Origin of the sequence: Halorubrum sp. Atlit-26R, from assembly GCF_003666015.1 — an archaeon.
Lineage (GTDB): Archaea > Halobacteriota > Halobacteria > Halobacteriales > Haloferacaceae > Halorubrum.
Genome location: NZ_QPLT01000003.1, coordinates 1 through 55,815 on the forward strand (window position 1 = coordinate 1; position 55,815 = coordinate 55,815).

Consider the following 55,815-nt stretch of genomic DNA (forward strand, 5'->3'; position numbering starts at 1 on the left):
GGCCCCGCTGTCCACCCTCGCGCGTGGTACCGCGAGTTCCGCGAACTCGTGGTGACCGCCGCAGTCTACAACCTCGAACAGGCTCTCAAACAGTGATCCCCACGCCGTCATCGGATTCAACAAAGCAAAGTCATTCAACATGGAAATCGGAATGCCATCGAACGTGTCTTTTGGGAAATAGAACGACGAACATCATCGTTTGCGAATAGTTTTAGCAATGTCGCGCTAGAGACAGCTCAAAACTGGCTCGAAGCCTTCGCCGTCTACCACAATTCACGCCAAACTTAACGCGACCCGACAGCTACGATAGTTTATGAAGAATTTTGCGGTGGCGCGCCCCGGTGAGCGGCCCGCAGGGCCGCGAACCGCCGGTGCGAGGGAGTCGCTGGCGGCGGCAGCCGCCAGCGACGAGGTTGGGGAGGTGTGAGGTGCGGTCGCTGTGCGGGGCGGGACTCAAAGGGGCAGCCGGGAGGACGAAGACGCGCGACGCAAGGACCGCAGGGAGGGAGCGATAGCGACCGACCGAGGACCACAGCGAGCGCATCGAGTCCTCCCGGCTGGGGCTTTGGAGCCGTTCGTGGTCGATCCACAGTCGACCATTTATAAGCAAGCGACTGGGGCTTTGGAAGCGCTCTCCGCAGCAGCGTTGATGACTTATAAATAGCCGACAGCAACACCGGGTCGCGTTAAGTTAGTATCAATATCGCTTCCATCATGCGATTTTACAGAAGTGTTTTCGAATGTTGTAGCCGATCGTGTTCTGTGGATCAACGGGAAGGAGAACTGAGAAGGCAGATCCGGTTCTTCACGGGATTACTACCTATTTTGAGTTTATAACTCAGCTTTTCGGAACTCGACGAATACTCCCGCAGTCTTGCGTTTCTTCGTAACTTAACGCGACGCAACACCGCTATCTTACTTATAAATGGCTTCACTCACGGCGTACTACACGTACTCCCGCACTCGATCAAGAAGCGGTTCCATCAATCGGCTGTTTCAGGTGAGAACCCGTCTGAAAATAGGAGTACAACGGCGCCCTGAGATCGATACGTCCCAGTTCGGCCGTCAGGCCGGGGTCGCCTCGTACACGACGTTCACCGAGACGCGCACGCTCACGTCGCCGGTCTCGACGGCCGTCGAGGCGCTCCCGTCCCCGCCGTCGGCGGCCGCGTTGAACTGCTCGGCGACGAACGGCCGCGATCCCGACTGCGTCGTCGACACCTCGTAGACGCCGTCGACCTCCAGGTCGCTCGCGTTCGCGAGCGCGGCCGCGTCGTCGTCGGCGTTCGACATGGCCTGCGCGATCGCCTCCTCGCGGACCGCCCGCTCGGTCTCTTCGCTCAGTCCGAACTCGATCCGCTGGACCTCGTCCGCGCCGGCGTCGATCGCGACGTCGATCACCTCGCCGACTGCGTCGACGTCGTCGAGCTCGATCGCGTACTGGTGGACGCCCTCGTACCGCGTCCGGTTCGGGTCGTCGCGGGTCTCGTAGCTCTCGCGGACGTCGTACCGCTCCGTCCGGATCGCGTCGTCGTCGAGCCCCCAGTCGGTCAGCGCCGTCCGGAGCTCCTCCTCGCCGGCGGCCAGCTCGTCGCGCACGCCCGCGGCGTCGTCGCCGGTCGCGGTGACCCCGACGCGGAGGGTGGCGCGGTCGGGCGCCGACGTCGCCTCGCCCGTGGCCGTCACTTCGATGCTCCGCTCCAGTTGCGCGTCGTCGCCGCCGGTCGGGGTGGCGGTGCCCGCGAACCCCGTACAGCCGGCCAGCGCGACGAGCGCCGCGATACCGATGAGTGCCGTCAGTCGCCTGTTCATACGCGACCGTTCGCTTCCCGACGACGTATAAGCCGCAGATAACACAAAGAGCCGTTTTGCCTATCGGCCGTCGCCGGCCTCGTCGTCGCGTTCGGCGGCCGTCCCCTCGGCGTCCGCCTCCTCGGCGGCCTCCTCGTCCGCCGCGTCGTGGTCGGCGACGAACGTGTCGTCGAGGTGCGGCTGCTCGTCGACGGGGCCCTCGTCCGCGTCGTCGTCCGCCCCTTCGTCGTCGTCATTCTCGTCCGCGTCGTCGAGAACGGCGTCGACGGTCGCGTCCGCGGCGTCCTCCGAACCCTCGGCACCGCCCGCGTCCGCGGCGCCGGATCCCCCGTTCCCGCCGGCGCCGTCGCCGCGGTCGGAGCCGTGGGTCCCGGCGGCCCGCACGTCGGTGCCCTCCGACTGCTCCGGGTCGCGCTCGACGCCGCCCGCCATCTCGGTCGCGCGGCGGCCGGAGCCGAACAGCCGCTCGCGCAGCGACCGGCTGCTCGGGCGCTCGGTGAGCAGCACCGAAGCGTCGACGTCGTGGATGACGTCGAGGTGGAGCGAGTTCGAGACGAGCCGCGAGAGCAGTCCCTTCTCCGTGGCGCCGATGATGACGAGGGTCTTGTCGGCGGCCGCGTCGCAGATGCCGGCCTCCACGTCGCCGCCGTCGTCGACCACGAGCTCGGCGTCCTCGAGGCCGTGTTCCTCGGCCCAGTTGGCGAGGAACAGCTCGCCCTCTCCCCTGTTCTCGGGCCCGTCGACCACGTGGAGCAGCGTCACCTCGGCGCCGACGGTGTCGGCGAGCACCTTCGCCACCTCCGCGCTCAGGTCCGAGTCCGGACCGCCGGAGGTCGGGATGAGGATCCGCGACGTGTCCAGCTCGTGCTCGTTGAGGATGAGGAAGTCGCAGGGGAGCTGGTTGGTCAGCTCGTCGATCGGCCGCTCGGCGCGGGCGGCGCTCCACAGCTGGTCGTCGCCCCACCCCATCAGCACGGCGTCCGGGCGGGTCCGGCGCGCCATGTTGAACATCTCCTCGAACGAGCGGTGGGAGACGACCGTGGAGGTCGACACGTCGACGTCGTAGTCCGTCGCGGTCGACCGGAGGTTCGCCATCCCCTCCGCGGAGACGTCCGCGATCCGCCGTCCGGCGTCACCGGAGGACAGCGACATGCGCTCGGGCGCCTGAACGACGTGGACGATGTGGACGACGCCGTCCTCGTGGCTGCTCGCGAGCCGCGCAGCCAGCTCGACGATGGGGCCGTCCGTCCGGGGGTTCGTGATCGGCACCATGATCCGGTACCCCTCGCCCGCGAACAGCGTCGCCTCGGTGGCGTCCAAGATGGGGACGTACGAGCGACCGGCCGCGCGACCGAACACCCACTCGGGGACCGTCAGGCGGCGGCTGACGCCCTCGAAGCGCGCCTCTTCGAGGCGCTCCTCGCTGGTCTGGAAGTAGTTGACGAGCGTGACTAAGACGACCCCGCCGACGGTGTTCCCAAGCAGCACCGGGAGGACGAAGCCGACGACCCCGGAGTAGAGGCTTATCTCGGCGCCGTACAGCGGAATGCTGTACTCGAAGAACAGGTAGAGGACCTCGGTGAAGGAGACGACCACGTGGAACAGGTCGCCGAGCGGGATCGCGAGGAACGCGAGGTAGACGACGAGCATCCGGCTCACGGAGTCGGTGGAGGCGAAGCCGACCCACACGACGCCGGCGACGACGAGCCCCGCCATCGCGGCCTTGAAGAACAGCGGCACGGTGCCGACGCTGAACCCCCCCTCGGAGATGTACAGCGCCGCGTCGACGGTGTCGCCCGTGAACACGCCGCCGTACGACAGCACGAGCGCGCCGATCCCGCCGCCGACGAAGTTGCCCGCCAAGACGATCGACCAGTGGCGGAGGAGCGTGGGGAGGCTCGCGAGCCGCTCGAGCGTCAGCGCCACCGGCGGCAGCGTGTTCTCGGTGTACAGCTGGTAGCCGCCGATGATGATGTAGATGAACCCGAGCGGGTACAGCAGCACGCTCAGGATGGGGTGAGAGTCGGTCGCCGCGGTCAGCGACGCGTACAGCATGAACGTGATCGTGATCGCGAGCCCGGCGGCGAGCCCGCTGAAGAACAGCTCTCGGCTCCCCGAGGTCACCTCCTCGTCCGCGGCCGCGATGATCCGCTGGAACACCTCGTCCGAGGAGAACCGGTCCCGGACGGCCTCGCCGACCGCGGGCGCGCCGCTCCGGGACCGCTCGACGACCTCACGCATCGAATCGTCGTCGGGTTGCTCTGAGTCCGTCACTGGCGAGTCTCACGGCACCCCCGTAAAAAGTAGTTCCTCTTCGGCCCACTGCGGCGGAATCCCGCCCCGCTCGGCCGTCCGCTCAGGCCCGCTCGACGGTCACCGTGCGGACCTCGACGGCGACTTCGCGGTCGACGACCGTCTCGATCCGGTCGTCGAGCGCGGGCGCTGTCCCCTCGACGGTGCTGCCGGGCGGTACGCCCACGGTGATCACCACCCGGTCCGTTTCGAGCGGCGGGACGGTCCCGGTCCGTTCGACGGTCAGTTCGAGCAGTTCGAACTCCGAGTCGATCGCGGTCAGTTCGTCGGTCGCGGCGGCGCGGATCTCCGTCTCGGTGGTCGAGGCGACGTACGACTCGTAGGTGACGCCGCCGAGGAACACCGAGAGCAGCGCGATGGCGACCGCCAGCACGGCGACGCGCTTGAGGAACGCGGCGCGCGCCTCGTCCTCGCGGAACCACCGCTGGGGCCGGTAGCCCTCGTACCACAGCACGACCAGCGCCGAGAGGTTGATCGAGAGGACGTTCACCGCGACGATGACGCCCGCGCCGATCACGAGCTGGGGGATCCGGAAGGCGATCCCGATGCCGACCGCGGCCGCGGGCGGGATGAGCGCCACCGCGATCATCACGCCGACCAGCGTCGCCGAGACCCCCGTCATCAGCGAGACGATGCCCGCGATCCCGGCGCCGACCGCGACGACCAAGACGAGGACGTTCGGCGCGAGCCGCTCGGACACCTCCGCGAGTTCGAGCGGGTCGAGCCCGGGCGGGACCAAGGCGAGAGAGCGCAGCGCGAACGCGAACAGCGTCGCCGCGAGGACCGCGACCGCGACGCCCAGGACCTGCATCCGCACGCCGCGCCGGAACAGCGCCTCGTCGTCGACGACGGTGCCGATCGCGGCCGACATCGCGGGCCCGATGAGCGGCGCGATCACCATCGACCCGACCACGGTCGCCGGCGAGTCGAGCAGGAGCCCCGCGGTGGCGATCACCGCCGAGATGACCGTCATCAGCACGTACGTCCCGAGCCCGGAGGCGAGGCCGTCGGCCTTCGCCTGGAGCTCCTCGCGCGAGATGCGGTCGCCGCCGCGCTCGGCCTCCTCCTCGTACTCCTCTTCGAGCGCCTCGAACCGCCGCGAGATGACGGTCTCGGCCGCGACGATGACGGTGTAGGTGCTCTCGTCGATCCCCGCCTCCCGCAGCCGGTCGAGGACCGGCTCGACGGCGGCGGTCGGCAGCGGGAACGTCGCGACCGCGGTGTACTCCCGGCCGCTCGTCTCGTCGGTGACGACGTAGTCGACGCCCTCGTCGTCGAGCGCGCGGACGACCGCCGCCCGCTTGCCCGCCGGAATCATGACCTGAACGAGTCGCACGGTCGCCGGTCGCGCCGACGGCTCTTATAAGATCGGCACGCGATCGGCGGGCGCCGGCCACGAGAAACGGAACTTTAATGCGCGAATCGCTCGCACCTCCAGCCAAGAATGATCTCGCCGCTGGTCATCGACACGTTCCTGCTCGACTACCACCTCGGGCACATCATCCTGTTCGGGCTCCTCGTGTCGCTTCTGGGGGCTGCGCCGCTGAAGTCCCAGAAGATCATCGCGTCGATTCTGGCCGTCTTCGGAGTCATCTTCCTGATGGCGCCGTACACGACGATGCCGCCGACGTTCATCCTCCTCGGCATCCCGCTCGTCTTGGTCGGCACGCTGCTGTGGACGATGGCGCGCTGACGCGGCCGAACGACGCCGAACGGAGGGCTCGACCGAACCGCCCTCGACACGTCCGCTCTCCCTTCTCTTTCGCAGACCGCGAACGGCCCCGCCGTCGTTCTGTTCGATCCCGCTCCTTTTTGCCCCCCGGGAGACACTCCCCGCCATGGTAACGGTACGGGCCCCCGCGACGAGCGCGAACCTCGGGAGCGGCTTCGACGTGTTCGGGGCCGCGCTCTCGCGGCCGGCGGACGTCGTCACCGTCGAGAAGGCGGCCGAGACGACGATCGAGGTCACGGGCGTCGGCGCGCAGTACATCCCGGAGGACCCCGAGAAGAACACCGTCGGCGCCGTCGTCGAGGCGCTCGACGCGCCCGCGCGCATCCACATCGACAAGGGCGTGCGTCCGGCGTCGGGACTCGGTTCCTCCGCCGCGAGCGCGGCGGGCGCGGCGGTCGCGCTCAACCGCCTCTACGACCGCGGCCGCTCCCGGGAGGAGCTGGTCCCGATCGCCGCGGAGGGGGAGGCGGTCGTCTCCGGCGTCGCACACGCGGACAACGTCGCCCCCTCGATCCTCGGCGGGTTCACCGTGACGACCGCGGAGGGGACCCAGTCGGTCGACGCCGCGATCCCCCTCGTCGTCTGCCTCCCGGACGTGGCGGTCTCGACCCGCGACGCGCGCCGGGTCGTCCCCGAGACCGCCTCGATGGAGGAGCTCGTGGAGACCGTCGGCAACGCGGCGACGCTCGCGATCGGCATGTGTCGCTCGGACCCCGACCTCGTCGGCCTCGGCATGAGCGATCCCGTGGTCACGCCCGAGCGCGCCCGCCTCATCACCGGCTACGACGACGTCCGCGAGCGCGCCTTCGACGCCGGCGCGACCGGAGTCACCGTCAGCGGCGCCGGCCCCGCGGTGATCGCCGCCTGCCGCGAGCGCGACCGCCGCGACGTCGCCGCCGGGATGCTCGACGCCTTCGCCGACGCCGGGATCGAGGCGCGGGCGTACCAGACCCGGATCGGGCGCGGCACGACGTTCCTCGCGGACTGAGCGGCGTCGGACGGCCGCCACTCCGACGGACTCAGTCGCGACCAGCGGCGGCGCCGGGCGGCCGCCACTCCGACGGACCGAGCACCGACCAGTGACGGCGCCGGGCGGAAGCCATATATGGGACGGGAAATCATAGAATTAGATGAGTCAAAAAATTGGATGTGACTTCTATTATGCCTACTGAACGCAACGGCGACCGAGCGGTGACGCGACGCGACGCGGTCCGCCTCGGCGGCGCGACGGCCCTGGCCGGAGTGGCCGGGTGTACGGCGCTCCCGAGCGCGCCGGTCGGAACCGGGCGCGCCGAGGGGGACGACGGCGGGCCGGTCGCCGTCGCCTCCTTCTTCAGCTTCTACGACTTCGGGCGAAAGGTCGCCGAGGGGACCCCGCTGACCGTCGAGAACCTCGTTCCGACGGGGCTCCACGGCCACGGCTGGCAGCCGAACGCGAGCATCACCCGGCGGATCGTCGAGGCGGACGCGTTCGTCCACGTCGGCGAGGACTTCCAGCCGTGGGCCGACCGCGCCATCCGGACCGTCGAGGCCGACGGGACGGACACCGCGCTGATAAACGCCCGCGAGGGGATCGGGCTCGTCGACCTCGCGGCGTCGCTCGACCGCGACGAGGAGGGGGTCGGCTCCCAGCGCGGGAAGGACCCGCACTTCTGGTTGGACCCGCTGCGCGCGAAGCGGTCGGTCGACAACATCGCCGAGGGGTTCGCGGACCTCGTCCCGGACCACGCCGAGACGATCCGCGAGAACGCCGAGCGGTACAAAGGGGACGTGCTCGACCGCATCGACGCCGACTACGAGGCGGTATTCGACCGGTCGGACCGCGACGTGGTCCAGCTGGCCGCGCACAACGCCTTCCAGTACATCGGGGTGCGGTACGGCGTCCGGATGCGGCCGCTGGTGACCAGCCTCGCGGCGAGCGGCGACGTCAAGCCCGCGGACATCCGCGAGGCGGCGCGGGTGATCCGCGAGAACGACATCCGGTACATCGCGAACGGCGTCTTCGAGTCGCAGCTCCCGGCCCAGCAGCTCGTCCGCGAGACCGCCGTCGAGGCGTACTTCCCCGTCACGCCGTACGCCGGGATCCGCGAGGAGTGGCTCGCGGAGGACTGGGGGTACGAGGAGATCGCGTACAACATCAACATGCCGACCTTCGAGATCGTCTTGGGCAACGAGACGCCCGAGGCCGCGGCGCCGACGGACGGGTGGGTCGAACAGTGGCGGAACTTCGAGCCGATATGAGCGCGAACGACGCGGCCTCCGCGACCGTCGGCGAGAGCGCGGAGCGTGCGACCGAGGCCGCCGCCGAGGCGGACGAGTCGGTGATCGACCTCGCCGGCGTCACGTTCGGCTACACGGCGACCCCGGTGGTCGAGGACGTGTCGCTGCGCGTCGAGCCCGGCGAGTACGTCGCCGTCGTGGGACCGAACGGCTCCGGCAAGTCGACGCTGATGCGGCTCATGCTCGGGCTGCTCGGCCCCGACGCCGGGACGGCCCGGCTGTTCGGCGAGGACGCGGCGCGGTTCGACGACGGCGAGCGCGTCGGCTACGTCGCCCAGCAGGCCGCCGCCGCCGAGGACATGCCGATCACCGTCCGCGAGGTGGTGAAGATGGGCCGGTTCCCGTACCTCGGCCTCGACCGGCTGTCCGACGGCGCGTTCGCCGACGAGTTGGCCGACGACCCCGTCCGCACGGCGCGGCGGACCGCCAACGTCGTCTCGGGGCGGCTCACGGCCGACGACTGGGAGACCGTCGACGACGCGCTCGCGACCGTCGGGATGAGCGCCTTCGCCGACCGGCGCATCGGGCGGCTCTCCGGCGGCCAGCGCCAGCGGGTGTTCATCGCCCGGGCGCTGGCGGGCGAGGCCGACCTGCTCGTGCTTGACGAGCCGACCGTCGGCGTCGACGCCGAGTCCGTCGACGCGTTCTACGACCTGCTCGACGCGCTCAACGACGCGGGGATCACCGTGGTCCTCATCGAGCACGACCTCGGCGCGGTCGTCGAGCACGCCGACCGCGTCGTCTGCCTCAACCGCGAGGTGTACTTCGACGGCCCGACCGACGAGTTCGTCGAGAGCGACGCCTTGGCGCGGGCGTTCGGCACCGAGGCGCGCTTCCTCACGGGGGGTGCCGAATGAGCGACCCGCTGACCGCCGCGCTCGTCGCGTGGCTCCTCGGCGCGGTCGATGGGTCGCTGCCGCTCGCCGCGGGCACCCAGCCGGCGGCGCTCACGCTTCAGGGGGGCTTCGCCGCCGTCGGCGAGGCGATTTTCGCCGCGCTGCGCTGGGTGTTGGCCCAGTGGTACTGGCTGATGGACTGGGCGTACTACCTCACCGGCCTGGAGATGCTGAACCCCCGCTACCGGTACATGCATCGGGCGATCCTCGTCGGGCTCTGCGTGGGCGTGATGGCGCCGCTCATCGGAACGTTCCTCGTCCACCGACAGCTCGCGCTGATCGGGGACGCGCTGGCGCACACGGCGTTCGCCGGCGTCGCGGTGGGGCTGTTCCTCAACGCCGTCATCGACCTCGGGGTGTCGCCGTACCTCACCGCCGTCGTCGTGGCGATGATCGCCGCGCTGTTCATCGAGCTCATCTCCGAGACGACCGACGCGTACAACGACGTCTCGATGGCGATCGTCCTCTCGACGGGGTTCGCGCTGGGGACGACGCTGATCAGCCTCAACGCCGGCGGGCTCGCGGTCGGCGTGAACCAGTTCCTCTTCGGGAGCCTCTCGACGGTGTCGCCCCAGAGCGCGGGAATCCTGCTCGTCCTCTTCGTCGTCATCGTCGGCACGGTCGCGGTGACCCGCAACCAGCTCCTGTACGTGACCTTCGACGAGACCGCGGCCGCCGTCTCCGGGATCTCCGTCAACTGGTACAACCGCGTGATGGTGATGCTGACGGCGATGGTCGTCGTCGGCGCGATGCAGATCATGGGCGTCATCCTCGTGGCGGCGATGCTCGTCGTGCCCGTCGCGGGCGCGACGCAGGTGTCGCGCAGCTTCACCGAGTCGCTCGTCGTCTCGGTCGTCCTCGCGGAGCTCGCGGTCCTCCTCGGCATCGCCGTCGCCTACTACGGCGGCGTCACCGCCGGCGGAGTGATCGTGCTCGTCGCCGTGGGCATCTACGTCTGCGCGGTCGGCGTCGGGAAGCTCCAGTCGGCCCGCGGCGGGCGGGAGGTCCCCGAGATGGGGAGCATCGAGACCGACGACGCGGACCCGAGCGCCGGAACGGGGGGTGACTGACCGTGGCGGGCGACGAGAACGGCGTCGACGCGGGCGACGAAAACGGATCGAACGGAGAACCCGGGGCCGACGCCGGCGGCGACGGACCCGGACCGAGGGCGTCGTCGGACGTCATCAGCGCGGTCATGGAGGACTACATCAAGTCGATCTACGCCATCGAGCGCGACACCGGCGAGCGGGTGTCGACCTCCGCCCTCGCCGACTACCTCGAGGTCACGTCGCCGACCGTCTCCTCGATGGTGAAGAAGCTCGAGGAGCGCGGGCTGGTCGACCGCGAGGAGTACAAGGGCGTGACGCTCACGGAGGAGGGCGAGGTCGTCGCCTTGGAGATCCTCCGGCACCACCGGCTCTTAGAGGCGTTCCTGACAGAGCAGCTCGACTACAGCTGGGTCAACGTCCACGACGAGGCCGACAGGCTCGAACACCACGTCTCCGAGAAGCTGAGCGACCGCATCGCCGAGGCGCTCGGCAACCCGCCGGTCGACCCGCACGGCGACCCGATCCCGGACGCCGACCTCTCGCTGCCGACCGCGGGCGACACGGTCCGGCTGGTCGACGCCGACGAGGGGGACCGCGTGGTCGTCCGCCGGATCCGACACCAGGGCGACGCCGAGCTTCGCTACCTCTCCGACGCCGGCGTCCGCCCGGAGGTCGAGCTCGCCGTCGTCGACGTGGCGCCGTTCGGGATGGTGACCGTCGAGACGCCCACGGACGACCAGAGCCTCCCCGAGGAGATCGCGCGGCTCATCGAGGTCGAGCCCGCCGACGCCGCGGGCGACGGCTCCTGACGCCGGTGCGGACCCGGGGACGCCGTCGGTCGGCGCCGTCGACGCCGCTCACTCCCGCTGAACGAACGGGCCCGAGCAGTCGTACTCGATCAGTTCGAACCGGTCCGCGGCCTCGACCGTCCCGTTGTAGGGGTTCGTTCGCTCGTACGACTGGTAGACGGTCACGTTCTCGACGGCCGTCTCGTGGGTGCGGTTCCACTCCCCGCAGAGGTAGTTCGCGAGGTACGAGCGGTGGTTCTCGTTGTCGGCGCCGTAGACGTTCTTCAGGTACTTCCGCCAGCGCGAGGTCGGATAGGTGGTCTCCGCGCGCGCCGGCCTGTCGAAGGTGACCGGGGCGTCGCGGAACACGTCCCGTTGGGTGCCGTCCTCGAGCGTGCCCGCCGCGACGTACCACCGCGTCGTGCGGATCGGGTCGGGCGCGAACATCTGCCACGACTGGTCCATCTCGGCGGCGTCCAAGGCGTCGTTGGCCGGCTCCGGGACCTCGGCGTAGCCGACCGACGCCGCGCTCGACAGGAGGATCAACACGAGGAAGACGTAGGGGAGGACCGTCGAGAAGAGGACGCGTCCGCGGGAGAGACCCGCGGCGAGGTCGCTACCGCGGAGGTCACCGATACGCTCCGACGACGCCGGTCGGGGGAGCGACGCGCCGGCCGAGAGGGCCGTCCTCGCCAGGGATTCGAAGCGGTCTCGCCAGCGAGCGAGCGCCGTCGACCAGCCCACTCGGTCGACACCGCGCTCCAGGGCGTCCCAGACGGGCGTCTGGAGGAACGGGAGGAAGCCGACGACGACGACGATCGGAAAGAGGCCGACCCGTATCGTGACCGCCATCCCGAGGTGCATGCCGACGAACAGCGAGGCGAGGGCGGCGCGCGGAATTCCGGTGAGCAGGAGCAGCAGCGGCGACGCGAACAGCAGCGCGACCCACAGGAGCGTGAACGCCCGCAGGAGTCCGGTGAACTCGGCGAGGTAGTTGCCGAGGAGGTAGGTGAACTGGTCGGCCTGCATGACGTACGCGACCGCCTCCCCGCTCATCCAGACGTCGCTCGCGTACTTGTGGACGGAGTTCGTCAGGTACATCACCAGTATCTGCAGCAGGACCGCCATCGTGGCGACGCTCGCCACGGCGCCCCCCGCCGGTCCCGGTGTCGTGGGGTCCCCGTCGGTATCGCCCGGCGCGGAGTCCGCCGCCGACTCCGCGCCGGCTCCCCGGTCCGCTCGCCTGACGGCGTCGAGCGACCAGCGGGCGCCGAGCGGGAGGAAGACGCTCCAGAAGAGCAGCAGCCGAAGGAGGGTGTCGCCCGAGTTCAACACCATCGGGTTCCGGGCGTGTAGCGATACCAGCAGCACCCACGAGACGAGCGTCACGAGCCGCGTTCGGTACCCGACGACCAGCGCGAGGGCGAAGGCGCCGGCCAGCGCGAACAGCAGGCCGACGGCCCACGGTTCGCCGGAGAGCGCGTGTAGCGAGTAGTTCCCCGAGTAGTCCGAGAAGAACGCGCGGCGCGGTAGCACGCCGTAATCGGTGTAGAAGGCGGTCAACGAGCGCGAGCGGAGGAGCAGGTCGGCGATCACCAGGGCTCCGAGCCCGATCCGGAACGCGGCGAGCGCCCGCAGGTCGACCGAGACTCGCGCGGCGACCGCGGCCGCGAGCCGTCGAACGGCGGCGGTGAGCCGCGACCGGACGGTCGAGGCGGAGGGGTTTCCAGCCATGCTCTTTTGATCCAACTTGTTGGAGACACCGAGGGACCGGTATAAGTTTTCCGTGCGACGGGGCCGCCTCCGTCTCGGGCGTCCGCGGGACGGGCGTCGGCCCCACCGGAATCCTGAACTGCGACGGCCGCGTACGTCCGACAGGTGATGGACGAGGACATCCCGGAGGACGCCGCGGTCGTTCTCTTCGACGGCGTCTGTAACCTCTGTAGCGGGTTCGTACAGTTCATCTTCCCCCGCGACCCGGAGGGCAAGTACCGGTTCGCCTCGCTTCAGTCCGACGTCGGCCGGGAGCTGCTGGCCGACCACGACCTCCCGACCGACGAGCTCGAGTCGATCGTGCTGATCGAGGACGGAGAGGCGTACGTGAAGTCGGCGGCGGTCATCCGAATCGCGGCCGGACTCGGCGGGGCCTACCGGCTGCTCGCCCCGTTCCGACACGTGCCTCGGTCGGTCCGCGACCGCGTGTACGACTTCGTCGCCGACAACCGATACCGGTGGTTCGGGAAGAAGGACCGATGTATGATGCCGTCCGGCGACGTGGAGTCGCGATTCATAGAGTGAGTCGCGGGCTCGGAGCGCGGGGGGCGCGTCCCGGCGTCCGGTCCCGCTCCGGCCGCGGTCACTCGCGCCGCTCGTAGGTGACGAACGCGAGGTCGCCGTCGGTCTCGCGGTCGCGTTCGCCCCACGCCTCGGAGTCCCACTCCGGGAACCGGGTGTCGCCCTCGGGTCGCCCCGGGATCTCGGTGAGAACCATCCGGTCCGCGCGCTCCAAGTACGCCTCGTACACCGTCGCGCCCCCGATGACGTAGACGGCGTCGACGCCGCGGGCGGCGGCGTCCGTTCTCGCGCGGGAGAGCGCCGACTCGACGTCGTGCGCGACCACCGCGCCCTCGGGGAGGTCAGCGTCGTCGATGGGGCGAGTCGTCAACACGACGCTCGTCCGGTCGGGGAGCGGGCCGCCGATCCGGTCGGCGATGCGCTCGTACGTCTTCCGGCCGACGATCACCGGGTGGCCGGTCGTCAGTCGCTTGAAGTGCGCCAGGTCCGCGGGGTAGTGCCACGGCATCCCGCCGTCGTCGCCGATCACGCGGTTCTCCGCGACGGCGGCGACGAGGACGAGGTCCGGGTCAGCGTCGCCCCGCGATTCGGGCGCGTCGGCGTCGCGCTCCGCCTCGGAGGCGTCGGCGTCCGCCATCACTCCGCGACCGCGAACGAGATGCCGTCCGCGGAGTCGTAGTCGACGACCGCGACGTCGTCGTACGTCAGCTCGTCGAGCGGCTTGTCCGCGATCTCGATCCGCGGGCGGTCGCGCGGGGTCCGCGAGAGCTGTTCGAGGAGGCCGGGGACGTGGTCGTACCCCTCCTGCCCGTTCGGCTCGTCGGGGGCGGTGCGCTCGACCCAGCTCTTCACGTCGAGGTAGTCGTCCTTGCTCTCGACGTTCGCGAGCCGCTCCTGAACGTACCTGAGGTTGTTCGCGTACCACTTCCCGCGGTCGCCGCGGCCGCAGTAGACGTGCGCGTCGACGACCGTGTGGCCGAACTCCCCGACCTCGAACTCGGTCCGCTGGGCTAAGGCGTTCGCGAGCAGCGCGTACGCCGCGATGTTGAACGGGACGCCGAGCGCGATGTCGCCCGACCGCTGCGTGAGGTGGAGGTTGAGCCGGCCGTCCTGGACGTTCACCACGAAGGTGTAGTGGCACGGCGGCAGCGTGGAGACGGCTGCGTTCGCCGGGTGCCACGCGTTCACGACCATCCGGCGGGAGTGGGGGTTCTCCTCGAGGGTGTCGAGGACGTACTGAATCTGGTCGAAGGTGCGCCGCGTCGTCCCGTCCTCGTCCTCCTCGACGGTGACCCAGCGCTGGGCGTCGTCGGGCCACGTCTCGCCGGGGAGCGCGGCGTTGTCATTCGGCACCGGGTAGCGTCGCCAGAATCGACCGTACGCGGTGTCGAGCTTCCCCTCCTCGTCGGCCCACGCGTCCCAGATCTTCGTCTCCTCGCGGAGGTTCCGGATGTGCTCCTCGCCGGAGAGGTACCACAGCACCTCGTGAATGAGCGAGTTCCACCGGTAGCCGTCCATCTTCTTCGTGGTCAGGAGGGGGAAGCCCTCCGCGAGGTCGATGGTGTACTGCCCGCTGAACGTCGCGATGGTGTCGACGCCGGTTCGGTTCGGCTTGTACGTGCCGGTCGAGAGCGCCTCGTCGACGAGGTCGAGGTACTGTTGCATAGTGGGTTCTGCGCGCCGGGACCGACGGCCGCCGGCGCGGGCTGTTATCTGGTCAAACGAGGCGGGAAAAGTAAGCGCGTCGGTCCGACGGTCGAGGGCAGCTCGTCGGCCGCGACCTCACCGATACCGCTCGGGGAGGTGCGGGTCGAACGCCGCCGGGAGCAGCGGGATCACGGCCGCCGCGATCTCGGCGAGCCGGCGGCGGAGCACGGTGTAGACGACCGCGACGGCCAGGGTCCCGATCACGACCTGTCGGAGGGGGCCGTCGACGAGGAGCAGGAGCGGAACGGCCAGCCCGACCGAGAGCGCGAGGTCCTCGGCCGCGCCGTCGTACCGCACGCCGCGCCGCGGGGGTATCCACCGCTCTCGGTGGTGGTCGTATACGGCACGGTCGGAGTTCCCCTCCCACGGGCGGAGCTCTAAGCCGCCCCCGTACATGTCGGCGACGCTGTGGAGCGCCGCGCCGAGGAGGAAGAGCGCGACGCCGACGGTGAGTGTCGACGGCGCGGCCACGGCCGCGAGGAGCGCGGGAGCGGCGAGGACGGAGTAGTAGACGGGGTAGTGGAGCGTCCGTCGGTGGCCGGTGTACATATCGAGGTCGGGGAGGAGTCCGCCGAGGAAGCCGGCGGCGAACCCGACGGGCGCCAGTTCCGGCGCCGCGCGCACCAGCGGGACCGCGAGCAGCATCCCCGCCAGCACGTGGGTCGGAAGCATCATCGTATTGGATCGCAGGCGACAGAAATATATGAGTGTGTCGGCGCCGCGACTGCGGTCGACCCCCGCGCAGCGACCTCCTGCGGCGCATCGACGGCCTCTTTCGCGGTTCGTTTATATACCGCCGGCCGAACCGGGGCGTATGCTCATGACGCCGGGACCGACCGCGGTCCCCGAACCGGTGCGCGACGCGATGTCTCGCGAGCTGATAAACCCCGACGTAGACCCGCGGTTCCGGGAGATATACGACCGCCTCACGGATCGGCTGGCGACGGTGTACGGCGTCGACTCGGGCGTTCCGGCCGCCGACGGCGGGCGCGACGTGGTCGCCCTCGGCGGGGAGGGAATTCTGGGGTTGGAGGCCGCGGTCGCCTCGCTGGTCGAGCCCGGCACCGAGGTGCTGTGTCTCTCGAACGGGCTCTACGGCGAGGGGTTCGCCGACTTCGTCGAGTCGTACGGCGGCGAGGCGACGCTCGTCGCCGCGGATCACGACGAGCCGCTGCCGCTCGACGCGCTCGACGACGCGCTGGCGGCCGACGGCGCCGACTTCGACCTCGTCACGATGGTCCACTGCGAGACGCCCACGGGGACGCTCAACGACGTTAGGAGCGCGCTCGACCGCGTCGAGGCCGCCGACCCGGAACCCCTCACGGTCGTCGACGCCGTCTCCTCGCTCGGCGGCGTCGAGGTGCCGACCGAGCGGATCGACGTGTGTCTGGGCGCCTCTCAGAAGTGTTTCAGCGCGCCGCCGGGGCTCGCGACCGCCGCGGTGAGCGACCGCGCGTGGGCCGCGATGGAGGCGCGCGACCCGCACTCGCTGTACGCGAACTTCCTCCCGTTCCGCGACGTGAGCGACGGGTTCCCGTACACCCACCTGACGACCGAGGTCGTCGCGCTCGACGCGGCGCTCGGCCTGTTGCTCGACGAGGGCCTCGACGCCGTCCGAGAGCGCCACGCGGCGGCCGCGGCGCGGTGTCGCGAGCGCGGCGCCGAGCTGGGGCTGGAGACGCTTCCGGACGCGGAGCGCAGTTCGCCGACGGTGACCGCCTTCGAGGTGCCGGGGCGGGCGGAGGGGCTTCAAAAGCGGCTGCGCGAGGAGCACGATATTATTCTCGCGACCGGGCTCGGAGAGGGTGCCGAGGACGTGCTTCGGGTCGGCCACATGGGCCACAGCGCGCGGGTCGAGCGCGTCGAGCAGACGATGGACGCGCTCGCCGACGTTTTATAAGTAGTTATCGGCGGATCGACGGCAGACGATTCCAAAGTCTCAGTCGCTCCTTTATAAGTGGTTGCTAGCTGATCGCCGGCCAACACCGCCAAAGCCCCAGTCGCGAGGGCGGCGCACGCTCGCTGCGCGCCTCACTCGGTCGCTATCGCTCCCTCGTTCGTGCTTACGTCGCCTGCGCCGCCCTCGCGACTGCCCCTTTGAGTCCCGCCCCGCCCAGCACAGCAACCGCGCCTCACACCTCCCCAGCCTCGTCGGTCGCCGTCGCTTCGCTCGGCGACCGACTCCCTCGCGCGTGCTGACTCGCGGCCGCCGAGGGCGGCCGCTCGCAGGCACGCGCCACCGCGGTTGTTTATAAGCGTCGTCCGGTGGGAGTCCGCTCATCACGCGACGCCGCCTCCGGAACGCCCTTGCGTTCGCCCGGGTAACGTCCGGCCGATATGAACCACCGCGAACTCGGCGAGGTCGGCGAGGTCAGCGAGGTCGGCTACGGCGCCTGGCAGATCGGCGGCGACTGGGGCGAGGTCACGGAGGACGAGGCCGTCGCGGCGGTCGAGGCCGCCCGCGACGCCGGAGTCGACTTCTTCGACACCGCCGACGTGTACGGCGACGGCCGGTCGGAGCGGATCGTCGGGGAGACCCTCGCGGACGAGATCGAGAGCGGCGACGTGACCGTCGCGACGAAGGCCGGGCGCCGACTCGACCCCCACGAGGCGGACGGCTACAACGAGGCGAACCTCCGGCGCTTCGTCGACCGCTCGCGGGAGAACCTGGGGATGGAGACGCTCGATCTGGTCCAGCTCCACTGCCCGCCGACGGACGTGTACTACCGGCCGGAGGCGTTCGACGCGCTCGAAACGCTCGAAGACGAGGGCCGGATCGCGAGCTACGGGGTGAGCGTCGAACGCGTCGAGGAGGGACTGAAGGCGATCGAGTACCCCGGCGTCGAGACGGTCCAGATCATCTTCAACCCCTTCCGGCAGCGGCCCGCGGAACTGTTCCTCGACGAGGCCGCCGCGCGCGACGTGGGCGTGATCTGCCGCGTCCCGCTCGCCTCCGGCCTCCTCACCGGCGCGCTCTCGCGCGACGACGAGTTCCCCGAGGACGACCACCGCAACTACAACCGCGAGGGCGACGCCTTCGACGTGGGCGAGACGTTCGCGGGCGTCCCGTTCGAGGCCGGGCTCGACGCGGTCGACGCCCTCGACGAGCGCCTGCCGGACGACCGCCCGCTGCCCGAGTTCGCGCTCCGATGGATCCTCGACCACGACGCCGTCTCGACGGTGATCCCGGGCTCGACCACGCCCGAGCACGTCCGAGCGAACGCGGCCGCGAGCGAGGCGCCCCCGCTCTCCGACGCCGAGCGCGACGCCGCGAGCGACGTGTACGACGCCCACGTCCGCGAACACGTCCACCAGCGCTGGTGAGGGAGCGGACGGCGCGCGCGGGACGGGAGCGAGACGGCGCGGCACCGAGACGCTCGCCGCCGCCCTCACTCGTCGAGCGCCGCCGCCAGCTTCTCGACCGGGTGCGGCGGCGTCTCGGCCCCCTCGCGGTCGCCGAGCTGCGAGCGGCAGGAGGCGCCTGGCGCCGTCACCGCGTCGCCGTCGCTGTCGTCGACCTGCCCGAAGAGGATCCGCCCGATCGCCTTCGAGAGGTCGTAGTGCTCGCTCTCGTAGCCGAACGAGCCCGCCATGCCGCAACAGGAGGAGTCGAGCGGGTCGACGCCGTAGCCGGCTCGTCGGAGGACGCCGACCGCGTGGTGGTCCTTGTTAGTCGCCTTCTGGTTACAGTGCCCGTGGTAGGTGAGCGTCTCCGCGGGCGCGTCGAACGACAGCCGCTCGTCGGCCCGACGGGCGTCGAGGTACTCGCAGACGCCCGCCGCGGCCGCCGAGACGGCCTCGACGTCCTCGCCGTCGAGGAGGTCTACGTACTCGTCCTGGAACATCACCGCGTCCGAGGGTTCGACGAAGAGTATCGACTGCCCGTCGCGGACGCGGGGCGCGAGCGCCGCGACGTTGTCGGCCGCGCGCTCCCGGGCCGCGTCGAGGAACCCGGTCGAGAAGGCGGCGCGGCCGGAGGGGGCGAGGTCGTCGGGGACCTCGACGCGGACGTCGGCGGCCTCCAGCACGCGCACCGCCGCCTTCCCGGCCGCCGGGTAGCTGTAGTCGGTGTACGTATCGGGGAACAGCGCGACCGTGTCGACCGCGTCGCTCGGGTCGACCGCCGGGCCGCCGCGGGCCGCGAACCACTCCTCGAAGCTCGTCGACCGGAACGTCGGCAGCGCGCGCTCCGGCGCGATCCCGGCGACCGCGTCCATCGCCGTCCGGGCCCCCGGGACCTTCGCCGCCGCGTTCGACAGCGGCGCGAGCCTGCTCCCGAGCGCCGAGAGCCGGTCGATGTCGCGGAAGAGCCGCTCGCGTAACCCCGCCCCCTCCCGCTCGTGGTGCTCGTGTTTCACCTCGGCCTTCAGCTTCGCGAGGTCGACCCCGGTCGGACAGTCGCTCTGACACCCCTTACAGCCGACGCAGAGGTCGAGCACCTCGGCCTGGAACCGCTCGGAGTGGATCTCCTCGTCGTCGAGCTCGCCGCTAATCGCGGCCCGGAGCATGTTCGCCCGCCCGCGGGTCGTCTGGATCTCCTCGCCGGAGGCGCGGTAGGTCGGGCACATCGTCCCGGAGTCGGTCTCGCGGCAGGTGCCGCAGCCGTTACACAGCTCGACGAGCTCCGAGAATCCGCCCTCGTCGGCGAAGTCCAGCGCCGTCTGCGGCTCGACCGACCGGTACGTCGGCCCGTACCGGAGGTTCTCGCGCATGTCCGTGTCGGCGGCGCTGTCTGGGTACCCCCGCTCGGCGGCGGTCTCGCCGTCGACGTAGACGACCTTCCCGGGATTCATGCGCCACTCGGGGTCGAACGCGGACTTCAGCTCCTGGAACGCCGTCCAGAGCTCCTCGCCGTACATCTTCGGGTTGAACTCGGTGCGCGCGAGCCCGTCGCCGTGCTCGCCGGAGAAGGCGCCGTGGTGCTCCAGGACGAGGTCGGTGACGTCGTCTGCGATGTCGTGCATCGTCTCGACGCCCTCGGACTCCTTCAGCGAGAGGATCGGCCGGATGTGGAGCGTCCCGACGCCGGCGTGCGCGAAGTACGCGGCCGAGGTGCCGTGGTCGTCGAGGACCTCCTCGAAGGCGGCGACGTAGTCGGCGAGCTCGCCGGGCGGCACCGACGCGTCCTCGATGAACGGGTACGGCTTCGCGTCGCCGTCCATGCTCATCAGAAGGGGGATCGCCGCCTTCCGGAGGTTCCAGAGGTCCTCCTGGGTCCCCTCGTCGTACGCCTCGATGACGTCGAACGCGTCGCGGTCGCCGTCTCCGAGGAACTGGTCGTTCGCGTCGGCGACCGCCGCCTCGAACTCGTCGACTAACTCCGAGTCCCACTCCAGCATGAGCGCGGCCGCGGCCCGGTCGGGGATCGGCTCCGCGTACTCGGCGTACTCCGGCGACCCCGCGGCCAGCTCCACGACCGCGTCGTCCATCAGTTCGACCGCGCTCACCGGGAGCTCCAGCGCCTCGGGGACCGCCCGCATCGCGGCGTCGAGCGAGTCGAAGGCGTACAGCGCCAGCGCGGTCTCCTCGGGGCGGGTGACGAGCGAGAGGGCGGCCTCGACGACGACGCCGAGGGTCCCCTCGGCGCCGACGAACAGCTTCGAGAGGTTGATGACCCGCTCGCCGTCGTCGTTCTCGTAGATCGCCTTGTGGAGGTTGTACCCCGAGACCGACCGCTTGAGCGTCGGGTAGCGCTCTTCGATCTCGTCTTCGTTCTCCTCGACGAGCGCGCGGACCGTCTCGTACAGCGCGGCCTCGCGCTCGCCGGCCTCCTCGCCCGCGACGATCGCCTCGTACTCGGGGGAGTCGAGGACGACCTCGCGGGTGTGGATGAGCGAGCCGTCCGCCAGCACCACCCGCAGTTCCTCGGTGTAGGCGTCGGTGATCCCGTACCGCACGGAGTGGGCGCCGGTGGAGTTGTTACCGATGCCGCCGCCGACGGTCGCGCGCGCCGAGGAGGCGGGGTCGGGCGCGAACTTCAGGCCGTCTTCGGCGAGCCGGTCGTCGAGGTCGTCCTGGACGACGCCGGGCTGGACCGTCGCGCGGCGCGCGTCGGGGTCGACCGAGAGGATCGAGTCCATGTGGCGCGAGCAGTCGAGGACGACGCAGCCGGGCCCGACGGTCTGTCCCGCGAGCGACGACCCCGCGCCGCGCGGCAACACGGGAACCCCGTGGTCGGCCGCGACCCGCATCGCCGCCCGCACGTCGTCGACCCCGTGAGGGTACACCACGCCCGCCGGCCGGGCCTGATAGACGCTCCCGTCCGTCGCGTACAGCACCTGCGCGTACTCGTCGAACTCGACGCCGCCCGCGACCGCGTCGCGCAGGTCGGCCGCGAGCGACCGGTACGCCTCGACGTCCGGCCGGTCGTGGCCCAGCGCGGCGGCGGAGACGGCCGACCTCTCCGGGTCAGGCTCGGAAGCCCCGGTCGCCGTCGACCCGCCGCGCGCGGATCCCTCCGGCGCGGTCCGCGTCCCCTCCGCGGCGACCCCGCCGTCCGACGCTACCCGCCGCGCTCGGTCGCCGGAGCCGCTTTCGCGCGATTCGTCCGGGCCGCCGTCGCCGGCGAGTCCTCCTCCGTCCATGGGGAGAGTGGGCGGGATGAGGGTGATAAATCCATCGTGAACGATGATTATATTCATTTAGGGCGGCCGCGAAGCGGGTCGCTTTTTCCGCGGGACCCCGACCGACCGACGGAGACGACCGTGGAGCACGAACGCGACGAGGAGGCGGGCGATTCGGACGCCGAGAGCCGCGAGGGCGGCGAGCGCTGCGACGGCGAGGGCGACGCCCGACCCGGCGGCGAGGGCGACGCGGGCGACGCGATCCCGGACGACGAGCGCGACGCGCTGGAGACGATCGCGCACGGCGCGGTGCTCACCTCGGGCGGTGTCGCCGGCCAGCGCGCGCTGATCGCGGCGACCGAGTTCGCGCTGACCCGCGGGCTCGGCCCGACCGCCTACGGCGTGTACGCGCTGGCGTGGCGGATCGCCCAGCTGCTGTCCAGACTCGTGACGTTCGGCAGCGTCCCAGCGATCCAGCGGTACCTCCCGGAGTACGGGGCGGACCCGGACCGACAGGGCGCGGTCGCCGGCCTCGCGTACGCGACGACGCTCGGGTTCGGGCTCGCGATCGCGGCCGGCGTCTGGCTCGCGGCGCCGGTGATAAACGCCCGCACCGTCACGGAGCCGGCGTTCGCGGGAACGATGCGCGCGTTCGGCGGACTCGTCGGCCTCCTCGGCGTCGTGATGGTCGCGTCCGCGCTCTTCCGCGCGGTCGGGTCGGCCCGCGGCGAGATCCTGTTCAACAAGCTGTTGCGCCCGGGCGTCAGGCTCGTCGGCGCGCTCGGCGCGCTGGCGCTCGGCTACTCCGTCGTCGGCGTCGCCGGCGCGATCGTCGCCGCGACCGGGGTCCTCGCGGCGGCCGCGGTCCCCCTCTCCGCGTCCGTCACCGGCGTTCGGCCGACGCTCCGGGGCGCCCGCGCGGAGGCGCGCCGCTTCTACGACCACGCCGCGCCCGTCGCGATGAGCAGCCTCGGGAAGGTGTTCCAGAACCGCGTCGACGTGCTGCTCGTCGGCGCGCTGCTGACGGCGACCGCGGCCGGCGTGTACAACGTCGTCCTCGTGGTGATCGCGGTCGCGTGGATCCCGCTCCTCTCTTTCAACCAACTGCTCCCGCCGGTCGCCTCGGAGCTGTACGCGAACGACCGGACGGCCACGCTCAACGCGGTGTACGGCTCCGTCACGCGACAGATCGTCACCGCGGTCGTCCCGATCCTCGCCGTGCTGGCGGTGTACGGCCGCGAGATACTGGGACTGTTCGGCGCGGCGTACGTCGACGGCTACCTCCCCCTCGTCGTCTACCTCGGCGGCGTCTTCGTCGGAAGCGCGGTCGGGGCGACCGGCTGGCTCCTGATGATGACCGACCACCAGTACGCGCGGATGGCGCTCGACTGGCTGCTCGCGGTCCTCAACGTCGGGCTGACGTACGCGTTCGTCGTCCGGTACGGGCTCGTCGGCGCCGCGCTCGGCACGTCGCTCGCGATCGCGGTCCAGAACGGGATCCAGGTCGTCCTCCTCCGGCGCTTCGAGGGGCTGTGGCCGTTCGACCGGAGCTTCCTCACCCCGCTCGCGGCGGGGGGCGCCGCCGCCGCCGCGATGTACGGCGTTCGGGCGCTCCTGACCGGCCTCCCGGCCGTCCTCGCGGGGAGCGCGGTGGGGCTCGCGGCGTACGCGGCCTCGCTCCGGCTCCTCGGCGTGGACCCGCGCGATCGCTTCGTCGCGCGGCGGCTGGCGCGGCGGTATCGGGCCGCGCTCGCGGAGCGGGTCGAGCGGTAAATCTCTCGCCGGCGGATCGCGACGATTTATGAGCGGACGGCGACGTACTGACGGTATGCAAACGATCGACCGCGAGTCGGCGGGATCAACTCGCGTCGCGATCGTCGGCGGGATCCACGGCGACGAGCCCGCCGGCGTGCGGATCGTGGAACGGCTCGCGGCGGAACTCCCCTCGCTCGACCCGTCCGACGGTGGCGGGATCGACGGCGGAGCGGGCTCCGAGGGGCTCGTCCGGCTCATCCTCGCCAACGAGCCGGCGATCGAGGCCGAGACGCGCTACACCGACGCGGACCTGAACCGGGCGTTCCCGGGCGACGCCGACAGCGAGGAGTACGAGCGGGCGCTCGCGCCGCGGCTCGCCGCCGCGCTGGAGGGGTTCGACGCCGTGCTCGCGCTCCACACCTCCCACAGCGCGCCGCCGCCGTTCGCCATCTTCAGCGACCTCACGGCGTCGGTCCGCCGCACCGTCACCGGGCTCCCCGTCGACCACGTCGTCGACGCGAGCGGGCTGCGGTCGACCACGCTCGACTCCACGATCCCGCACACCGTCTCGATCGAGGTCGGCCGACAGGGGAGCGAGGAGGCGGTCGAGTTCGGCTACGAGGCGTGTCTCGCCTTCCTTCGGGTCCACGGCGCGCTGGCGGACGAGCCGCCGACGTTCTCGGAGACGACCGTTGTGAAGGGCAGCGAGGAGGTGCCGAAGGGCGGCGGCGAGCCGCACGTCCACTTCGCGAACTTCGAGGCGATACCGGAGGGCGCGGTGTTCGCCGAGGACGACGTGTACACCCACCGCGTCGACGAGCCGGGCGTGGTCCCGATCCTCGCGAGCGAGAACGGATACGACGACATCTTCGGCATGTACGGCCGCGTCACCGGCGCGCTGAAGCCGCCGGGGGAGGGCGACCTTCGAGTGTACCCGCTCGACGAGCGTCGGGGCTCTGACGAGAGCGGGGAGAGCGGCGAGAACAGCGCGGACCGGTCGGAACGAGCGGGGTAACTACTTCGCGGTCGGCGTGATGTCGCCGACGGCGTCCATCACCTGGACCGCCGCGCTGGCGGCGAGGCCGCGGGCGACCTCGTCGGTGTCGGACTCGGCGATGCCGGCGTCCAAGTCCTCCGGGTCGGGGGTGAAGCCGGCCGAGACGGGGTGGCCGGCCGGGGGGTTCACCGCGACGGTCGCCTGCGGGCCATCGGCGCCGACGGAGAGCTCGGAGCCGACGGCGTAGCTGTCGGGGAGATACGATTCCGTGCGCGATACGATTCCGGCGACCGCGCGCCGGAGCTGTTTTTCCTGATCCGGAGAGAGGTCGACGGCGGCGGGCGAGCCCGCGTCCGTCACACCCGGTGCCCCGGCGTACGGGTTGTTGCCGTTCATTCGAAGCTACGTCTCGTACGCGGAGCCGAGTCAAAAAGGCGTCGGCGGCGGCGACTGCGGGTCCGGGGCGTCGCCGGGCCGTCCGGCCCCGTTACAGGATCGGCTCGGACTCCCCGTACGCGGCGATCACGACCGCTGTCGCGTACCGGTCCGGCTCGGCGGCGACCCTCTCGACGCGCGTCTCGCGGTCCGGGAGCTCCCAGTCGCGGAGGTCGCTTCCGGCGTCGAGCCCCGCCTCGATCCGCTCGCGGACGTCGTCGGGGTCCTCGCCTGTCACCTCGTAGAAGAGGCCCGGACCCGGGCCGGTCGCCCAGCCCAGTCCGGCGACCGCGTCGGGGTGGCGGCGGGGCGCGCGCTTCGACTCGGCGCCCTCGGCGCCCGAGCGCCCGCCCTCGCGGAAGTCGACCTCGTCGCCCGGCCCGATCGTCCGGCGCGCCTCGACGACGGTGAGCCGGTTGCCGGCGGGGCCCAAGTCCGGGATCTCCGACACCGCCTCGACGGTCGCCGCCGCGGGGACGACGGAGGAGACCGCGACGAGGTTGTAGTTGTGGAGGTTCGCGTCCGCGAGCGCGGCGTCGTAGGAGGCCATCGCCGTGTCGGCGACCCCGACGCCGCCGGCGACGTGGATGGTGTTCATCGACGCGGGATCGGCGGCGAGCGCGGTAAGAGGTTACGAACCCGACCGCCGGCGCGGATATTATAAACTACACTTAAAAATGCGGTGGCGCGTGCCGATGAGCGCCCGGAGGGCGCGAATCGCACGCGCGAGGTCGTGGGGCTTCGCCCGACTGCCAGAGGCGCGTCGCGCCTCGCTGTCACCGGACTACGTCCGGTTTCAAGCGAGAGCTTCGCTCTCGCCCTGTCGCCGGCGCGTAGCGCCGGCTGTCACCGGGCGAAGCCCGGTTGCCCGAGGGACCGTGTCCCTCGCTGCCAGAGGCACCTTCGGTCCCTCGCTGGACGCGGCGACCGAAGCGAAGCGAGGGAGCCGCGAGGCTGGGGAGGCGTGAGGTGCGGTCGCCGTGCGGGGCGGGGCGGGACGCAAAGGGGCAGCCGCGAGGACGGTGTCCGCCGGTGAGTCGCCATCAGCCATTTATAAACGATCGGCTGGGGGCTTTGGCGGCGTTTACCGTCGATCCGTCATCGCCTATTTATAAGCGAGCGACTGGGGATTTGGCGGTGTCCGTAGCCGATCCGCCAGTACCCACTTATAAGTAAACGACCGATTCGCCCCAGTCGACTCACGCCAGATCTCGGTAGTCTCGGTCCTCGTCGGCGTGCGCGCGGACCCACAACTGGCCGGTCCGCGAGAGGCTCGTCCGGTGGGACTTCCCGTGCTCCTCGCGCTCGATATACCCCTTGCCGCCGGGCCCGAGCCGGTCGACGTTATAGATTACCTTCGAGCGGAACGAGTCCGTGTACTCCTCGTTGAGCTCGGCCGCGAGCGTCTCGGCCAGCTCCGAGACGGACTCGAACTCGCCGTGTTCGCCGAGCGTGAAGAGGACGAGCTCCTCGAACGGCTTGACGTTCTGGAAGGAGGCGACCGGGAGCTCGATCACGTGGCTGTCGCCGATTTTCTTCGCGCCGATGGTGGTGCCGCGCTCGTCGAACTCCGCGAGCAGGTCCGTGGTGCTCGCCAGCCGGTCGGCGACGCGGTCGGGGTCGACGCCGGCGTCGGTGACCGCTTCGTCCGGTGCGTCGGTGTCGCTCCCCTCGTCGAGGTCGCGCAGGAGGTCGCGCGTCGCGCGCAGCTCCTCCGCGAGCTCTGTCTCCAAGTACTTCTCGGGGGCCGTGTAGTAGGTGTGGATGCGGTCGCGGTCCGCCTGCCGCTCCACCATGATCGAGTGGGCCGCGGTCGCGAACGCGAAGGAGACGGGCCGGGGCATCGAACAGAGGTTCACCCACACCTCGCGCTCGTCCGTATCGGCGACTCCGTCGTCCCGGTCCAACTCCGCGTTGATCAGGTCGAAGGCGCGCTCGAAGGCGGCGTCGTAGTCGTACACGTCGTCCAACCGCTCGCGGACCGTCTCCGCGCCGAGCAGGTTCGTGAAGTCCTGCTCCAGCTTGCGCGCGATGTTTCGCGAGTACTCGACGTTGGCCTCGCTGCCGACCGTTCCCTCCAACAGGATCACCCGGTCGACGTCGAACTGGTCCCGGATGAGCGGGGCGATCATCCGGTCGTAGTCGAACCCGACGGGCACGACGTGGGTCTGCATACGCGGCGTAGTTGGCGCGACCGCAGTAAAAAGGGCTGCTCACCGCCGCGGCGGGTCCCAACCCGCGCCGACCGCGAGATCGGACGCCGCCGCAACGGACCTCACGAAGCGCCTGCCGGCAAACGTGCGGCCGAGTACCAAAATTAAAGTCACTGTCGTCACGATGACGTGTCAACATACCGATGACGAGCCGGTGTACGTTCCGATTCGACCCCGAGGAAGCCGGCGCGGCGGCGGACGCCGCCGCGGAAATAGACGGGGAGTGGCGCTGCCCGCACGACGCGCACCCGGAGGCCGACCGCTGCGTGTTCCACCTGTCGGGCGACGCCCGGGACGACCTCGGCGTCGACGCCGACGCGGTCGCCGAGCGCCTCCGTACGGTCGCCGGCGAACGCGGGAAGGACGCGAAACGCCTGCTCGGCGCCACTCTCGACGACCTCTCGATCCGCCACGAGATCGTCGAGGCCGCCGACAAACATCCCCTCGATCTCAGGGGTGCGACGGTGACCGGCACCCTCGACCTCGCCGAGTCGGAGTTCGAGGGGCGGATCGACCTCTCGGGCGCGGAGATCGGGGCGATCGACTGGACGGAGTCGGAGTTCGACGCGCCGGTCGATCTCTCCGGCGCCGTCGTCCGCGGCGAGACGGCCCTCACCGGCGCCGTCTTCGAGGGCGACGTCGACCTCGCCGGCGCCACGTTCGAGGGGCCGGTCGACGCCCGGGAGGCGCGGTTCAACGGCGACACCACGCTGCGCGGGGCGCGGTTCCGCGATTCGGCGGAGTTCGACGGCGCCGAGTTCCGCGGCGACGCGAACCTCTTGGACGACGACGCGTGCTTCGAGGACGTCCGCTTCGACGCCCCGGTCTCGTTCACGGAGGCCGCCTTCCGGTACGCGGACTTCGTCGGCTGCGAGTTCCGCGACGACGCGGCGTTCGACCGGGCGACGTTCGGCGGCGACGCCGAGTTCGCGGACGCGACGTTCGAGCGGGGCGCGACGTTCGCGTCCGCAGCCTTCGACCGGGACGCCGCCTTCGAGCGGGCGGCGTTCGGCGACCGCGCCGACTTCGCGGAGGCCCGGTTCGACGGCGACACCGCGTTCGCGGGTGCGACGTTCGAGGCCCCGGCGACGTTCGCGGGCGCGGAGTTCCGCGGCCGGGACAACCTCGAAGACGACGACCTCTCGTTCGCGGACGCGACGTTCGAGGCGGATGCGACGTTCCGGCGCGCGGTCGTCGGCTTCGCCGACTTCGCGCGGCTGACGGCGGCCGCCGACCTCGTCTTCGACGAGGCGCGTTTCACCGAGGAGGCCGGCTTCGAGGACGCGACGCTGGCGTCGCTCTCCTGTGACGAGGCGCGGTTCGAAAGCGACGCGAGCTTCGCGGGCGTCGCGGTCGACGGGGAGGCGACGTTCCGCGGCGCGGAGTTCGAGGGGGGCGACAACGTCGACGACGACGACCTCTCGTTCGCGGACGCGGTGTTCGGCGGCGAGGTCGACTTCCTCAGCGCCCGGTTCGGCTACAGCGACTTCTCCGGCGCCGCGTTCGGCGGGGCGGCCGTCTTCGACGAGTCGCGCTTCGACGACGACCTCGCGTTCTCCGACGCGACCTTCGACGACCGAGCGAGTTTCGACGAGTGTCGGTTCGACGACGACGCCGCCTTCGAGCGGGCGACGTTCGCCGGCGCGGCCAGCTTCCGCGGCGCGGAGTTCGACGGCGGCGACAACGTCCGCGACGACGACGTGACGTTCGCCGACGCCGCCTTCGCCGACGAGGCCGACTTCTACTGCGCGGAGTTCGAGTACGCCAACTTCGAGGGCGCGGCGTTCGAGCGGCCCGCGAACTTCGAGGCGACCCACTTCGCCGGCGAGGGCGACTTCCGCGACGCGGCGTTCCGCGGCGAGGCGACGTTCGCCGAGGCGCGGTTCGACGACGACGCGACGTTCGAGGACGCGGCGTTCCGCGACGCCGCCTCGTTCCTCGGCGTCGAGTTCGTCGGCGACTACCACGAGGACGACGACGCCGCGTTCTCGCGCGCCGTCTTCGACGGCGAGGCCGACTTCCGCGAGATCGAGTTCGGCCAGACCGGCTTCGACGACGCGCGCTTTCGGGGACCGGTGTCGTTCCGGGAGTCGCTGTTCGGCCGCGCTCGCTTCGAAGACGCGGTCTGTGCGGAGTCGGTCGACCTGTCGTTCACCCGCTTCACCGAGCCGGTCTCGTTCGACGGCATCGCGTTCGAGTCCGGCGTCACCGCCGACGAGGCGCGGTTCGAGAGCGACGCGAGCTTCGCCGAGTCGGCGTTCGAGGAGGGAGCGACGTTCCGCGGCGTCGAGTTCCAGGGGGGCGCCCACACGGTCACCGACGCCAACTTCGAGGCCGCGACGTTCGCGGACAGCGCCGACTTCAAGCTCGCCGAGTTCCGCGTCGCGGACTTCTCCGGCGCGGAGTTCGGGGGGACGGCGCTGTTCGAGCGCACCGTCTTCGAGGACGACGGCACCTTCCGGAACGCTGAGTTCGGCGCTTCGGCCGTCTTCTCGCGCTCCCGGTTCCTCGAGGAGTCGGACTTCTCCAGCTGCCGCTTCGGCGGCGAGGCGCACTTCGACGAGCTCCGCTTCGAGAAGGACAGCACGTTCGCCGACGCCGAGTTCGGCGGCGACGCGACGTTCCGGTCGGCGGAGTTCGAGGGGAGCGCGAACATGCACAACGACGACGCCAGCTTCGAGGCGGCGACGTTCCGAGGGAAGGCGGACTTCGACAAGGCGTCGTTCCTCTACGCGAACTTCACGCACACGACGTTCGCCCGCGACGCCGCGTTCACCGAGGCGGAGTTCGAACACTCGGTCGCCTTCCGCCCGCGGCCCGCCGAGTCCGAGACCCTCGTCGACCTGAGCGACGCGGTCGTCCGCGGCGGGACGCTCGGCCAACCGGAGCAGGGCGACGCCTTCTACGACTGTACGCACGCGGAGGTCCGGGAGGTCACGCTCGACGACGAGCACTGTACGCACGGCCTGTTCAACCACTTCCGGTTCTGTAACACCGACTTCCACGGCTTCGACTTCACCGCCCACAAGACGTACCTCGCGCGCAACAACTGGGAGATCCACACCTTCGCCGCCACGGAGGCGGCCGACCGGACGGAGATCGAAAGGGAGTTCACGCCCGCCAGGCTGGAGAACACGTACCTGAAGGCGAAGAACTGCGCGAGCGACTTCGGCGACCGCAAGGCGGCGGCCGAGTTCTTCATCAAGGAGATGGTGTACCGCCGGCGGAAGAACTGGCGCGCCGCCTTCACCCGCGAGGAGGCGGTGTCGCCGGTCAACCGCACGAAGGCGCTCGGCAAGTGGATCGGGAACAAGGTGCTCCACCAGACGTGCGGGTACGGAGAGCGGCTCTGGCGGGTCGTGTACGTCTCCGCGGTGACGGTGTTCATCTGGGGCGTGTTGTACACCACGACGACGCGGGGTACGACCGGCAGCAGCGGGCTCACGACCCAGGGGATCGACGGACTCACGAACCTCTTCTCGCCGGAGGGCGCGGTCGTCCTCGGGAAGAACATGTACTTCAGCATGGTGACGTTCACCACGCTCGGCTACGGGGACATCCAGCCGGTCGGGTCGACCGCCCGCGCGCTCGCCGGCCTCGAGGCGTTCCTCGGCGCGCTCCTCGTCGCGCTCGTCGTCTTCGTGCTCGGCCGACGGGTCGCGTGGTAAGCGGCGCGGGCCGCCGGGTCGCGCGGGGCGCCGGACCGACTCGGTCTCGCGGCCGCAACGGCGGCAACTTCCCCCGGCCCCCCTCCGCGAGCAGTAGGGTTATTTCGGTCAGCGCCGTAGCCTGATACGGTATGTCACAGCAAGGCGTTCAGGAGGAGCTCTACGTCGACCAGTACACGCTCGGCCTCGTCGGACCCGACCAGGAGTGGGCCGGCACGGTCGCGGACGGCGGGACGGTGAAGACGTACACGCCGCCGGGCTGTTGGGGGCCGATGGTGACCCCCTCGTTCCGCGGCGGCCACGAGGTGACGCGGCCGATCCGCGTCGAGGGCGCGGAGGTCGGCGACGCCGTCGCGATCCACATCCGCGACGTGGAGGTGACGAGCATGGCGACCAGCACCGGGTCGATGGCGGAGCGCGAGGGCGCGTTCGGCGACGACCCCTTCGTCGACCACCGCTGTCCGGAGTGCGGCACGGCGTGGCCGGACTCGGTCGTCGAGGGCACCGGCGAGGACGCGATCCGCTGCGCCGAGTGCGGCGCCAACGCCTCCTCGTTCGGCTTCGAGTACGGCTACACCGTCGCGTTCGACCACGAGAACGCGGTCGGGATCACGCTCGATAAGGACGGCGCCCACGAGCTCGCGCTCGACGCCGACGAGGTGATGGACATCCCCGAGAACGCCCGGCAACACCCGATCCTGCTGTACGAGCCCGACGGGATGCCCGGCACGCTCGGTCGCCTCCGACCCTTCATCGGGAACATCGGCACCACGCCGCCGGTCACCATGCCCGACTCGCACAACGCGGGCGACTTCGGACAGAACCTCATCGGCGCCGACCACGACTACGGCGTCGAGACGGAGGAGGACCTCGACCTGCGCACCGACGGCCACATGGACGTGCCCGAGGTCCGCGCGGGCGCGACGCTGATCTGCCCGGTCGTCGTCGACGGCGGCGGGATCTACGTCGGCGACCTCCACGCGAACCAGGGCGACGGCGAGCTCTCCTTGCACACCACCGACGTGAGCGGCACGGTCACGATGGACGTGGAGGTGATCGAGGACGTCGACCTCGACGGGCCCGTCCTCCTCCCGAACGAGGAGGACCTCCCCTTTATCAGCGCGCCCTACAGCGACGACGAGGTCGCGGCGGGCGAGGGGCTCGGGGAGGAGCACGGCGTCGACGTCGACACCGACGCCGCCCCGATCCAGGTGATCGGCTCCGGCGCGACGGTCAACGACGCGACCCAGAACGCCTTCGACCGCGCCGGCACCCTGCTCGGCATGAGCGAGGGCGAGGTCCGCGGCCGGTGTACGTTCACCGGCGGCGTCCAGATCGGGCGCCTCCCGGGCGTCGTCCAGTTGGACATGCTGGTCCCGTCTGACGTGCTGGCGGAGACCGGGCTCGACGACGTGACGCGCGAACAGTACGGGTTGTAAATCGTTGCCGGCGGACCGACGTCGGGGACAGCCAGATCTCCGGCCTTCTGTTTATAAATAACTACCAATAGATCGACGACGGGCACCGCCAAAGCCCCAGCCGCTCGCTTATAAATTGACTCCGATTGATTGGCGGCGAACACCTCCAAAGCCCCAGCCGGGAGGCGGGCGCTCGCTCGCTGTGCTCCTCGTCGCTCGTTTCACTCGCTCCTGCGGTGCTTGCGTCGCCTGCGCCCGCCTCCCGGCTGCCCCTTTGAGTCCCACCCCGCACCGCACAGCACCACCGGAAGACGGTCCTGCTCGCTCACTACGTTCGCTGCGCGGGCTGCGACTTCCGTGCTCCCGCTCGCTCCCTACGGTCGCTCGCGGGACCGCAGCCTCACGCCTCCCCAGCCTCGTCGACCGGCCTCCGCTTCGCTCCGGCCGGTCGACTCCCTCGCGCGTGCTCCTCGCGCCCGATGGGCGCTCGGAGGCACGCGCCACCGCAGTAGCGGCCGAATCTCGTGTCAGCCTCTTTCGCCGCGGGCTCCCCCACCCGGCCCGCCGGAAGGAAAAGCGGTAATTCCCCGGCCCCGAAACCGACTCTCATGGACGCACGCGTACGCGAACACGCGGAGATCATCGCCGACCACGCCACCGGCATCGAGTCGGGCGACGACGTGGTCATCCAGATGCCCAAGGAGGCCGAGGACCTCGCCGTCGCGCTCCACGAGGTCTGCGGCGACCGCGGGGCGAACCCCGTCTACCTCAACTACTCGAAGCGCGCCCAGCGCGCGTTCAAGCGCTCGTCGGACGACTTCTCCGAGCCGAGCCACCGACGCGCGCTCTACGAGGAGGCGGACGTCTTCGTCATCGTGCGCGGCGGCGCGAACGCCACCGAGGACGCCGACGTCGACCCCGAAACCAACGCCGCCTACAACCGCGCGATGGAGGAGGTCAAGCGCACGCGGCTCTCGAAGACGTGGTGTCTCACCCAGTACCCGACCGCGAGCCACGCCCAGCTCGCCGGGATGAGCACCGAGGCGTACGAGAACTTCGTGTGGGACGCCGTCTCGCTGGACTGGGACGAACAGCGCGAGTTCCAGTCGAACATGGTCGAGATCTTAGACGAGGCGGACGAGGTCCGCATCAAATCCGGCGACGAGACCGACCTCACGCTCGACGTGTCGGGCAACTCGACGCTCAACGACTACGGCGAGGCGAACCTCCCCGGCGGCGAGGTGTTCACGGCGCCCACCCGAGACGGCGTCGACGGCGAGGTCCACTTCGACCTCCCGCTGTACCGCTACGGCCGCGAGATCGACGGGGTCCGCCTCCGCTTCGAGGACGGCGAGGTCGTCTCCCACTCCGCCGAGCGCAACGAGGACCTGCTCTCCGGCATCCTCGACACCGACGAGGGCTCCCGGCGCCTCGGCGAGCTGGGCATCGGGATGAACCGCCAGATCGACCGGTTCACCTACAACATGCTGTTCGACGAGAAGATGGGCGACACCGTCCACATGGCGGTCGGCTCCGCGTACCCCGAGACGGTGGGGGGAGACAACGAGGTCAACGAGTCCGCCGAGCACGTCGACATGATCGTCGACATGAGCGAGGACTCCGTCATCGAGGTCGACGGCGAGGTCGTCCAGCGGAACGGGACGTTCGTCTTCGAGGACGAGTTCTGAGGCGGGCAGCGGTCATTCCCTCCGAGATCACTCGGACGCGTCGCGCTCGGCGTCTCGCCGGACGAACGCCGCGTACGCGACGACGAGGACGCCGAACAGCCCGACCGTGCCGATCGCCGCGATCCCCGGGTAGTCGGCGAGGGGCGCGATCCGCTCGTCGGGCGCGGCGGCGACGTCGACGACGCCGGTGCCGACCGACAGCGCGAGCACCGCGACCCACATCGTTCCCACCGCGTAGCCGAGCGGGACGAGCCGGTCGGTCCCGGCCGCGTGCGCGACCACCGCGCCGCCGCCGAGGACCGGGACGACGACGAGCGGGCTCGTCGGATCGGGGAGGAGCACGCTCCCGCCGAGCGCGATCGCCGTCCAGTACACGGCGACGGCGACGACCGTGCGGAGCGAGTCGGGGAGAGACACGAACTGAGAGTTCGGTCGGGTCCCACAAAACGATCGGGGGAACGGCGAACCCCGCCGCGTCGACCTTTAAGTTTCGCCGAAGCGTACCGTCGGATATGCCCGAGGAAATTCTGTTCAAATCGGAGAGCCGCCGGAGCCGCGAGGAGATCGCCGCGTACCTGCGGACGGTCGCGGACTCGCTGGACGCCGGGAACGCGATCACGCTCAAACGAGGCGAGGAGTCGACGACGCTCGACCCGCCCGCGCGACCGACCTTCGAGGTGAAGGCGGAGCGCGAGGGGCCCGCGGACGGCCCGGGCGAGCTGAGCGTCGAGTTCGAACTGGAGTGGGACGAAGACGGCGGCGAGGAGGGCGCCGACGGCGAGTTGGAAATCGAGTAACCGGAGGGAGGGAACGGTTCCGTCTACGGCACTTCGCCCGGGACCTCGACGAACGCGTCCCGCGCGGAGAGCCGATCGAGCGTGTCGTCGACCTCGAGCCGCACGGACTCCATCCGCTCGACGAGCTCCTCGTACTCCTCGGTGCCGGTCGTGCCCGCGGCCTCCAGCGCCGCCTTCTTCGAGGCGAGCGCGAAGAACTCCTGGCTCCGCTCGTCGAACGCGGCGCGGTGGAGCAGCACCTCGACGAGCGTGAGCAGGTCCTCCTTGGTGACCGGCTTCGTCTTGTAGTCGTCGAACGGCATGTCGACGATGTCGACGTCGGGCTCGACCGCGGTCAGCATCGCCACGCGGGCGTCGTACCCGTCGCCGCGGATCGCGTTCAGCACCTCGTGGCCCGACATGTCGGGCATCCGGCGGTCCAAGAGGACGACGTCGACGTCGTCGTCCATCGCGTCGAGCGCCTCCTCGCCGCCGGTGGCGATCCGCACGTCGTAGACCGGGTCGAGGTACACCCGGTACAGTTCCGCGAGGTCCGGCTCGTCGTCGACCGCGAGGACGGTCGCGTCCGGAGTTCCGCTCATCGGCGGAGCCTCCCCGTCCGGGTCTCGCGGTTCGCGAGCGCCGGACCGGCGCGTCCGCCCGCCGTTCGTGCGTCCATACGAACGCGTTCGTTTTGCCCGCGTTAAAACGTTGACCTCTGGTTATCGATTATAATACTGGGGTGTGTGACGAGCGTTCACCCGCGCCTCGGTGACTCGACGGCCGTGACGGTCCGGCCGATCCAACGTTCTCTCCGTGACCCAAAGGCACATTTACGCCCGTATCCTACTCCGCACAACGAATGTCTCACAGCCCCTCACTGCCCGACCGCCCGCGGTTGGAGCTCGACCCCGAGATGAGCGACGCGGAGCGGCTGGAGGCGATCCGCCAGCACTACCGGCGGATCGTTCAGGTGAACGAGGAACTGGAAACGCGGCTCGCGGACGCCGAGGGGCGCCGCGGCGAGCTGAAAGACGACGTCGAGCAGCTGAAACGCGAGAACGAGGTGCTGAAGACCTCCTCGCTGTACATCGCCTCCGTCGAGGAGATCACCGACGACGGCGTCGTCATCAAACAGCACGGCAACAACCAGGAGGTGCTCACGCAGGCCGCGTCGCGGCTCGACGAGGACCTCCGTCCCGGCGACCGCGTCGCGATCAACGACTCCTTCGCGGTCCAGCAGGTGCTCGACGACGAGACCGACTCCCGGGCGCAGGCGATGGAGGTCACCGAGTCGCCCGACGTCGAGTACGCCGACATCGGCGGCATCGACGACCAGATCCGGGAGGTCCGCGAGGCCGTCGAGGACCCGCTCGAGAACCCCGAGCAGTTCGAGACGGTCGGCGTCGAGCCGCCGAGCGGCGTGCTGCTCCACGGCCCGCCGGGCACCGGGAAGACGATGCTCGCGAAGGCGGTCGCCAACGAGTCGGACGCGACGTTCATCAAGATGGCCGGCTCCGAGCTCGTCCGGAAGTTCATCGGCGAGGGCGCGCGGCTCGTCCGCGACCTGTTCGAGCTCGCCGCCGAGCGCGAGCCCGCCGTCATCTTCATCGACGAGATCGACGCCGTCGCCTCGAAGCGGACGGACTCGAAGACCTCGGGCGACGCCGAGGTCCAGCGGACGATGATGCAGCTGCTCTCCGAGATGGACGGCTTCGACGACCGCGGCGAGGTCCGGATCATGGCCGCGACCAACCGCTTCGACATGCTCGACGAGGCGATCCTCCGCCCCGGCCGCTTCGACCGCCTCATCGAGGTGCCCGAGCCCGGCCCGGAGGGCCGCGAGCGCATCCTGGAGATCCACACCGAGGAGATGAACGTCGCCGACGGCGTCGACCTCGGCGTCGTCGCCCGCGACCTCGACGGGTACAGCGGCGCGGACATCGCCTCGCTGGCGACCGAGGCCGGGATGTTCGCCATCCGCGACGGCCGCACCGAGGTCTCGCAGGCGGACTTCGAGCAGGCCCGCGACAAGCTTCAGGACGCGGACAAAGAGGACGAGCAGGTCATCAACTACCAGTACTGAGGCGACCACGGGGTCGGCAGCCGGCCGTTTCGAGGCGGTGCCGGTTCGGTGATGTCACGCGGGTGGTTCAGCGGTTCGTTTATACCTAATTGGCCCTGTTGAAATCCTTAGGAAGTGATATATTCTGACCGGGGTGTGGTCAGTACAGACGTAGCGACGGGCGACTTCGGGAGTAGGTGTAGTATATCGTGAGTGAGGCCATTTATAAGGAGAGTTGTGGTGTTGTTGTCGGCTGTTTATAAATGATCAGCGCTACTGGGATGGCGACATCCAAAGCCCCAGTCGCGACGGCTCGCGCGCCTTGCTGCGCTCCTCAGTCGCTCGTTTCACTCGCTCCTTGCGGTGCTTACTGCGGCGTGCTTCGCCCTCGCGACTGCCCCTTTGAGTCCCACCCCGCACCGCACAGCGACCGCACCTCACGCCTCCCCAGCCTCGCGGTTCGCGCTCTCCGAGCGCTCACCGCGTCCCTCGCGGGCTGGCTCGCGGCCTCCGCTTCGCTCCGGCCGCTCGCAGGCGCGCCACCGCACCCCTTTTATAACCCCTCGTCGTCGCTCGTGGTTATTTAAACACCACATCGCGGCCACTGATCTGCGACACTCACTCCCGCTATCGATTGAGAAGCACCATTCAGCGACCGGGTTTTTCATCCCAATTTATATTTGAAGAATAGGGTTTCAACAGAGCCAACTCATTCACAACGGACCGGTGGCGGCCGCTCGGAGGCGCGCGCCGCCGCAGTTATTTATAAGGGAACGTCGCGGCGCTCGGCTCTGTTTATAAACGGACGTTCGCGATCGGCGTCGTCTGTCCGACTCGATCGGTGTCGCGACCCGCCCGTTTATCAGGGTGGAACCGGGAGCGTTAGGGGATGAGTTCGGGGGGGAGTTCCGGCGCGGACGGATCGAACGGCGGCGGGAACGGCGACGGCGGGGGCGGCGCGAACGAGTTCGACTTCGCGGCGCCCGCGACCGACCAGTCGTTCGAGAACGCGCTCGCGAAGGCCCGCGACGGCGTCCGGCTGACGGTCGACGACGCGACCGAACTGCTCGCCACCGGCACGGAGCGCGCGGGGATCGACTCGGTCCGCAAGGAGGCGGTGTTAGAGGCCGCGGACCGGCGCAGGGCCGAGGAGGTCGGGGACGAGGTCACCTTCGTCGCCAACCTGAACAACAACGTCACCACGGCCTGTAACACCGGCTGCCTGTTCTGTAACTTCAAGGACTCCGCCCACGCGTTCGAGGCGGACAGCGACGTCGAGCACGCGGGGTTCACCAAGTCGCCCGCGGAGTCGCGCGAGGTCGTCGAGGACGCCCTCGACATGGGGATTTACGAGGTCTGCTCCGTCTCGGGGCTCCACCCGGCGTTCGCGCTGAACGAGGAGCACCACGAGATCCTCGCCGCACGTGACGACCCCGCGAGCGAGGTGAACTACAAGCCGCCGGAGGCGTACACGACCGATCCGGGCACCTACGTCGAGCAGATGGAGGCGATGTCGGTCGGCGGCGTCCACCTCCACTCGATGACCCCGGAGGAGGCGTACCACGCCAAACGCGGCACCGACTGGGAGTACGAGGCCGTCTACCGCGAGCTGGCGGCCGCGGGGCTCGACTCCGCGCCCGGCACCGCCGCCGAGATCCTCGTCGACGAGGTCCGCGACGTGATCTGCCCGGGGAAGATCCGCACCGACGACTGGGTGGCGGCGATGGAGGGCGCGGCCGCGGCCGGCCTCGACGTCACCTCGACGATGATGTACGGCCACGTCGAGACGGTCGCTCACAGGGCCGAACACCTGAAAGTAGTTCGCGACCTCCAAGACCGCACGGGCGCGATCACGGAGTTCGTCCCGCTCTCCTTCATCCACCAGAACACCCCCCTCTACCGCCGCGGCGTCGTCGACTCCGGCCCCTCTCGCGCCGAGGACGAACTCGTGGTCGCGGTCGCGCGCCTGTTCCTCGACAACGTCGACCACGTCCAGGCCTCGTGGGTGAAGTCGGGCGACGCACACGGGCTGAAGCTGCTCAACTGCGGCGCCGACGACTTCATGGGCACCATCCTCTCGGAGGAGATCACCAGCCGCGCGGGCGGCGAGTACGGCGAGTACCGCTCGTTCGACGACTACGTCGAGATGATCGCGGCGATCGGTCGGACGCCCGTCGAGCGCTCGACCGACTACCGCACGCGGCGCCGGATCGACCCCGAGGACGGCCCGCACGGCCCGCGGCTCGGACCCCGGGCCGACGGGACGCCCATGCTCCCCGAGCGCTCCTCCGGCGAGGGAAGCCGCGGCGACGCGACCGCGACGCCCCCCGCCGACGCCGACGACTGAACCGGGAGGGGCAACGCGGAGCAGACCGATTGGATCCCGAACACGTTCCGCCGATCGACGGCGACTCCCAGCGGATGGGAACCGCCGGTGTCCCCTTTATCGTGGTACACGTCACCACGTGTGAGATGCCCGCACCAGACGCACAACCGGCCGACCGTTCGGCGGGGAGTTCAGCGGCGGGCGACGGCGAGGCACTCGACCCGGACCGCCCGTCGCTCACGCGCTCAGACGAGCGACTGCTCTCCTACCTCGCCGACGTCGGCGCCGACTACCAGGCGTTCGTCGCCGGGAACACGGGGCTCTACGACGACCACGCGGAGTCCCGACTGACCGCCCTCGAAGACGCCGGGCTCGTCGAGCGCGTCTCCGGCGAGGCCGTCTACCGGATCACCGACGTGGGACGCGAGGCGCTCCGCGAGGACTGCCCGCGCTGGTCGGACTGAGAAGGGTCGGCAGGGGTCGGAGCCGCGACCCGTCTATCGGCCGAGCTCCTCGTGCGCCGACGAGAGGTGTCGCGACCCGAGCGCCGCGAGCAGCGAGAGCTCGCCGGCGAGCGCGCAGACCGCGATCGACTCGGCGAGCGCGTCGGCGTTGCTCCCGGCCGGGTCGCCGCCGCCGGCGACGCCGAGGATCTCCAGGCTCGCCCGCTGCGTCGGCAGCTTCGTCCCGCCGCCGACGGTCCCCACTTCGAGGCTCGCCAGCGAGACGGAGACGTAGAGGTCGCCGTCGGCGGTCGTCTCGGCGGTCGTGATCGCGTTCGCCCCCTCGACGACCTGCGCCTCGTCCTGCCCGGTGGCGAGGAACATCGCGGCGACCGCGTTGGCGACGTGGGCGTTGAAGCCGAGCGCGCCCGCCTTCGCGGAGCCGACGAGGTTCTTCCGGGTGTTGATCTCCGCGATGGCTTCCGGCGTCGTGTGGAGGCGGTCCTCGACGACCTCGCGGGGGACCGTCGCGTCCGCGACGACCGAGCGCCCGCGCCCCTCGACCGCGTTGATCGCGGCCGGCTTCTTGTCCGAGCAGAGGTTCCCCGAGAGCGCGACGAGCGAGGCGTCCGTCTCCGCCTCGACCACGTCGCAGGCCTCCCGCGTCGCGATGGTGGCCATGTTCATCCCCATCGCGTCCTTCGTGTCGTAGCGGAACCGGCAGAAGACGTTGTTCCCGACGACGTACGGCGTCACGTCGAGCAGCTCGCCGTGGCTCGTCGTCGACTCCGCGGCCTCGCGCAGCGCGGGCTCGTTGTCCCGGACCCAGGCGACGAGCGCCTCGGCCTCGGCGACGCCCGCGACCCGGAACACGGGCGCGCGGGTCATCCCGCTCTTCGTCACCCGCGCGGTCGCGCCGCCGGCGTCCTCGACGACGGAGCAGCCGCGGTTGATCGACGCGACGAGCGCGCCCTCCGTGGTCGCGAGCGGCAGGTAGCGCTCGCCCGAGCGCGCCCCGCCGTCGACGGTCACCGGGCCGGCGACGCCGACGGGGACCTGGACGCCGCCGAGCGTGTTCTCGATGTTCGAGCCGTGGACCGCGTCGGCGTCGAACGCGTACTCGCCGAGCGGGTCGAGGTCGGCGTCGGTCTCCTCCGCGACGAGCAGCCGGCGCGCCGCGGCCGCCGCGTCGGCGTCGCCGTGGTCTTCGAGTTCGTGGAAGCGGATCTCGCCGTCGCGGACGCGCTCCGCGAGCGACGCGGGAGTGGCGTCGGTCATGCCCGCGTCTCCTCGCGGCGCGTGCTAATGGCTGTCGATTTCAGGGATCACCGGTCCGCGCCGTCCTTCCGGGTCACCGGTCCGCGTCCTCCAGCGTCGACCACAGTTCAGCGAGCGTCGCCTCGTCGGTCGCGGCGACGTACAGATCCTCGTCGCGCCGGACCGCGGCGCCCGCCTCGGACGCGAGCAGCTCGGTGACGGCCTGTTCCTCCTCGTCCGGGTGGAACTGGACGAGCCCCTGAAGCCGGCCGCGGGCGAGCAGTCCCGAGTGAACCGTCGGCGCCCAGCTGTCGAGCACGCGCTTGACGCGGTCACCGAGCGCCGCTCGGAGGGCGTCGGCCTCGGCCGCGAGCGTCGCGTCGCGAGGCACGTCGCGGCCGACGATCACCGCCACCGTGGCGCCCGCGACGTCCCCCTCGGCGCCTCCCGCTCCCCGCGCGTCGGCGGCGGCAACGCGGTCGCCGTCGTACCGGACGCCCTCGCCGGCGCGCGCGACGTACGTCTCGCCCGTCGCCGGCTGGTGGACGGCCGCGACGAGCGGCTCCCCGTCGCGCAGGACCGCGACCGACGACGCGAACGTCGGCAGGCCCGCGGCGAAGTCGTTGGTGCCGTCGAGGGGGTCGATTATCCACCGGTACGGCCCGTCGCCCGCGAACTCGCCCGCCTCCTCGGCGAACACCGCGTGGTCCGGGAACGCCCCGCGCACGACCGGGAGCATCCGGGACTCGGCCGCCACGTCGGCCGCCGCCTTCACGTCGTGCGCCCCGTACTCGGCCTCGGTATCGCCGTCTCGATACCGGGCGCGAAGCTCCGCTCCCCCGGCGAGAGCGGCCGCCCGCGCGACCGCCTGTATCTGGTCGTGGTCGCTCACGCCGCGGGCTTCGAAGGAGGCTGTGAAACGAGTTCCGGTCCCGGTCTCCCGCCGACGCGGGAGCCGGGTCGGCTACCGACCGACGAATCCCGAGAGCCGCTCGCGGAGCGACTCGCCGCCGAGCTTGAGGTAGTAGGCGTCGCCGCCGTCCTCGTAGTAGTCGTCGATGCGGCGGATCACCTCGAAGCCGAGGTGCTCGTAGAACCCGAGCGCCCGGCGGTTGGTCGTCCGGGCGTGGCAGGTGACCGAGCGGTGGTTCTCCGCGATATCGGCGACCAGCCGCTCCGCGTGGCCGCGGCCGCGGTGGTCGGGGTGAACGGCGAGAAAGAGGATGTAGCCGTCGCGGCGCACGGAGGCGAACGCGACGAGCCGGTCGTTCTCGACGAGCAGGTGGGCGGTCGACCGGCGGTACGCGTCGACGAAGAAGCCGCGTCGCTGTCGCAGGACGCCCTCGGCGGACCGAATTTGCTCCTTGAGCTCCCACGCGGCGGTCGCGTAGTCGGACTCGCCGGGCGGGTCGGTCCGCTTCTCGACGTTGACGCTCACTGGGGAGACCTAACACGCGGGCGGAATATAACTCCACCGCCAGCGGGGACCGTTGCGGGCGGCTGCGCCGACAGAGAGATCCGTTGCGGGCGGTTAACTCCCTCTCGACGGGCCGACCTCGGTTTCCGCCGCCGAACGCCGACGCGGCTCGAACGCTCGACGGAAACGATTTTGTCGCGGTCGTCCGTGGTCGCGATCAATGACCGACGAGTCGTCGGGGGTCGAGCTGCTTCGACGGGCGTTCCTCACCGGCGTCGCCGTCATCGTTCCGGCCGTCATCACGCTCGCCGTCCTCGCGTTCGCGTTCAACGCGGTGTACGACTACCTCGACGCCTTCTCGTCGGCGATCATCGCCGTGTCGCCGGGGAACGGGCTGCCGGTGGTCGGCGCCGTCTCCCGCGAACTCGCGATCGAGATCGCGACGCCGGTCGTGTTCGTGGCCGCGATCCTCCTCATCGGCGCGGCCGTCGAGTCCTCGCGGTACGGCGAGCGCGCCGTCGCGTACGTCGACTACGCCGTCGAGCGGGTGCCCGGCGTCGGCTCCGTCTACCAGGGGTTCCGGCAGATGAGCGACGCCATGCTGGAGTCGGACGGCGGGAACTTCCGCGAGGTCGTCCTCGTGGAGTTCCCGACGGCGGAGGCGTACACGCTCGCGTTCGTCACCAGCGAGACGCCGGCCGCCATCGCCGACCACGCGGACAGCGGGGGAGAGGGGATGCGGACGCTGTTCATGCCGATGGCGCCGAACCCGGTGATGGGCGGCCACGTCGTCTTCGTCCCGGAGCGCCGGATCGTCGACGTCGAGCTGACCGTCGACGAGGGGATCCGCGCGCTGGTCACGAGCGGGGTCGCCTTAGAGGAGGTCGCCGCCGACCTCGACGACGTCGACCCGGAGGACCTCCGCGCCGAGGCCCCGGAGCGGACCATCGACGCCCGGTTCCAGACCGACGAGCGATCGGAGAGCGCGGAGGGGTCCCGCGACCGGGCCCGCGAGGGGACCGGCGAGCGATGAGCTACGAGCTCCGCGACCACACGGCCGACGTCGCCGTCGAGGCGACGGCCGACTCCCTCTCGGCGCTGTTCGCGGCGGTCGCCGACGGGCTCGCGGCCGCCAGCGCGGAGTCGGTGCCGGAGACGGGGGGCGACCGGTTCGAACTCGAGGTCGCCGCCGAGGGCCGCGAGGCCCTGCTGTTCGACTACCTCGACCAGCTGATCTACGAGCGCGACGTGCGGCTCGTCCTCCCGGCCGACCACCGGTGTACGGTCGTTGAACCGGGCGAGGAAGAGGAGGTGGGAGAGGGCGGGACCGGTCCCGCGGCTTCGGACGAGTGGCGGCTCACCGCCAGCGCCCGGGGAGTTCCCCTCGACGCGGTGGCCGCCCGGGAGATCAAGGCGGTCACCTACTCCGAGATGGCGCTCGAACGCCGCGGCGACGGCTGGTACGCGTACGTCGTGTTCGACGTGTGAGGCCGCGACCGGCGGGATCGCGCCGTGAGATGACAAACCATTATGTTTGTAGAGTCTGTTGTTAACGTATGTCACACTCGGAGCGGCGCGACGGGAGCGAACCGGACGTCACCGATCGGCGCTGGGGCGCGGGGGCGGGCTCGGGGCTCGTCGCCGGCGCCGCGATGGGCGCCGTGTTACACTTCGGTCTCGGGCTCATGCCGACGATCGGCGCGCTGATCGGGGTCGAGACGGTCCTGGCGGGCTTGCTCGTCCACCTGTTCAACAGCACGCTGTTCGGCGGGCTGTTCGTCGCCGTCTTCGACCGGCCGTTCTTCGCGGACCTGTCCGAGGACGTGGGGGGCTGCCTCTCGCTGGGCGTCGTCCACTCCGCGCTGCTCGGCGTGATCACCGGCGGGCTGCTGTTGCCGGCCGCGATCGCGATCGAAGGCGCGACCTCGCTGCCGGTGCCGACGCTGCCGGTGCCGGGACTCAACGCGAGCTTCGAGTTCGGCGTCGTCATCGCGGTCGCGCACCTCGTCTACGGCGTCGTCCTGGGCCGCGTCTTCGCCGCGTTCACCCTCGCGGAGGGCGCGATCGGCTGGCTCCCCATCGACCCGGTCGACCGATAAGCGACCCGAAGCGATCGCGGCGGCCTCCGCGGCGCTCACCGCTCGCCGCCCGCTGACGCAACGCCCTTCCCCTCCGGCGTCGAACGCCGGGTATGACCACGCGCGAGTTCGACGGGATCCGGTTAGAGAAGGTGCGCGAGCACGTCTGGGAGATCCCCCGCGAGGACGACATGAACGTCCCCGCGCGGGTCCTCGCCAGCGAGAGCCTACTGGAGGAGATCGGCGACGACGACTCGCTCCAGCAGCTGAAGAACGCCACGCACCTGCCCGGCATCGTCGAGCCCGCGCTCTGTATGCCCGACGGCCACCAGGGGTACGGCTTCCCCGTCGGCGGCGTCGGCGCGATCGACGCGAAAACCGGCTGTATCTCTCCTGGAGCAGTTGGTTACGACATAAATTGTGGCGTAAGAATGTTAAGAACGAACCTCGCCTACGACGACGTGCGCGGCCGCGAGGAGGAGCTCGTCGACGCGCTGTTCGAGGCGGTCCCCTCCGGGCTCGGCGGCGGCGGCGTGATCGACGGCACCGCGGACGCCATCGAGGGCGCCCTCGAGCGCGGCGTCGAGTGGGCCGTCGAGGAGGGCTACGGGATCGAGAGCGACCTCGCGCGCTGCGAGGACGAGGGACGCCGCCCCGACGCGCGCCCGGAGTACGTCTCCCAGAAGGCGATGGACCGCGGGCGCAACCAGCTGGGGTCGCTCGGCTCGGGGAACCACTTCCTCGAGGTCCAGCGCGTCACCGACGTGTTCCGCGAGGACGTGGCGGAGGCGTACGGCTTAGAGGAGGACGGGATCGTCGTCCTGATCCACTGCGGGAGCCGCGGGCTCGGCCATCAGACCTGCAACGACTACCTCCGGCGGATCGAGAAGGAACACGGCGACCTGCTCGACGAGCTGCCCGACAAGGAGCTGGCGGCCGCGCCCGCCGGCTCCGAGTTGGCCGAGGAGTACTACGGCGCGATGGGCGCGTGCATCAACTTCGCGTGGGTGAACCGCCAGCTGATCACCCATCAGGCGCGCGAGACGTTCGGCGAAGTGTTCGACGCCGACCCGATCGACGACCTCGGGATGGAGCTCCTGTACGACGTGGCGCACAACATCGCGAAGAAGGAGACCCACGAGGTGGGCGTGGACGCCGAGGGGCGCCCCGCGGTCGGTGACGAGGCGGTCGACCGCGCGGACCGCGAGCTGTACGTCCACCGCAAGGGCGCGACGCGAGCGTTCCCCGCCGGCAACGCGGACGTGCCCGAGACCTACCGCGACGTCGGCCAGCCCGTGATCATCCCCGGCAGTATGGGGGCCGGGTCGTACGTCCTCCGCGGCGGGGACCAGTCGATGTCGGTCTCGTTCGGCTCGACCGCCCACGGCGCCGGCCGGCTGATGAGCCGGACGCAGGCGAAACAGGAGTTCTGGGGCGGCGACGTCCAGGACGACCTCGAGGACGGCCAGCGGATCTACGTGAAGGCCCAGTCCGGCGCCACCATCGCCGAGGAGGCCCCCGGCGTGTACAAGGACATCGACGAGGTGATCCGCGTCAGCGACGAGCTCGGCATCGGGGACAAGGTCGCCCGGACGTTCCCCGTCTGTAACATCAAGGGGTAGCTCGAGTCGCCCGCGGGGACCGTTCTCCACATCCTTATCACCCATACCGCGGCCACTCCGCGCCGAGATGTCGAGCCACTCGCGGGACGGCGACGCGCACGGAGGGCCGACCAGACGAACGCTTCTCGGCGGAACCGCGGCCGTCGCGGTCGGCGGCCTCACCGGCCTCGGCCTCCTCACCGCGTCGAGCCGACCGGCGGCCGCGGTCGACGGCGACCCGGCCGCCTTCGAGGCGGGCGACGCGCCGACGGTTACGCGCAACGACGGTCGGATCGAGTCGGTGTACCTCTCGCCGGCCCTCGAGGTTTCGTGGACGGACTTCTCCGAGGGCGTCGAGCGCGTGACGCTCACGCTCGCCGTCGGGAGCGACGCCGGCGTCGACGAGGTGTATCGGGAGACCCTGACGGCCGCCGACCCGGACGCGACGCCCGGAGACGTCGCGTCGGTCGGGAGGCCGGAGCGTGACCGATCTGGTTCCAAGCTGGACGCGCCGCCCGACTTCGACGCGGTCGACGGCGCCCTCACCGCGCGGTTCGAGCGCGCGGACGCGACCGAGCGCGGGGACGCCGTGACGAGCGAGTCGCTGAGCGCGCCGGGGCTCGGCGGCGGCGAGACGGCGACGACGACGCTCGACGTGGTGTTCCGCGCGGACGTCGCCGGCGGCGGCGACGAGGCGACCGTCGTGCGAACGACGACCGTCGACGTCGCGGTCGAGAATCCCGACGGCGACGCGACCGCGGGCGGCAGCGTGGGAGTCGACACCGCGTGAGAGAGCGTGCCGAGGCGATGGCGCGCCCCTCCGTCACCGCCCCCTCACCGCTCCGTCACCGCTCTCGCTTCGCCTCTCGACCGAGGTGCTCCTCGACGGCGTCGACCTTCTCGGCGGCGGTCCCGTCGCTCGTCCGCTTGTCGTCGACCTTGAGGACCGTCGAGACCCGGTCGCCGTCGACGGCGTCGTGCGCGGCCGCCGCGGCCGCGAACAGCGTCTCGGCGTCGTCGGCCTCGATGACGGTTCCCATCGGGTTCGTCTCGTAGCTCACGTCGAAGTCGTCGAGCGCGGCGACCGCCTTCGCCACCTCCTCGGCCATGCTCCCCTCGATCACCGGCGCGACGCTCAGCATCGCGATGGCTGTCATGTCGCGAACTGCGTCACGGGCGCACTTAAGCGGTCGCGCGGGCGGCCGGGAGGGCGTTCGCCCCGCGGGCGAGGGCGACGCCGCGCCGGGTCATTCCAGCGCGTCGCGCAAGAAGGAGAGCTGGTGGCCGATCGCGCCCTCGAAATCCTCGCCGAGCACCGAGAAGTGGTCCGCGGGCATGGTGACGACCGTCCCGCGGGAGAGGGATTTCCCGGCGGCGGCGACCGACTCCGCGTCGACAATCGCGTCGTCGGTCCCCGCGAGCAGCAGCGTCGGCGCGTCGATCTCGTCGATCCGCGTCACGGGCCGGTAGCCGACGAGTCCCAGCAGCGACCGCGCGGGCGTCTCGTTGCGCCACGCCGACTCGCGGTCGACCAGGTCGATGTACTTCCGTTCGGCCCCCGGCTCCGTGATCGCCGCGCACTCCTCGGGGTCGCCGACGATCGGGACCGTTCGCCCGCGACCGATCCGGTGCCCGAGCAGGTCGCGGAGGCCGGCGGCGCCGGAGCGGAGGAGGTACCGCCCGCCGCGCCGGAGGGCGATCGCTCGGCCGTCGAGCATCGGGACGAGCCCCACGACGGCGTCGACGTCGCGGCGCTCGGCGGCGAGCGTCAGGACGTGTCCGGCCGACAGCGACGCGCCCCACAGCACGAGGTCGTCGCCGGCGTCGTCGACGCGCTTCGCACGGTCGATCGCGGCCGCGTACGCAGCGCGCTGGCGGTCGAGGTCGACGTGCTGCGAGTCGCCGTCGGAGGCGCCGAACTCCGGGTGGTCGAAGAGGAGCGCGGCGTAGCCCGCGTCCGCGAACCGCTCCGCGACGGCGGGGTAGCCGGAGGTGCGCTCCGCCCCGAGGCCGGGCGCCATCACGACGACCGGCGGGTCGTCCGCGTCGCCGCCGGGTAGGTACAGCGTCCCGCGGCAGGTCGCGCCGTCGACGTCGAACGCGACCGCGCGGGTGGCGAACCGCTCGCGGGCCGGGCGCGCGAGCCGGCGCTGCGCGCGGTTGACCGGATCGCGGCGGGTCACCGGTCGGCCTCCGGGTCGGTCTCGGATCTGTCGTCGTCCTCGTCTCCGGCCCCGGTCTCGTGGCTGACGGTGTCCAGCACGCGGGCCGAGAACTCCGTCTCGGAGATTTCGTAGCTCGCGAGCGCCTCGAACCACTCGGCCTCGGCGCGCCACGTGCCGAGGACGTCGCCGGGGGACCGCACGACCGTCCCCTCGACGCGGACGGGGTCCCACTCGTCGGCCTCGGCCTGCTCGATGAGCGCGTTGAGCGCGCGCCCGATCTCGCCGCGGTGGATCTCGCGGCCGGGGAACGCGGTCATGTACGTCAGCTCCAGCGGGTCGCCCCCGTCGATGGACTCGACGCTGACGCCGTAGCTCCTGAGTTCCGGCTCCAGATCGGCCGTCCGCTCGTCGCCGGTCATACCCGATCCGTCGGCGGGGCGGGATAAATCGGTACCGGCACGAGATGGCGACGCGTCTGGCGGAGGAGAGATCGGTCGAAAGCCGCGGACGGGGGCGACCGCCGAGTGGCGGCCGCGGTTGGGTTGTCAGAGGCACACGATTGTCCCGCGCGGCCGACTGGCTATAGTCCGCGGAGTGATATAAACGCTCGGGCCCGGGTATCATTTATGCGGCTCCCGTTCCTGTGTCGAGTCACATGCTCACCGCGGCCGCGACGGCGCTGACGCGAACCGACGACACCGCGGGCGTCGTCCTCGTCGGCGGGTCGGTGACCCTGCTGGGCTGGATCCTCACGGCGCTGTGGCTCGTCGGCGTCCTCTTCGTCAGCCCGGCTATCGCCGTCGCGGCCCCGATCGCGTTCGCGCCGTCGCTCGTCGCGCGCGGCTACTTCGTCCGCGTGACGCGGGGCGCGATCCAGTCCGGCGACGCGGCCGGCGCGCCGTCGCTCGTCGCCTGGGGGGAGCTGGTCAGGGACGGCCTCAAGTCGGCGCTGCTGTCGGCGGCGCTGCTCGCGCCGCTCGCGGGCGGCCTCGCGGTCGGGGGCGGCGCCGTCGCGGCGCTCGTCGCCGGTCCCGTCGATCCGGAGTCGACCGCGACCGCCGTCGAGTCGGCGCTCGGTCCGAACGGCCCGGCCGCCGTCGCGGTCGTCGCCGCCGGCGTCGTCGCCGCGCTCGTCGGGGCGTACCTCCTCTCGTTCGCGTACGTCCGCCCCGCCGCGCTCGCCGCGTTCGCCGCGTCCGGGCGGCTCAGGGACGGGCTGAGCCCGCGGACTGTGGCTAGCGTCGCCGCGACTGGCTCGTACGCCACCGGCTGGACGCTCGCGGTCGGGGCGCTCGCGGTCGGCTACGCCGTCGCGGCGCCGACGGTGCCCCTGATCGTCGGCGTCGCGCTCGCCTTCCTCGCCCGCGTCGTCGCGCACGGGCTCTACGGACGGGGCGCGGCGGGCGCGCTGCGGGAGGGATCGGCTCGGGACGCCGCGGTGCGGCCGGCGGTCCGAACGGACCGCGACGCCGCACGCACCGGGAGCCGAACGGCTCGCCGCGCGGATGCGACTCGCCGCACGGATGCGACCAGCGGCGCGGGCGCGGCTCGTGTTGCCGACGCGACCCGGGAGATCGGTCGCGCGCGCGACGACCCTCCGGTCCCCGTCGTGTCGGGCGACGGCGGGCGGCCGATGCGGGGCGAGCCGCCCGCCCCGGTTCAGGTCGGCCGCGGGGTTCCCGTCGACGAGGCTGGCGCCACCGGCGGGGACGACGCGGGCGACGCGGACGACGCCGGCGGCGCCGAATCGGACGGCGATCCGGTCGGCGGCTTCGAGTGGGGGCCGTCGCTCGCCGACGCGGAAGGCAAGCGTTGATACGGCCGCGAGCGAACGCCCGGGCATGCGCATCTCCGAGCGGGGGTACGGCGAGGAGGGCCGGGAACGGCTCACGCTGGTCCCCGAGAACGTCGACGACCTCTGGCACCTCGCGCACGTCCTCGAACCCGGGGACCTCGTCGAGGGCGACACCACCCGGCGGATCCAGCGGAACGACGACCAGATGCGGGACACCGGCGGGCAGCGCGAGCACATCTTCGTCACGCTGGAGGTCGAGGACGTCGAGTTCGCGCGGTTCGCCAACCGGCTCCGGGTCTCCGGGATAATCGTCGGCTGCTCGCGGGAGGACCAGCTCAACGCCCACCACACGCTCAACGTGGAGGAGCACGACGAGATAACCGTCGAGAAGCACTTCAAGCCGGACCAGACCGAGCGGTTAGAGGAGGCGACGGAGGCCGCCGAGAACCCCGACGTGGCCATCGCCACCGTCGAGGAGGGGGCCGCCTACGTCCACACGGTCCAGCAGTACGGCACCGAGGAGTACGCCTCGTTCACGAAGCCGACCGGCAAGGGGGAGTTCTCCCGGCCGCGCGAGGAGCTGTTCGCGGAGCTGGGCGAGGCGCTCGCGCACCTCGACGCCGACGCCGTCATCCTCGCCGGCCCGGGGTTCACGAAGAACGACGCGCGCGACTACGTCGACGAGGAGTACCGCGACCTCTCGGACCGGATCACCACCGTCGACACCTCCGCGGCGGGCGACCGGGGCGTCCACGAGGTCCTCAAGCGCGGCGCGGTCGACGAGGTACAAAAGGAGACGCGCATCTCGAAGGAGGCGAGCCTCATCGACGAGCTGACGGAGAACATCGCCAAAGGCGAGAAGGCGACGTACGGCCCGGACGACACCGCCGAGGCCGCCGAGTTCGGCGCGGTCGAGACGCTGCTCGTCGTCGACGAGCGCCTCCGCACGGAGCGGCAGGGCGACGGCGACTGGGACATCGACGTGAACGCGGTGATCGAGTCGGTCGAGCAACAGGGCGGAGACGTGGTCGTCTTCTCCTCGGAGTTCGCTCCCGGCGAGCAGCTCGCCAACCTCGGCGGCATCGCGGCGATCCTCCGCTACCGGCTCCAGTGAGCGGCTAACAGTCGAAGTGCGGTGGCGCGTGCCGACGAGCGCCCGACAGGGCGCGAGTCGCACGCGCGAGGGAGTCAGTCGCCCGAAGCGCAGCGAGGGCGACTGACGAGGCTGGGGAGGCGTGAAGGTGCGGTGCCGTGCGGTGCGGGGTGGGACTCGAAGGGGCAGCCGGGAGGACGAAGCACGACGACGTAAGCACCGCAAGGAGCGAACGGAGTGAGCGACTGAGGAGCGCAGCGAGTCGCGCGAGTCCTCCCGGCTGGGGCTTCGGCGGTGTTCGTGTCGATCACCGATTTATAAGCGCCACCTTCGTACAGCTGAGCGGCTGGGGCTTCGGCGGCGTTCGTGTCGATCACCGATTTATAAGCGCCACCTTCGTACAGCCGAGCGGTTGGGGCTTCGGCGGTGTTCGTGTCGATCACCGATTTATAAGCGCCACCTTCGTACAGCCGAGCGGCTGCGGCTTCGCCAAGCGCGGTTGTAAAGTCGTTCGCAGCGCCACCGGTCACGTATGGCGTTCGGGGAGGGCCATGACCTTATCAGAGCGCGTCGCCAACCTCGGATCGATGGCGGACCGATCCGGCGGCGACGAGCGCGTCTCGACGACCGCCGACCGCGAAAGCACCGACGACGTCGACGGCGATCCGATCTCGGACGACGCCGACCCCCTCCCCGACGACCTCGACGACGCCGGCGTCGACGAGGCGGTGAAGCGCCGGCTCCGCGAGGCGTACCTCAACGACGAGGAGAACGCGCTGATCGTCACGCGCGTGCGCTCCGTCGGCGACCGCGTCGCCGTCGAGATGCGCCCGCCCCACGGCGACGCGACGCACACCGAGCGGTTCGACGCCCCCCGAGACGGGTCGCTTCAGGAGTCCGAGGCGTTCCTCGACTTTCTGGAGGCAGCGGGCGTCTCACCGCTCGACGTCGACGAACTGGTCGGGACCCGCGTCCCCGCGACGTACGACCCGGAGACCGGCTGGCGGGTCGACCCCGCGTACCGCGGCGAGTCGGAGTCGGGGAGCGAGAACCGGTTCGCGGACGCCCGCGACTGGCTGTGGACCTACCGGACGTGGCTGCTCGCCGCGCTGCTCGTCGGCGGGGAGCTGGCGTTCGTCGCCGTAATCATTCTGTTGTACGGGTGAATCAAGCCATCTAATGATCTGTTGGTAGCACTCTGTTGAATTTGATGACTGCGGCCGGATTGGTGGACTGGTATTCTATCTTTGAATAGGAGTCAGGGAAAAATGATTGTTGGGAAATGACTTTTACCCTCTAAAAATGACCTTCCTCAGGACTCTGTGTGTGATGTCCCATCATCACTAGAGATTGATAATCCGTATTCAGCACAAAACCTCGCGTTGTCTGCGGAGTCAACAGAATAGACGTGGACCATAATCACTAAACTGGATTGTCTTCAATCCAAGTACATGACTATCACACGACGAGAAGTCGTCTCTGGATCACTATTACTTCTCGGGGGGTGTGTGGGGAAAAGTTCCAACAATTCCGAACACACTCCTACAAAAGAAATTAACCAGAGTAATGAACGAGCTGAAGCCTCCTCTCAAATGTGTAACACTTATGAGGGAGATGAGAAGCGAACTGAAGCGGCCTTAAGATTATACAAGGGGTCCTATGACGGACTAAAAAGCGGACAAGAAGTGATAGGACCAATGATTGATAGCGAGGGGCTTTATGCTAGTAAAGAGGAGGGTGTTGATGCAAATACTCCAGACGGGCTGATATTAGAAGAACAAGAAGGTGGTGACGTTCTCATTACTCTGATCCATTACGATAACAGCGCGCTATACGATATGTATAATAGCTGGTTTCATGATGCTTTAGAAAAATTTCAGGAAGCACAAGAAGCACTCAACTCGAATTTAGAATCACGGTCTACAGAATGGGAGGGGAGTGACGGAGGTTGGAACTACACACAAAAATTCGTTAATCAGTGTGATATTGACCATTCCGATCTGTTTCATCAATCAATTGAGAATGGCATCACTTCAGTAAAACATCTAATAAATTCTGCCGCTAAATTCGAGGAAGAGTGTAAAATATACCTTGATAATGACGCAGATTTTGAGGATGATGTTCCTGAAGCAAAACAATTACAACAAGAAGCTGTTTCCGAACTACAATCTGCGGCCGATAATTATCCAAGAACTCCAGAGAGTTTAGAAGATCAAGTATTAGTTTATCGAAGTGAATAAGAGTCTGGCAATATTTAACGCATATCCTTTCTCTTATCCTATTGATTGTCAGGTGGCTCAATAGTGCTGAGTTCCACTCTCCACGCTAGTGTTGAGACGCTGACGCCTATGTTTTTGGACTTTCGGTGGTGGCACACTCGCGGCTAATCCGATTTCGGATTTGCGGGACTTTTTGGGCGCTACTCGAAGCCTAGGCCATCTCACGCGCACTCGCACCTAGAGCATAGCAGTATGCTAGAATCCATCAGAAATTTTTGTGTGCTAAAATATCTGAAAAGAACAGCCATGAAGGAACAACACAACGCCTATACCGAGAAAAAATCCCGTAATTGCCCGCAATGTGTTGTTACTCTCTCGGTTGCCAAACATCTGAGTAGTACCGTCGATACCACCTGGAAAGAGACACACGGCACCTATCGCGAAGGTCTGGAAAGGTGATAAGAGATGGTTCCATGCTGGGAAAGCAAGAATCGTTAGTAGGCCACCAAGATACATCGTCGTACATCTGGCACACAATCCAAAGTATCGCCCATGGTAGCAAAAAGAGCGTTCGGGCCGAGAGTGACAGAAAGGATAAGAACGAAGTAGTTGAGATAATCGGAATACTTTCTCAAGAACAGCAGACATCGTTAGTCCTCTAATGACTCACCGCAATCGTGGCAGTAGTTGTTACTTTTAGGATTTTTCCATCCACAATTTGTACAAACTACCGTTGGTTGTGAATTGTCTCCAAGTTGTTGTTGCTGCTGTTGAAGATTCCCGATCTCGCCATCGCTAGCGATAGCGACTACCACTATAGCGCCCAAAATAGCAAACAGTGTTGCACCTCCTACAAATCCAGAGATCGGCTCTGACATGTTCAGGAGTGCTCCTAATATGCCTCCAAAAATAACGGCTATCCCCGCTCCAAGCAGTACACCCTTTAGCTCGGATACCTCATCTGGATCAAAATCTTCATCGTCATCTATAACATCATTAACTGCTTCTTCAAGCACAGACTTATCTGAATCACTACTCATCTTCATCCCCTCCTCTGCTGAATGAGAAGCCACAATCACCGCAGAATGACGCGTCTTTTGGGTTTTCCATTCCACATTCGGGACAGACTCTTTTTGGCTCTTCGGTGTCGCCGTTAACGTTCAGGATTTGTTGTTGTTGTTGCTGTTGACCCCCACAACAACAGCCGAGGAACCCAAGGGCCAGAAGGGAAAGAGATGAGCTGCCTAACCAAACAGCTTCAACCACAACCATGTAGCAAGTGTTGTATGTTGGTTAAATAAAGCTGACTGACTAAACCCGTATACACTATCTACGTCTCGGGAACAGAGATCCATCCAGTAGGAGGTAGGTACACATCAGGACTAGCACTGACAGTGGTATCTGTATGTGGTTACATATTTTTGAGACTAGTCTGACTTTCTCCCAAATTGTGTAGACAGTTAGATTCATACAGCATCTACTTCCCCCAGAACGGGTCCCGCTTCCGGCGCGTCTCCAAGTACCCCTGAAGCGCCTCGCGCTCGTCGGCGGTGATCTCCTCTTTTAACTCCTGTTCGAGGATCTTCGCGTGCTTCTCGGGCACCTCGGTCCAGAGCGTGTCGCCCTCCTCGATGTCGCGCCCGACGGTCGGCCCGTCGATGGCGATGCTGACGCGCTCGCCCGAGCGCGCCTCGTCGACGTCGTCGCCCTGCTTTTGAATGCCGGAGAGCCCGCCGACGCGCTCGAACTCGTTGCCCTCGAAGAAGCCGACGTTGCGGTTGTTCTGGAGCGTGCCGGAGATGATCTCGACGCCGACGACCGCGGGGTCGTTCTGCCGGAACGTGTGGTCGGGGAGGATGCGGAAGCGGGCGGGGCGCACGACCTTGTCCAGCACCGTCTCCTGTTGCGCGCGCTGCTTCTCCTCGACGTAGCGCTCGTAGTCCTCGACCAACTGGTAGATGACCTCGTTCTTGAACAGCTTCACGTCCGCGTTCTCTAAGTCGGACTCCGCGTTCTGGAGGAGGTCAACGTTGAACCCGAGGATGGCCTTGTGCTCGTCCTGGTTCGCGGTCTCTGCGACCGCGATGTCGCGCGGCGCGATGTCGCCGACCTCGGCGCGGAGGATCGGGACCTCGGCCTCGCGGAGGGCGTTCGCCATCGCCTCTAAGGAGCCGAGCGTGTCGGCCTTGACGACGACGCCGTTGTCGGCCGTCTCGACCTCGATCTCGGCGAGCTCCGCCTTCACCTCCTCGACGACCTGATCGACGGTGCGGTCGCGGACGACCCGGACCGGCGCGCCCGCCATGGCCTGGTCGAGGTCGGGCGCGGCGATCTTCACGCCGGCCGCGGCGGCGACCTCGCCGACCTTCTCGAACTCCTTCTCCGTGCGGATCTCCGCGAGCGGCCGCGGCCGGAGCAGCGCGCGGACCTCGGTGACGATCGGCTCGTCTTGGCCCCCGACGACGATCTGGTCGCCGTTGCGGATCACGCCGTCGTAGACGACCGTGTCGACGGTGGCGCCGAAGCCGCGCTCGTCTTTCACTTCGAGGACCGTCCCCTCGCCGGGCCCCGTGACGTCGATCGCCATCTCCTCTTTCATGAACCGCTGGGAGAGGCCCATCAGGACGGTGAGCAGGTCCGGGACGCCCTCGCCGGTGAGCGCCGACAGCGGGACGACGCCGATGTTCTTCTGGAAGTCCTGAACGCGCCAGTAGAGGTCCGCGGAGAAGCCGGCGTCGGACAGCTGTCCGATGATCTCGTAGAGGTTCTCGTCGAGCATCGACTTCGCGCGCTCGGACTGCGCCTCCATGCTCCGCTGGATCGGTTCGCCGTCCTGCGGGTTCCACCCGGGGGTCGTGTCCACCTTGTTGGCCGCGACGACGAAGGGGGTCCCCGTCCGGCGGAGGATGTCTATCGCCTCCTCCGTCTGCGGCTGGAACCCGTCGTTGACGTCGACGACGAGCACCGCGAT

The 55,815-nt window shown here is 69.5% G+C and carries 50 protein-coding genes and 2 pseudogenes (1 of these 52 only partly in view); 29 read left to right on the top strand and 23 right to left on the bottom strand.

Features of this window, described 5'->3' with window-relative positions; translation table 11 throughout:
- Positions 1-96 (top strand): annotated as a pseudogene (locus tag DVK07_RS23560) (IS5/IS1182 family transposase); the annotation flags it as partial.
- A gap of 39 nt (positions 97-135) precedes the next feature.
- Positions 136-288: pseudogene (locus tag DVK07_RS04380) on the top strand (IS6 family transposase); the annotation flags it as partial.
- 777 nt (positions 289-1,065) lie between these two features.
- Here the strand turns inward: DVK07_RS04380 and DVK07_RS04390 are convergent.
- From DVK07_RS04390 to DVK07_RS04400, 3 genes are all read right to left on the bottom strand, one after another.
- The gene (locus tag DVK07_RS04390) at positions 1,066-1,812 is read right to left on the bottom strand and encodes an SIMPL domain-containing protein (RefSeq protein ID WP_121595929.1); all 747 of its coding nucleotides are present in this window, start codon (positions 1,810-1,812) and stop codon (positions 1,066-1,068) included.
- Positions 1,813-1,872: 60 nt separating this feature from the next.
- Positions 1,873-4,086 carry a formate/nitrite transporter family protein gene (locus DVK07_RS04395; RefSeq protein WP_121595930.1) on the bottom strand — a complete coding sequence of 738 codons (2,214 nt, stop codon included), beginning with the start codon at positions 4,084-4,086 and terminating at the stop codon, positions 1,873-1,875.
- An 82-nt stretch (positions 4,087-4,168) separates the two neighbouring features.
- A complete protein-coding gene (locus DVK07_RS04400) occupies positions 4,169-5,443 on the bottom strand; it encodes a TIGR00341 family protein (RefSeq protein ID WP_121596168.1) in 1,275 nt (424 codons plus the stop codon).
- A 126-nt stretch (positions 5,444-5,569) separates the two neighbouring features.
- Here DVK07_RS04400 and DVK07_RS04405 point away from each other — a divergent pair, with 126 nt between their 5' ends.
- The 6 genes from DVK07_RS04405 (at position 5,570) to DVK07_RS04430 (ending at position 10,891) form a co-directional block, all read left to right on the top strand.
- Positions 5,570-5,818, top strand: coding sequence for a hypothetical protein (locus tag DVK07_RS04405; RefSeq protein WP_121595931.1), 249 nt, complete (start codon positions 5,570-5,572; stop codon positions 5,816-5,818).
- A 145-nt stretch (positions 5,819-5,963) separates the two neighbouring features.
- Complete coding sequence (locus DVK07_RS04410; protein ID WP_121595932.1) at positions 5,964-6,845, top strand: homoserine kinase; 882 nt, start codon at positions 5,964-5,966, stop codon at positions 6,843-6,845.
- 203 nt (positions 6,846-7,048) lie between these two features.
- Positions 7,049-8,098, top strand: a complete 1,050-nt coding sequence (locus DVK07_RS04415) for a metal ABC transporter substrate-binding protein (protein WP_121595933.1) — start codon at positions 7,049-7,051, stop codon at positions 8,096-8,098.
- A complete protein-coding gene (locus DVK07_RS04420) occupies positions 8,095-8,994 on the top strand; it encodes a metal ABC transporter ATP-binding protein (RefSeq protein WP_121595934.1) in 900 nt (299 codons plus the stop codon). The genes DVK07_RS04415 and DVK07_RS04420 overlap by 4 nt, the downstream gene beginning before the upstream one ends.
- Positions 8,991-10,103, top strand: a complete 1,113-nt coding sequence (locus DVK07_RS04425) for a metal ABC transporter permease (protein WP_121595935.1) — start codon at positions 8,991-8,993, stop codon at positions 10,101-10,103. The genes DVK07_RS04420 and DVK07_RS04425 overlap by 4 nt, the downstream gene beginning before the upstream one ends.
- Before the next feature lie 125 nt (positions 10,104-10,228).
- Positions 10,229-10,891, top strand: a complete 663-nt coding sequence (locus DVK07_RS04430) for a metal-dependent transcriptional regulator (protein ID WP_121596169.1) — start codon at positions 10,229-10,231, stop codon at positions 10,889-10,891.
- A gap of 48 nt (positions 10,892-10,939) precedes the next feature.
- Here the strand turns inward: DVK07_RS04430 and DVK07_RS04435 are convergent, their stop codons facing one another.
- Positions 10,940-12,604 (bottom strand): HTTM domain-containing protein, encoded by a 1,665-nt coding sequence (locus DVK07_RS04435; RefSeq protein ID WP_121595936.1) that lies wholly within the window; start codon positions 12,602-12,604, stop codon positions 10,940-10,942.
- 147 nt (positions 12,605-12,751) lie between these two features.
- Between DVK07_RS04435 and DVK07_RS04440 the strand changes: the two genes are divergently transcribed.
- Positions 12,752-13,168: a thiol-disulfide oxidoreductase DCC family protein gene (locus DVK07_RS04440; RefSeq protein ID WP_121595937.1), complete on the top strand. Its 417-nt coding sequence runs from the start codon at positions 12,752-12,754 to the stop codon at positions 13,166-13,168.
- Positions 13,169-13,226: 58 nt separating this feature from the next.
- Here DVK07_RS04440 and DVK07_RS04445 read toward each other — a convergent pair whose 3' ends face one another.
- The 3 genes from DVK07_RS04445 to DVK07_RS04455 form a co-directional block, all read right to left on the bottom strand.
- Positions 13,227-13,802, bottom strand: coding sequence for a dihydrofolate reductase (locus DVK07_RS04445; RefSeq protein WP_121595938.1), 576 nt, complete (start codon positions 13,800-13,802; stop codon positions 13,227-13,229).
- On the bottom strand, positions 13,802-14,830 hold the full coding sequence (thyA, locus tag DVK07_RS04450) for a thymidylate synthase (protein ID WP_121595939.1): 1,029 nt from the start codon (positions 14,828-14,830) through the stop codon (positions 13,802-13,804). The genes DVK07_RS04445 and thyA overlap by 1 nt, the downstream gene beginning before the upstream one ends.
- Before the next feature lie 117 nt (positions 14,831-14,947).
- Entirely contained in the window at positions 14,948-15,544 is a 597-nt protein-coding gene (locus tag DVK07_RS04455; RefSeq protein WP_199719426.1) for a metal-dependent hydrolase, read from the bottom strand.
- A 142-nt stretch (positions 15,545-15,686) separates the two neighbouring features.
- Between DVK07_RS04455 and DVK07_RS04460 the strand changes: the two genes are divergently transcribed.
- Both DVK07_RS04460 and DVK07_RS04465 read left to right on the top strand, forming a co-directional pair.
- Positions 15,687-16,772, top strand: coding sequence for an alanine--glyoxylate aminotransferase family protein (locus tag DVK07_RS04460; RefSeq protein WP_121595941.1), 1,086 nt, complete (start codon positions 15,687-15,689; stop codon positions 16,770-16,772).
- A 437-nt stretch (positions 16,773-17,209) separates the two neighbouring features.
- Complete coding sequence (locus tag DVK07_RS04465) at positions 17,210-18,196, top strand: aldo/keto reductase (RefSeq protein WP_121595942.1); 987 nt, start codon at positions 17,210-17,212, stop codon at positions 18,194-18,196.
- A 65-nt stretch (positions 18,197-18,261) separates the two neighbouring features.
- Here the strand turns inward: DVK07_RS04465 and DVK07_RS04470 are convergent, their stop codons facing one another.
- The gene (locus tag DVK07_RS04470; protein ID WP_121595943.1) at positions 18,262-21,456 is read right to left on the bottom strand and encodes an FAD-binding and (Fe-S)-binding domain-containing protein; all 3,195 of its coding nucleotides are present in this window, start codon (positions 21,454-21,456) and stop codon (positions 18,262-18,264) included.
- Positions 21,457-21,576: 120 nt separating this feature from the next.
- Here DVK07_RS04470 and DVK07_RS04475 point away from each other — a divergent pair, with 120 nt between their 5' ends.
- On the top strand, positions 21,577-23,208 hold the full coding sequence (locus tag DVK07_RS04475) for a lipopolysaccharide biosynthesis protein (protein ID WP_121595944.1): 1,632 nt from the start codon (positions 21,577-21,579) through the stop codon (positions 23,206-23,208).
- 55 nt (positions 23,209-23,263) lie between these two features.
- A complete protein-coding gene (locus DVK07_RS04480) occupies positions 23,264-24,205 on the top strand; it encodes a succinylglutamate desuccinylase/aspartoacylase family protein (protein ID WP_121595945.1) in 942 nt (313 codons plus the stop codon).
- Here DVK07_RS04480 and DVK07_RS04485 read toward each other — a convergent pair whose 3' ends face one another.
- From DVK07_RS04485 to DVK07_RS04495, 3 genes are all read right to left on the bottom strand, one after another.
- A complete protein-coding gene (locus tag DVK07_RS04485; RefSeq protein WP_053770950.1) occupies positions 24,206-24,583 on the bottom strand; it encodes a DUF5811 family protein in 378 nt (125 codons plus the stop codon).
- 91 nt (positions 24,584-24,674) lie between these two features.
- The gene (locus DVK07_RS04490; RefSeq protein WP_121595946.1) at positions 24,675-25,220 is read right to left on the bottom strand and encodes a pyruvoyl-dependent arginine decarboxylase; all 546 of its coding nucleotides are present in this window, start codon (positions 25,218-25,220) and stop codon (positions 24,675-24,677) included.
- A 601-nt stretch (positions 25,221-25,821) separates the two neighbouring features.
- Positions 25,822-26,796, bottom strand: coding sequence for a DUF6293 family protein (locus tag DVK07_RS04495; protein WP_121595947.1), 975 nt, complete (start codon positions 26,794-26,796; stop codon positions 25,822-25,824).
- A 182-nt stretch (positions 26,797-26,978) separates the two neighbouring features.
- On the opposite strand from DVK07_RS04495, the gene DVK07_RS04500 reads away from it, so the two are divergent.
- The 3 genes from DVK07_RS04500 to DVK07_RS04510 all read left to right on the top strand — a co-directional run bounded on the left by DVK07_RS04500 (position 26,979) and on the right by DVK07_RS04510 (position 33,609).
- The gene (locus DVK07_RS04500) at positions 26,979-30,503 is read left to right on the top strand and encodes a pentapeptide repeat-containing protein (protein ID WP_121595948.1); all 3,525 of its coding nucleotides are present in this window, start codon (positions 26,979-26,981) and stop codon (positions 30,501-30,503) included.
- 131 nt (positions 30,504-30,634) lie between these two features.
- Positions 30,635-31,942, top strand: a complete 1,308-nt coding sequence (locus DVK07_RS04505) for an acetamidase/formamidase family protein (RefSeq protein ID WP_121595949.1) — start codon at positions 30,635-30,637, stop codon at positions 31,940-31,942.
- A gap of 587 nt (positions 31,943-32,529) precedes the next feature.
- A complete protein-coding gene (locus DVK07_RS04510; protein WP_121595950.1) occupies positions 32,530-33,609 on the top strand; it encodes an aminopeptidase in 1,080 nt (359 codons plus the stop codon).
- 27 nt (positions 33,610-33,636) lie between these two features.
- Here DVK07_RS04510 and DVK07_RS04515 read toward each other — a convergent pair whose 3' ends face one another.
- The gene (locus DVK07_RS04515; RefSeq protein ID WP_121595951.1) at positions 33,637-34,026 is read right to left on the bottom strand and encodes a hypothetical protein; all 390 of its coding nucleotides are present in this window, start codon (positions 34,024-34,026) and stop codon (positions 33,637-33,639) included.
- 95 nt (positions 34,027-34,121) lie between these two features.
- Between DVK07_RS04515 and DVK07_RS04520 the strand changes: the two genes are divergently transcribed.
- On the top strand, positions 34,122-34,406 hold the full coding sequence (locus tag DVK07_RS04520) for an amphi-Trp domain-containing protein (protein WP_121595952.1): 285 nt from the start codon (positions 34,122-34,124) through the stop codon (positions 34,404-34,406).
- A 23-nt stretch (positions 34,407-34,429) separates the two neighbouring features.
- Here DVK07_RS04520 and DVK07_RS04525 read toward each other — a convergent pair whose 3' ends face one another.
- A complete protein-coding gene (locus DVK07_RS04525; protein ID WP_121595953.1) occupies positions 34,430-34,987 on the bottom strand; it encodes a response regulator in 558 nt (185 codons plus the stop codon).
- Between the two features lie 260 nt (positions 34,988-35,247).
- On the opposite strand from DVK07_RS04525, the gene DVK07_RS04530 reads away from it, so the two are divergent.
- From DVK07_RS04530 to DVK07_RS04540, 3 genes are all read left to right on the top strand, one after another.
- A complete protein-coding gene (locus tag DVK07_RS04530; protein WP_121595954.1) occupies positions 35,248-36,471 on the top strand; it encodes a proteasome-activating nucleotidase in 1,224 nt (407 codons plus the stop codon).
- Positions 36,472-37,339: 868 nt separating this feature from the next.
- On the top strand, positions 37,340-38,797 hold the full coding sequence (gene cofH, locus DVK07_RS04535; RefSeq protein WP_121595955.1) for a 7,8-didemethyl-8-hydroxy-5-deazariboflavin synthase subunit CofH: 1,458 nt from the start codon (positions 37,340-37,342) through the stop codon (positions 38,795-38,797).
- Positions 38,798-38,922: 125 nt separating this feature from the next.
- Positions 38,923-39,240: a DUF2250 domain-containing protein gene (locus DVK07_RS04540; protein ID WP_121595956.1), complete on the top strand. Its 318-nt coding sequence runs from the start codon at positions 38,923-38,925 to the stop codon at positions 39,238-39,240.
- Between the two features lie 33 nt (positions 39,241-39,273).
- On the opposite strand, the gene hmgA is transcribed toward DVK07_RS04540, so the two are convergent.
- From hmgA to DVK07_RS04555, 3 genes are all read right to left on the bottom strand, one after another.
- Positions 39,274-40,497, bottom strand: a complete 1,224-nt coding sequence (gene hmgA / locus DVK07_RS04545) for a hydroxymethylglutaryl-CoA reductase (NADPH) (protein ID WP_121595957.1) — start codon at positions 40,495-40,497, stop codon at positions 39,274-39,276.
- A 73-nt stretch (positions 40,498-40,570) separates the two neighbouring features.
- Complete coding sequence (locus DVK07_RS04550; protein WP_121595958.1) at positions 40,571-41,368, bottom strand: inositol monophosphatase family protein; 798 nt, start codon at positions 41,366-41,368, stop codon at positions 40,571-40,573.
- 72 nt (positions 41,369-41,440) lie between these two features.
- Positions 41,441-41,914 (bottom strand): N-acetyltransferase, encoded by a 474-nt coding sequence (locus DVK07_RS04555; RefSeq protein WP_121595959.1) that lies wholly within the window; start codon positions 41,912-41,914, stop codon positions 41,441-41,443.
- Positions 41,915-42,113: 199 nt separating this feature from the next.
- Here DVK07_RS04555 and DVK07_RS04560 point away from each other — a divergent pair, with 199 nt between their 5' ends.
- The 5 genes from DVK07_RS04560 (at position 42,114) to DVK07_RS04580 (ending at position 46,362) form a co-directional block, all read left to right on the top strand.
- Entirely contained in the window at positions 42,114-42,926 is an 813-nt protein-coding gene (locus tag DVK07_RS04560; protein ID WP_121595960.1) for a DUF502 domain-containing protein, read from the top strand.
- The gene (locus DVK07_RS04565; RefSeq protein WP_121595961.1) at positions 42,923-43,381 is read left to right on the top strand and encodes an archease; all 459 of its coding nucleotides are present in this window, start codon (positions 42,923-42,925) and stop codon (positions 43,379-43,381) included. The genes DVK07_RS04560 and DVK07_RS04565 overlap by 4 nt, the downstream gene beginning before the upstream one ends.
- Before the next feature lie 68 nt (positions 43,382-43,449).
- On the top strand, positions 43,450-43,992 hold the full coding sequence (locus DVK07_RS04570; protein WP_121595962.1) for a hypothetical protein: 543 nt from the start codon (positions 43,450-43,452) through the stop codon (positions 43,990-43,992).
- Positions 43,993-44,084: 92 nt separating this feature from the next.
- Positions 44,085-45,593, top strand: coding sequence for an RtcB family protein (locus tag DVK07_RS04575; RefSeq protein ID WP_121595963.1), 1,509 nt, complete (start codon positions 44,085-44,087; stop codon positions 45,591-45,593).
- A 67-nt stretch (positions 45,594-45,660) separates the two neighbouring features.
- On the top strand, positions 45,661-46,362 hold the full coding sequence (locus tag DVK07_RS04580) for a hypothetical protein (RefSeq protein WP_121595964.1): 702 nt from the start codon (positions 45,661-45,663) through the stop codon (positions 46,360-46,362).
- A 55-nt stretch (positions 46,363-46,417) separates the two neighbouring features.
- On the opposite strand, the gene DVK07_RS04585 is transcribed toward DVK07_RS04580, so the two are convergent.
- The 3 genes from DVK07_RS04585 to DVK07_RS04595 all read right to left on the bottom strand — a co-directional run bounded on the left by DVK07_RS04585 (position 46,418) and on the right by DVK07_RS04595 (position 48,156).
- Positions 46,418-46,729, bottom strand: a complete 312-nt coding sequence (locus tag DVK07_RS04585; protein ID WP_121595965.1) for a thiamine-binding protein — start codon at positions 46,727-46,729, stop codon at positions 46,418-46,420.
- A 90-nt stretch (positions 46,730-46,819) separates the two neighbouring features.
- On the bottom strand, positions 46,820-47,755 hold the full coding sequence (locus tag DVK07_RS04590) for an alpha/beta hydrolase (RefSeq protein WP_121595966.1): 936 nt from the start codon (positions 47,753-47,755) through the stop codon (positions 46,820-46,822).
- Positions 47,752-48,156 carry a hypothetical protein gene (locus DVK07_RS04595; protein ID WP_121595967.1) on the bottom strand — a complete coding sequence of 135 codons (405 nt, stop codon included), beginning with the start codon at positions 48,154-48,156 and terminating at the stop codon, positions 47,752-47,754. Before DVK07_RS04595 ends, DVK07_RS04590 begins: the two co-directional genes overlap by 4 nt.
- Positions 48,157-48,392: 236 nt before the next feature.
- Here DVK07_RS04595 and DVK07_RS04600 point away from each other — a divergent pair, with 236 nt between their 5' ends.
- From DVK07_RS04600 to DVK07_RS22025, 4 genes are all read left to right on the top strand, one after another.
- A complete protein-coding gene (locus tag DVK07_RS04600) occupies positions 48,393-49,553 on the top strand; it encodes a DUF4013 domain-containing protein (protein ID WP_121595968.1) in 1,161 nt (386 codons plus the stop codon).
- A gap of 25 nt (positions 49,554-49,578) precedes the next feature.
- Complete coding sequence (locus DVK07_RS04605; RefSeq protein WP_121595969.1) at positions 49,579-50,646, top strand: mRNA surveillance protein pelota; 1,068 nt, start codon at positions 49,579-49,581, stop codon at positions 50,644-50,646.
- Between the two features lie 566 nt (positions 50,647-51,212).
- A complete protein-coding gene (locus DVK07_RS04610) occupies positions 51,213-51,791 on the top strand; it encodes a hypothetical protein (protein ID WP_121595970.1) in 579 nt (192 codons plus the stop codon).
- Positions 51,792-52,076: 285 nt separating this feature from the next.
- Positions 52,077-52,865, top strand: a complete 789-nt coding sequence (locus DVK07_RS22025) for a hypothetical protein (RefSeq protein ID WP_147441075.1) — start codon at positions 52,077-52,079, stop codon at positions 52,863-52,865.
- A gap of 261 nt (positions 52,866-53,126) precedes the next feature.
- On the opposite strand, the gene DVK07_RS24315 is transcribed toward DVK07_RS22025, so the two are convergent.
- From DVK07_RS24315 to infB, 4 genes are all read right to left on the bottom strand, one after another.
- Positions 53,127-53,492, bottom strand: a complete 366-nt coding sequence (locus tag DVK07_RS24315; RefSeq protein ID WP_121595971.1) for a DUF2085 domain-containing protein — start codon at positions 53,490-53,492, stop codon at positions 53,127-53,129.
- A 2-nt stretch (positions 53,493-53,494) separates the two neighbouring features.
- A complete protein-coding gene (locus DVK07_RS22030) occupies positions 53,495-53,884 on the bottom strand; it encodes a zinc-ribbon domain-containing protein (protein ID WP_147441076.1) in 390 nt (129 codons plus the stop codon).
- The gene (locus DVK07_RS04620; RefSeq protein ID WP_121595972.1) at positions 53,877-54,116 is read right to left on the bottom strand and encodes a zinc-ribbon domain-containing protein; all 240 of its coding nucleotides are present in this window, start codon (positions 54,114-54,116) and stop codon (positions 53,877-53,879) included. Before DVK07_RS04620 ends, DVK07_RS22030 begins: the two co-directional genes overlap by 8 nt.
- A 205-nt stretch (positions 54,117-54,321) precedes the next feature.
- A protein-coding gene (gene infB, locus DVK07_RS04625; protein ID WP_121595973.1) for a translation initiation factor IF-2 crosses the window boundary here: on the bottom strand, positions 54,322-55,815 show its 3' portion. It continues 300 nt past the right edge of the window; only the last 1,494 of its 1,794 coding nucleotides appear in the window; its start codon lies beyond the right edge, outside the window — the gene reads right to left on this strand; its stop codon occupies positions 54,322-54,324.

Bases quoted from the DNA above. Each gene is read 5' to 3' on its own strand.
- DVK07_RS04390 (WP_121595929.1), bottom strand. From the start codon at position 1,812: ATGAACAGGCGACTGACGGCACTCATCGGTATCGCGGCGCTCGTCGCG.
- DVK07_RS04400 (WP_121596168.1), bottom strand. From the start codon at position 5,443: ATGATTCCGGCGGGCAAGCGGGCGGCGGTCGTCCGCGCGCTCGACGAC.
- DVK07_RS04405 (WP_121595931.1), top strand. From the start codon at position 5,570: ATGATCTCGCCGCTGGTCATCGACACGTTCCTGCTCGACTACCACCTC.
- DVK07_RS04410 (WP_121595932.1), top strand. From the start codon at position 5,964: ATGGTAACGGTACGGGCCCCCGCGACGAGCGCGAACCTCGGGAGCGGC.
- DVK07_RS04420 (WP_121595934.1), top strand. From the start codon at position 8,095: ATGAGCGCGAACGACGCGGCCTCCGCGACCGTCGGCGAGAGCGCGGAG.
- DVK07_RS04425 (WP_121595935.1), top strand. From the start codon at position 8,991: ATGAGCGACCCGCTGACCGCCGCGCTCGTCGCGTGGCTCCTCGGCGCG.
- DVK07_RS04430 (WP_121596169.1), top strand. From the start codon at position 10,229: ATGGAGGACTACATCAAGTCGATCTACGCCATCGAGCGCGACACCGGC.
- DVK07_RS04435 (WP_121595936.1), bottom strand. From the start codon at position 12,604: ATGGCTGGAAACCCCTCCGCCTCGACCGTCCGGTCGCGGCTCACCGCC.
- DVK07_RS04440 (WP_121595937.1), top strand. From the start codon at position 12,752: ATGGACGAGGACATCCCGGAGGACGCCGCGGTCGTTCTCTTCGACGGC.
- DVK07_RS04445 (WP_121595938.1), bottom strand. From the start codon at position 13,802: ATGGCGGACGCCGACGCCTCCGAGGCGGAGCGCGACGCCGACGCGCCC.
- thyA (WP_121595939.1), bottom strand. From the start codon at position 14,830: ATGCAACAGTACCTCGACCTCGTCGACGAGGCGCTCTCGACCGGCACG.
- DVK07_RS04455 (WP_199719426.1), bottom strand. From the start codon at position 15,544: ATGCTTCCGACCCACGTGCTGGCGGGGATGCTGCTCGCGGTCCCGCTG.
- DVK07_RS04460 (WP_121595941.1), top strand. From the start codon at position 15,687: ATGCTCATGACGCCGGGACCGACCGCGGTCCCCGAACCGGTGCGCGAC.
- DVK07_RS04465 (WP_121595942.1), top strand. From the start codon at position 17,210: ATGAACCACCGCGAACTCGGCGAGGTCGGCGAGGTCAGCGAGGTCGGC.
- DVK07_RS04470 (WP_121595943.1), bottom strand. From the start codon at position 21,456: ATGGACGGAGGAGGACTCGCCGGCGACGGCGGCCCGGACGAATCGCGC.
- DVK07_RS04480 (WP_121595945.1), top strand. From the start codon at position 23,264: ATGCAAACGATCGACCGCGAGTCGGCGGGATCAACTCGCGTCGCGATC.
- DVK07_RS04485 (WP_053770950.1), bottom strand. From the start codon at position 24,583: ATGAACGGCAACAACCCGTACGCCGGGGCACCGGGTGTGACGGACGCG.
- DVK07_RS04490 (WP_121595946.1), bottom strand. From the start codon at position 25,220: ATGAACACCATCCACGTCGCCGGCGGCGTCGGGGTCGCCGACACGGCG.
- DVK07_RS04495 (WP_121595947.1), bottom strand. From the start codon at position 26,796: ATGCAGACCCACGTCGTGCCCGTCGGGTTCGACTACGACCGGATGATC.
- DVK07_RS04500 (WP_121595948.1), top strand. From the start codon at position 26,979: ATGACGAGCCGGTGTACGTTCCGATTCGACCCCGAGGAAGCCGGCGCG.
- DVK07_RS04505 (WP_121595949.1), top strand. From the start codon at position 30,635: ATGTCACAGCAAGGCGTTCAGGAGGAGCTCTACGTCGACCAGTACACG.
- DVK07_RS04510 (WP_121595950.1), top strand. From the start codon at position 32,530: ATGGACGCACGCGTACGCGAACACGCGGAGATCATCGCCGACCACGCC.
- DVK07_RS04520 (WP_121595952.1), top strand. From the start codon at position 34,122: ATGCCCGAGGAAATTCTGTTCAAATCGGAGAGCCGCCGGAGCCGCGAG.
- DVK07_RS04525 (WP_121595953.1), bottom strand. From the start codon at position 34,987: ATGAGCGGAACTCCGGACGCGACCGTCCTCGCGGTCGACGACGAGCCG.
- DVK07_RS04530 (WP_121595954.1), top strand. From the start codon at position 35,248: ATGTCTCACAGCCCCTCACTGCCCGACCGCCCGCGGTTGGAGCTCGAC.
- cofH (WP_121595955.1), top strand. From the start codon at position 37,340: ATGAGTTCGGGGGGGAGTTCCGGCGCGGACGGATCGAACGGCGGCGGG.
- DVK07_RS04540 (WP_121595956.1), top strand. From the start codon at position 38,923: ATGCCCGCACCAGACGCACAACCGGCCGACCGTTCGGCGGGGAGTTCA.
- hmgA (WP_121595957.1), bottom strand. From the start codon at position 40,497: ATGACCGACGCCACTCCCGCGTCGCTCGCGGAGCGCGTCCGCGACGGC.
- DVK07_RS04560 (WP_121595960.1), top strand. From the start codon at position 42,114: ATGACCGACGAGTCGTCGGGGGTCGAGCTGCTTCGACGGGCGTTCCTC.
- DVK07_RS04565 (WP_121595961.1), top strand. From the start codon at position 42,923: ATGAGCTACGAGCTCCGCGACCACACGGCCGACGTCGCCGTCGAGGCG.
- DVK07_RS04570 (WP_121595962.1), top strand. From the start codon at position 43,450: ATGTCACACTCGGAGCGGCGCGACGGGAGCGAACCGGACGTCACCGAT.
- DVK07_RS04575 (WP_121595963.1), top strand. From the start codon at position 44,085: ATGACCACGCGCGAGTTCGACGGGATCCGGTTAGAGAAGGTGCGCGAG.
- DVK07_RS04580 (WP_121595964.1), top strand. From the start codon at position 45,661: ATGTCGAGCCACTCGCGGGACGGCGACGCGCACGGAGGGCCGACCAGA.
- DVK07_RS04585 (WP_121595965.1), bottom strand. From the start codon at position 46,729: ATGACAGCCATCGCGATGCTGAGCGTCGCGCCGGTGATCGAGGGGAGC.
- DVK07_RS04595 (WP_121595967.1), bottom strand. From the start codon at position 48,156: ATGACCGGCGACGAGCGGACGGCCGATCTGGAGCCGGAACTCAGGAGC.
- DVK07_RS04600 (WP_121595968.1), top strand. From the start codon at position 48,393: ATGCTCACCGCGGCCGCGACGGCGCTGACGCGAACCGACGACACCGCG.
- DVK07_RS04605 (WP_121595969.1), top strand. From the start codon at position 49,579: ATGCGCATCTCCGAGCGGGGGTACGGCGAGGAGGGCCGGGAACGGCTC.
- DVK07_RS04610 (WP_121595970.1), top strand. From the start codon at position 51,213: ATGGCGGACCGATCCGGCGGCGACGAGCGCGTCTCGACGACCGCCGAC.
- DVK07_RS22025 (WP_147441075.1), top strand. From the start codon at position 52,077: ATGACTATCACACGACGAGAAGTCGTCTCTGGATCACTATTACTTCTC.
- DVK07_RS24315 (WP_121595971.1), bottom strand. From the start codon at position 53,492: ATGTCTGCTGTTCTTGAGAAAGTATTCCGATTATCTCAACTACTTCGT.
- DVK07_RS22030 (WP_147441076.1), bottom strand. From the start codon at position 53,884: ATGAGTAGTGATTCAGATAAGTCTGTGCTTGAAGAAGCAGTTAATGAT.
- DVK07_RS04620 (WP_121595972.1), bottom strand. From the start codon at position 54,116: ATGGTTGTGGTTGAAGCTGTTTGGTTAGGCAGCTCATCTCTTTCCCTT.